Here is a 56,890-nt window from a genome sequence, read left to right on the forward strand (position 1 = left end):
TTGCCTCTAACAATGGAAAAAGAAATAACGGAGTCAAATGGTGGAGGGGTAGGAAATGCAAGCTCAGCTATCCCGGATAATTGTACACGCATGTTTTCCCCTGCGCCCGTTACATCTAAGCCAAGCTCAGCAATGGCAACGGGAGTATTGGCTGGCAAGGGAATAGAGATTGTATTACCGTAACTTGCGTTTTGAGATGTTCGAGCATCTAACAATCTAGTCATTATCTCATCTCCCTTTTTGGGTAAAGGATTTGCAAGCTGGAAATATAAAAATACAGACAGTGTAGGATTTGGACCGGTTAATTGAACTGGATATTAAGCTTCAGAAGGATGAGCTGTAATAATGCTAACACGATAGGGTCAGACCTATGCCTATTTTCCCGAAATGAAGTCAACAGCCCAATCTTTTTGGTTAATTGCACAATAAGCTACTTTGACTAGACTTTGGAGGTGACCATTAATTATGTTTCGACATTATTGTTGGCAGAAGAGTATGCATCGGAGAAAATTTAGAAGATGTGTAGTTAAAAAAGTCAAAGTGTTACCGAAAGTTATTGTTAAAGGGATCCGAGGACCTCAAGGACCTCAAGGACCTCAAGGACCTCAAGGACCTCAAGGACCTCAAGGACCTCAGGGACTGCCGGGTCCACAGGGAGTTCCAGGTGCTCAAGGCCAGCAAGGGCTACAAGGTTTTCAAGGAATTCCCGGACCAACAGGACCAGCAGGAGCAGTAGGGCCAGCAGGACCAGTGGGACCGGCAGGAGCAGTAGGGCCAGCAGGAGCGGTAGGACCAGCAGGAGCAACGGGGGCAGCGGGACCTGCAGGCGCCGGTATAACAGACTTCTTAAGTGTTTTCCGAGCAGATCCTGGCACGGGAACTGACACAGTTCCGGGTAACTCACCAATTACCTTTACTGGAGTTTTAGCTAATGTTGGTGGTGCATTTACTTTCACTCCTCCATCTACAACGATAACAATCAACGAAACGGGGAGCTATCTAATAAATTTTACAATTCATAACCAAGGTGATGCTGACTTTAACCTTACCGTAAATGGAATCCCTGTTACCCCTGTTCCCTTCACGGGTAACGGTGGCGGACCAATTTCGGCAGAAGTCATTATTACTGTAGGGGTCGTTCCTACAACTATTCAATTGGTAAATGCAAATGCAACCCCAGCCCAACTTCATAACTTTACCAATACCACTCTTACTATATTAAAGTTGACTGTTTAAGCCATTCTTAATGATATATAGAACATCATATGTAGCCGCCTTAGAAAAGACTGTACGATTTCCATCGTCAGTTTGTCTAATTCCACTCATATTAAGCAGACGCAATTGTGTAGCATGGCAAGAGAATGTAGTGGCAGTAATAAGATCCATTAAACACTACCACTACTCCAAAGCCTATTTTCAAAGTTGAACTGGATAACATTGTAAAAATTATATTATTCAGACATAGAAATATGAATGCTAAGAAGGTAAGGAAACTTTTCCTACCTTCTTTTTTATTGTGACAAATCGGAACTATTGCTTTGATCCGTCAGGTACGACAACTCATGAGCGGCAATCAATATAAATTTTCTTTTTTGTTTAGTCGCGAAAAATGGGAAGCTACAGAAGAACGGGCCGAGGTCGATTGGCCTAAAGTTGAGCATTGCATAAGGAAGCCTTTAACCTTGTGTGGGTAGAAGGACTGACGGAGGAAGTATACGAGAATGTAGACAAAGAGGGCATTAAGGAGTTGGATGGCCTCTTAGAACGATTTCTATAAGGAGTTGTTTCCACCTGATGAAGATTATGAGCCTACGACGAAGAAGAGCAAGAGGTTCCTGAGGATGATCGGAAAATAGACTGGATAGAACTTTGGGCTTTATGCGTGAGTAATGGTATTTCTGATTCAGAACGGCCTAATATGACCATTCCAACGATTAGAGCGCTCATGAAGGCCAAGAACAGAAACCGGGAATTCGAAATCATTCTCCACGGTGGTAAGTTGGAAAATAAAAAACCGAAGAAGGCCAAGTCACTATCTGATCTAAGTAAATTAAGAAGCATCCACAATCATGAAGTGACCCCTGTCAAGTAGACAGCTATCAAAAAGCAATAATTAAGCAGCCTGAAAAGGAGTCAGGTTGTTTAGTTTCTCTTGAAAGCGTTCATGGTTGTAGAAATGGATATACTTTTGAACAGCATGCTCCACCTGTTGAGCTGAATGGAAGGAATGGAGATAGAAACACTCGGTTTTAAAATTGCTGAAGAAGTTCTCTATACATGCCTTGTCCCAGCAGTTCCCTTTTCGGGACACCTGTATTCCGTATCGCTTGAGCAGGTTGGTATATTGGCGAGAGGTTGAAATCCTTGGTCGCTATGTAGTATAACACCTCGAGCATCTTGTCGCTTCCTTGCCTTTTTCACCGTAACTAACACCAGGCTCAAATCGTTTCTGCGGCTGATCTGTTAGGCAACAATTACGTTGTTAAAAAGATGCTGAATCGCGGAAGGGTAGAGTCTCAGTCCATTGAACATTAGGTAAGTGATGTCTATTACCTACTTCTTATTCGGCTGGTCAGCCTTAAACTCCTAGTTCAGATGATTGCCAGGAATGACGTAGGGTTCTTTCTTGCAATAATAGGGTTTTTTCCTACGAATGATCGCATTGATCCCCAGTTCACCATAAGTACGTGGCTTATGATTCATATGTATGCTGTAGATTTAATTCAATTAAACCTTTACCCTGCGGTAACCGTATATTCCCTTCAGTTCCTCGTCACATGCCATGATTTTTAGCTTCATAGCTTCATCTTCCCGCTGTTTGGGTGAAACAAACATCTTTCATGTTATCCACTTATAAAAACCACTTTTGAACACTCGGGCCAGTTTATATAGTAGTACTATGCTATGTCCCTAACTAAGCAATTCTTGGATCACCGCAAACTTTGTACTCTTGGGTACAGCCTCCATTCCTCCGTTGACATCTGCAAGAGCTTTTTTAGCATTTCATTTTCTGCTTCGAGGCGTTTCAGCTTGACCTCCGGATCTTCGGGGCGTGTTCGAGGTCTGCCGATGCCTGGCCCTTTTGCTATGTCTCGTTTTCCTCTAGATCTTTCATTCCCTCGGCTTTAAAGTGTCTCGCCCATCGGCGAACCAGCGAAGCGTCAATCTCCATTTCTCGTGCCACGTTTTTATATCCGATTCCCTTTTTGAGGTACAGATCCACTGTCTTTATCTTGAAGCTCACATCGTAAGTTTTTCTTATTTCTCCTATAAAAAAATCCCCTCCATAATAGACAGATTAGATGGCTTGCTCTTTTCTGTCTACTATGAGAGGAACATATCACACTTGGAGAGGTTTTTACTTTTGTACGAATGAAAGGAGCCAATTGGGGGCCAGTGCAAGCCTAATATATGTATATCTCAGATTGCGAAAACATGAGAAAAGGAAATAATATGATGAAGCGAATCGGAGTTTTTTTATTGATATCACTGCTGCCAGCACTCGCTATTTTATTCGTATGTGGTTTCCATATAAGCGGATTGATTTTACTTTTTTCATTGATCTTACTGGCATACATGTATGTGCTTATAAATGAACAGATTCATTTTGCTCAATACGCAAAGTCCTCTATGGAAAGATTTAATCGTGACGTAGAATAATTTTCTTCTTGTAACTATAATAAGTGGTTTCAACAATGTTCCTAACTACCTCGGCTTGTTTAGAAATTACAATTTTCTCCGGGATATATACCTCCACCAGGGCCTAATAGTTTTGTCTGGCAGTTGGAATCATTTTACAGGTAAGACAGGTCGAAGAATTAAGGTTGATTCATTCGGACTTGTGGCTTATGCCTTAACAGGACAAGAGACCATTTCTTTAGGTCGAAGAGGTTCGGGTGGTAGCTTAATGCTCTTGGGTCGTAGAAGTCCTGTAGGTGGGGGTAGCAGTTCATGTTCAACATAATTGTTTACGACAATATCTTCCAATGGTAATATGAGAACGAATAAACCGTTAGCGGAGGCATTTAGATGAATAAAAAGATGTATATGTTTATAGGTGCTTTACTTGGAGTACTGCTAGTTACTTCTGGTGGAGCTGCGGCAGATCAAGTAAAATCACTAGTTGGGAAGACTGTTGCAGGGGAATACAATGTGAGAGTAAATGGAACAACATTGTCTGAAAACGCTATTGCCGTCGATGGTACAGCGTATGTACCTTTGCGTTCGATCTCAGAATCTCTGGGGGCGAACTTAGCGGTGAAGAGGAAAACTATTGAAATTGCAACAGGAACTCCTTCTTCTAATGTGGTTGTTAAAGAGCAGTCACAAGCAATAGCTTTGAAAGATAACCCATATACCAATTGGTCCAAGGAACTAATTGTAAAGCACATTGGAACTGTGGAAGAATTGATCGAAATACTTAATAATAATATTAAAAAATATGAAAAGTCATTGACTGACATCGATAGAAAAATAGGTGCGGCGGGCGACGATCAAAGACTTATTGAGCGCATTGAAAAAAGCGCCACTAAGACAAAAAAGGAATTACAAGAATCCAAAGACAGTTTATTAGAGCATAAAAAAGAGCTAGAACAACTTAAAGCAGCATTAGCTACTAAATAAATAAGTAGTAATCTAGTAGCAAACAAAAATTATATACTGTATACACAAAAGCCCTCTTAAACAGAGGGCTTTTACTTTTATAAAAGAGGATAGTATTAGACTGCTTTCAATAATAGAAACAACCTATATCTTAATACGTCTATTGAATCGGAACGCAAATTTCGCAATAATGATTATTAATAAGTTCAACTGTATATCGCTCCAAGATAGGTCTGGTTTCATCTAAGCTGAACCTTTGATTATCCAACTCCAGGAATATTTCAATCCAAGCCTTTTGAACAGCTTCTGCTGTATGATTTATTTTAAAACAGCGTATCTTCCTCCACTAATGTTGCTTAGACTTACTTCATCAGTATTAACACAGTAATCATCAGAAAGAACCAAACATGCATCGTAGCGACAATTTTCTGGCTTCACAAATGCAGGATTATCTTGGGCAATACCAAGGATAATAGACGTATTATTAAATAAATTATTCGATTTAACCCAACCTTTAAATTTCTCCATTATTTGTGAATTTGCAATTCCATAAGGACCAATCTGTCTCATGTATGCAATTCTACAAGACGGTATTTTTTCAATTTCAGCCTTCATATTTTCTTCTCTTTCTTTTTAAAGTACATCGATGTCTGAAACCATCTTATAATGCTTTAAAATGATAAACAACTCAATTTAAAAATAGTCAAATTAGCGCCTAATACCCAAAGAGAAGACATATGCGCCTTCTCAACAATGTGTGAATGATAGTGGAGATATTTCTTTAATAATAAATTGGTTACTGTATGACGATTAAATAGAAGAGAGCTGCTAAGACAAAACGGTATAGGGCAAACCATTCCAATCCGAGTCGCTTAATTAGTTTGATGAACGTCACTACTGCAATCATCGCCACAAGAAAGGATGTCGTAAAGCCAATTAACATTAGATAGATATCGTCAGAATTTAGCAACTCGCGACTATCGTACAAATCCAACAAGCTTGCACCAAACATAACAGGTACGGAAATAAGGAACGTAAAGTCTGCGGCGGCTTTTTGGCTAGTGCCAAGTAAAAGGCCACCTGAAATCGTCGAACCCGATCTCGAAAATCCCGGCCACAAAGCCAAACATTGGAACAGGCCAATCCCGAAAGCCTGTTTATAATTAATCCCATCAATCGTATCAGTGGTTTTAGTTCTCCTACTCCGTGCTGCGATAATCATCAACAAGCCACCGGCAACTAAACCGATCAAGACGGGAGTTGGGCCGAATAATTGGCTTTTTATTGTGTCCTTGAAGAGAAGATATACGATTAATGCTGGTAACATAGCCAAAATCATATGAATTACATTTAATCCTTTACTTTGGGAAAAATCCATTCTAATCAGATTAGCCCCAATCTCCAAATATCTTTTCCAATAAAGAATTAGAACTGCCATCACTGCACCTAACTGTATAACAATTTTAAAAGTTATTGCAGCGTCACCATCAAAGCTAAGCAAATTGCCTGCTAAAATAAGATGTCCAGTAGACGATACCGGTAAAAATTCAGTTAAGCCCTCTATTATGCCAAGTATTATTGCTTTGATTACATCAGTCATCAGTGGCTATCCCCCTTCAAAAATAACAATTCCCAGTATAAGGGGGACATTTACATATTCCCATCGATCAACATAACAATATTCTATTCAGAGTGACATAATTGTCACATTTCTCATTTATAAGTCTTTTTAGAGTTAACCTGCCTTTTAGCCTAATGACGTATATTCAGTCTAATGCTCTATTTCCACGAACAATACTTCTCTAAAATCCGCAGCGTTATAGTAACAAAACCAATTTAAGATATAAGTATAAAAGCCTCTGATAACTCAGGGGCTTATTTTGCGTACAAAGAAAGGTGAGATCGTAATGGATATACTTACAATTCACGGAGTAAGAGGATTTATTGATGGAAACGGCACGCCGCAATTGAATTTGGAGGATGTGGCTCGAGGATTAGGATTTACAGACAAATCAAATGTACAGAGTATGTCAAATAGGATAGAGTGAGGCAGTATTTATCGGATTTGAAGTTTTCGACAGAAGTGTCGAAAGATACTTTTATTCCCGAAAACATCTTTTATCGACTGGCAATGAAGGCAAGAAACGAAGTAGCCGAGGCATTTCAGGCCAAGGTAGCTGATGAAATACTGCCGTCGATCAGGAAGCATGGAATATATGCTACGGATACTGTGATTGATAATATCCTCAATAATCCTGACTTTGGAATTGAACTGCTGACTAAGCTCAAGGAAGAACGTGCTGCCAGAGTACAGGCGGAAAGAACAAATGCAATCCTAATGCATGTTAACAAAACCTATACTGCCACAGAGATTGCCAAAGAACTCGGATTTAAGTCAGCAATTGCTCTTAACCATGATTTAGGCAATCGAATGATTCAATTCAGGCAGAATGACACATGGTTGTTGTATAGCAGATTTACGGATTGCGGCTATGTTGAAATCAAACAAGAAGTTCTTGATAACGGAAAAGTGATCTATCACCATAGATTTACACAGTTAGGTCGTGAATAGCTTGTGAAAATTTATAATAAGGAGCAATTAAAGGCATCTGCAAACTAAAGGTGTCTTTTTTTGTGTCTGAGGGAGGTGATGAACCCGTGGCAAAAATAAAATCTACATTGGATATACAACTGGATCTAACAAGGCCAATTGAAGAATTGACTGAGGTCATTTCTGCTGTGATAGCTTCGCAACCAGCGCGCCGGAAAGAAATACTTAAAGGTTTGGATATAGCAATAGGAGATGCATTAGCCGAGATACAGGCGCAAGAAGATCAGAAAACAGACAATGATAGCTCAGGAAAAGTTTCCTGAACGGAGAGACGGAGGAAAGAAGGTTGGATAAGTGGGAGATTTTTAAGTTCAGCGCAGCTTTAGGTAGTAGCGCTGTGACGTATTTTTACGGTGGGTGGTCGGGAGTATTGGGGTGTTACTTGCGCTGGTCATTATTGATTATGTGACCGGATTATTTGCTGCTGGCGCAGAAGGTAAGAAGGGAACTGGACCAGGTTTAAAAAGCAAGATTGGTCTTATCGGTATCGCTCGAAAGGTATTTATCTTTGCAATGGTAGCAGTATCCCATCTAATTGATGGAGTCTTAGGCGATTCGCACCTTTTCCGGGATGCGGTCGCCTATTTTTATATGGCAAATGAGCCGCTGTCCATTTTGGAGAATGGCGGCAGACTCGGCGCCCCTATCCCGCCTGTGATCCGACAGGCCGTAGAAGTTTTGAAAAGTAAAAGTGGTAAGGAAGGAGAGAAAGAGGATGCAACAACGAAACAGCTGTAATGCTCAAGGGATTGACGTATCCCGTTATCAAGGAAAGATTGATTGGAAGGCAGTGAAGGAAGACGGTTTATCGTTTGCCTTCATCAAAGCCAGTCAAGGGAAGTCAAGGGAAGTCATACCGGGACAAAACATTCATCGGTAATGCACAGGCTGCACGAGCTGTAGGAGTCCTGGTTGGAGCTTATCACTATGTAGACGACTCTGCGAAAACGCCGGAGGATGCCCGAAAGGAAGCTGCAAACTTTGTGAGCGCCATTAATTCAGCCGGAGGCATCGCGTCTTTCGATCTGCCACCAGTAATGGATTATGAGTCCAACAAGTCCGGCTTAAGCAAAGCGGCGCTTACAGCCGTAGCCAGGACATTTCTGGCGGAAGTTGAGCGGCTTACTGGAGTACGACCAATCGTGTACACATATCCTTCGTTCATCGGTAATTTCAGCGGCTTATCCGATTACCCATTGTGGATTGCCCGGTACAGCGCCACACAGGTTCCGCCTGGCGCATCTGGTTGGTCACGCTGGGATTTCTGGCAGTATAGCAATGGCTCGGCTGGTGGCACATTGCCGTCCGGCACACGTAAGGTGGCTGGCATAGCGGGTCCAGTCGATTTGAATGAATTTGACGGTACGGCAGATGAGCTTCGGACACGGTTTAGGAAGAAGACATCCGTACCCAAAGAAGAACCTGCGATTGTTGCGGATGGATCATTCCAGATCAACGGAGAGAATGTGGGTAAAGCTCTGCTGTTTGATGGAAAGAATCACGTTCCGTTGCGCGTGCTGGCGAATGCTCTTGGTATTCCTTTACGTTGGGACAATGCTAAAAAGGTCGCATATCTGAACAATCGCAAATTGCAATCAGTTAAATTGGTTGAGGGAACTGCTTATGTACAATTACAGCCCATTGCTGAATCTTACGGAGCCGAGATTTCATGGGATGCTAAAAATAAAATTGCTGTTCTGAAAACGAAAGGGGATGAGTAATCATGCAAACATTAATTGAAGGTGTACAACCATACGTGACCACTATTGCTACAGCTGCCGTAGGAGTACTTACGACATTCGTTTTGGCTGGACTGAACACAGTTAAAGGTAAAGCAAACGCATGGCTTGAGGCGCGTACTACGGCGGCACAGAGAGAAGTAATCCATAAGATTGCTGGAGAGGGCTTTGCCTTTGCTCAAACAGCTTTCAAGCAGGCTGACGGTGAACGAAAGCTTCAGGAGGCTTTGCAGTATGTTTCACTTACTCTTTCTAGTCAAGGTATCGTAGTATCCCAAGTAGAGCTAAGGTCCGCGATTGAAAAGGCATATCTAGAGTATAAGGCTAAGACAAAAACAATGTTTGCTACCGAAGCACAGCCGAGTGAAGAAGCTACTCAAGCGGCTGCTAAGGAAGCTGTATCTTCTTTGGCAGCTAAGGTAACGGAGATACTTATACAGGCTACAGGACCAGAAGCGACGGAAAGCGCGGTGCCTAAGTCGTTGCAAGAAACCGCTCCAGCAGAACGGGCAACTGTAGCGGGTTTAGCAGTGGAATAAATGACTAGATTTATATAGGTATATTATATATAATAATATATAGGGAACATACGTTCTACAGAAGAACATTTGTTCCAATTGCCAAACGTTCCATAATCAGGGATCATAGAACTATGAAAATAGTATAAATTTCCTAGGTTACAGGACGGAGGCAATTGAAGATGGCAAGAAAGTTTCATTATTATAATGTCGTAATAACACTAAACGGAACCGCAACTACTTTATATTTTTCTGATTTTCTTGAAGCAGTTATGAATATTGATTGGCATAATCGTCTTAGAAAGATTAAATTTCACCCTACTGCCTTGTTTCATGTTAAGATGCCACATCACGATTTGGATCAGACCTGCAGAGTAGCTTGCATTGGAAAGTATAGACAGTCAATTAAACCATATGCTGGTGATATTAATTCTGATCAAGCGAGTATGATTGACAAAGATATCATTGAGATGGTTACTTTGGTTACGGTACCAATGGTAAGGACTGTATTAGTAGAGTTTAATTATTTTGGAGTAAAAGTACAGGATATTGAAGATTATCTTAATTCATTTTTCCCTATGGATAATCCAAGGAAACAATGGGCGGTTAGTTTCCTGCCAGTTGACTCTGAACTTAGTTTAGCTGACATTAGAAGATCTAATGACATCAAAAGCGTAACTTTAAAAATGAATGCTGAAGATGAAGATTTTGCTGCGACGTTACTTCGCTCTCAAAATCCATCACAAAGTAGCTCTGTGTTCGGTGGATTAATGAATCTAGCTGGTACAATTAATGAGGAAACTGACGCGCCCATAGTGGAGCTTAGTTTTGGAAAGGGCCGTAAAAGAAAAGTTGATCTAGATAGTGTGGAGATTTTAAGGCTCATTGATCTACTGCAAATCAATGAGAACGATTCAATCTTATCTTGTAAAGTAAAGTATAAAACTCCGCAAAGCAAAAAAACTCAAGAACTGGAACTGAAAAATATAGGCGTGAAAAGCGATTCAGTTCTCGAAGGAGACAAAGCTAATCATGGCTGGGAATTCATAGGAGATAAAATTTTAGAGCGTTATATTGAAAAGGGTAGACAGGGCTCTATCGCAATCCGAAGAATGCCTTATGATGAAGAAGCAAATATGCCTGCTTTGGTGCCTTTGCCAGGGGAAAAATATTTTGTACCAATTCAGCAAGGTCAAAGAGATGAAGATGAACAGTCAGCTTAATAATTAGTTATGAAGCTATGAGAGTGAAGTGATTTTAATGAGAACATCTCGTTGGGCCGATCGAATTGGATGGTTTCTTGAAAAAGGGCTAATCTGGATAGTGTGCTCTCTTTTTGTTTTGATATTTCTAGGTAACAAGCTATTAATTCTTTTTAATATGAGTTATGGGCTTTATTCACTGGAAAAATTTCTTTATCATAGTTATGACTTGATTATAGAACCTAATATCGGAACGATTACAACGATTGCTTCAATCTTTGTGGGCATCTATATTACGGTTTTATCTGTACTTGGTAGTATTAAAGCTAATTCAGTTATGGCGTTACTGAGTGATAATCTTTTGAAAAAGATTATTAAATATATTATTACTGGATTGATCGCTTCTTTTGTTGTTGTTTTTTACTCCTTTTTCGCCATTTTGATTACTAATGAGTTTATAAAATCGTTTTTTTTCTTCTTATTTGTTTTTTACATGCTTCTTACATCTTTAAGGCTCGGTATTAACTTATCTGTAATTTATAGCGTTGATTTGCACAAAATTTCTGAGAATATTGAAAAAGAGAAAGATGAAGCAGAAAAGTATAAACGTGTGATGTCTAGACTGGAAAAATATTTAGATGATCGAGAGGCAGAACGGTTTAGACAAAGGTAGCTTAAAAGGATGTGACACCCTACTGGCTAAGCTGGTGGGGTGTTTTCAAGTGTGTGAAAGCAATATTGTATGTTTAATATTAATATGCGTAAGGGTGATTGTATTGAGTATTAGAAGAGAAGTAGCGGAGGGTATTAAAGATTACAAAACTGCGGGTTTAGCAGAAATATTTGTTCTATGCGAAATCCTGATGGTGTCTGTAGTCGCTGGTAGATGGGCTAATAGAACTTGGTGGCCAGAGGGAGAATGGTGGGTTGGTGCTTGGGTTTTTATCGTGTGCCTACTTCTTCTTTTTGTTCCTGTAACATGTCTAATTATGACTGTTGTATTTGGTCTAGCTTGTGGTGTAGCGGGCTGGATGATAGGTGACTATTTATTTGAGAATTTAGGTGCTTCTGTTGTGATTGCAATCATATCTGGAGTATTAGGGCTAATGATAAATATTGTAGGCTGTCCTAGATTTACTTCAAAGCGTTTAGCCCAAGAGTTTATTGATAAACTTTAAAATATTTAGAGGGAGCGAAATTTATTCTATAGAATGACCATAAAGTATAGGTGATACTCTACTGGCCACGCTGGTTGGGTGTTTTTTTACGTTATGGGGAGGAATACATATGTTTAAATGGATATTCACCGTACTAATTACAATCCTATTAGCTGGCTGCAGCGTACAACAAGATGTTGTAAAGCCTACTAAGAGCGACCCTGCAGCCGTTCCAATATCACAGGTATCGGCAGACACGGTTAAGCTGGAATTTCCGTAAGACCGTTATCACGAAACGGCACAGCATATTAAGGAAGCCATTCAGGCGGGAAAATCACCAGTATGCACCATAGACCGTGATGGAGCCGACCATAATCGTGAGTTGTCCCTAAAGGGCGCGCCCACCAAGAAGGGCAAGGATAGGGATGAATGGCCTATGGCGATGTGTTCCGAAGGTGGAGAGGGTGCAGACATTAAGTACATAAGTCCAAAGGATAATCGTGGAGCTGGATCGTGGGTTGGTCACAAGTTGGATGACTACGAAGATGGTACCCGAGTGGAATTTATCATAAAATAGCAAACGCCCCTCTTACCGTATAGGTAGGACGGAGCATATTACTAAAATTTTCTGGTAAATCCTATAAATAATAGAACTACAGAATCATTTTTATGTCGAAATACCAGTTTATTTGTCCAATAGAAAACCAATAATGGAATAAGGTGTATAATATAAACTGTAAATACAAATACAAAAAGTGGAGGCAAGTTATCATGAAAAAAATTATTGGACTAGGATTGGCTGCAACTCTTTTTTTATCTTTAAGCCCAATAACTTCTGCGGCAAGTTTTGACAATGAACCAGAGGTGGTAACAGGAGTTGGTGAATTGGAGGCAAATCCAGGAGACACACACTCAATTATCACACCCTTCAGCTCGGTTCCTATACAATACACAAACTTTCGCGGTTATGATGATTATCAAACTACATTTGAACTAGTCCCTTCAAATGGTGAATCGTTTAATATAAATGTAGTGAATAATGGTTCGACAGATATTATACTTACATTATCTGGTGGTCTTAGTACAACTCAAAAAATACCAGCCGGGGAGCAAAGAACTATATCGGGTTATAGCACTAGACAAACTAAATACACGGTAGTAGTCAGTAACACGTACGGAGCATATATGAATTTTATTATACAGGCAAGACAGTTTGATGCCTAAGTTATCTACTGGAATAGTAGTTACTAATTAAACGGGAAACCACAATTTTGTCTAACGTACAATCTAAAAGCTCTGCTAACCTAATTGGTTGGCAGAGCTTATTTCGTTGAAGGGATTACCATACCTTTGACCGAATAAATTATTGAGGTGATCAGCATGAACCATACATATAGAGTGTTAAAGTCGGATATAGAACTATTTGCAGCTGCATTAAGCCAGGTAAAGGTGTACGTTGTTCAGTCGTTGGGCGAGGATTGGGTATCGGTTATAGACTATGGAGGATCCGTAGAAGTTTTCTCCCGATACGATTAAGATTGCCGGAGTGTATAATATGCGGAATCAGTTTGAATTTAGAGTATACAAAAAGCCCTGCTAACCTTAATTGGACGGCTGGGCTTTTGTTAGACACTGAGTAAGGCAACATTGAATACATAAAGCGCCTTGGATTTAACTCCAAGACGCTCCCCTGCTTGTAGTAACGGTTAGTTAATGTCTCCTGGGTACTGACCAGTAGTACCCCAAGCTTCGCCTTCAACTTTGTTACCGTTGGCTCTGAATTGAATTACGTATTCCCCTGAAGGCATCCCATTAGGGAATGAATTAAGACTAGTCCACGTTAATGTGTCTTCTTTGCCAACAGTTTTATAGACATATTCTCTCCCGTTACCCTGCAAGCTCCAAGTGAGATTTGATGTTCCTTCATTCCGAACTTTAATCTTTACATGTCCATAACCTTTTTTAACAGTTGTTGAATTTATCGTTAAATAACGGAAAAAGATTCTATCTGCCAAAGTTTGATAGAATCTTTTTTTGCAGGACAAATTCCCCCTAACTTCGACACTAATGGAATGACAACAGGATTGGAGAAAGAATTCGATCTGAGCATGAAAGAGGTCAATGAATTTATCACATGCTACGAAAGCAAGCAGGCTGGATCTGGATCGGCTTCATATGCCATCAATAAGCACGATAACAATAAAGGACCATTCAGCAACCGCAAGGATTACATGCTATACGATCGTATTCTGACGTTTGAAGTTTAAATAAATCGAAAAACTCTGCTAACCTTAATTGGTCGGCAGAGCTTTTAACTGTTCACGGCTTTTAGAATATATCCAGGTATTCTTTCTGGAATTTGATGAAATCTTGCACACTGTCGTGATAGGTAAATCTACCGCCATTTTTATCAATAATCCAGTTGATCTTCTCGTCATTTAACAAGATTCCATACATGCAGTGATTAAGCAGTTCAATTTGCTTTTCATCCCTAATTCGGATCAAATGTTTTTCTTGTTCGACAATGAGGTACCATTTCGTTTCTGTTTCATCTACATCCGCATCCGCATCCGCATCTACATACAGTATTGATACCGACAAGGGGAATGGCCAGTCAAACCAATGTCCTCGCTTGTCTTCTCTATAACCTTCAAATGCCATGGTTATTTCCCCCTACTTGGATAATTTCCTGATTAGTTTAAATGTATCTAACGTGCTGCGATTGTACGCTTAATTGGAAACTGTTTTACGGAAGTGGCAGCTATCCTCAGCCTTTGGCATCTTGGCACCAATCTGGTGAATGACCAGCTGTTTGAGGCTGGTACTAGCTGGGATACGTCTGTTTAGGCTGGGTTAACGGAGTTGTGAACTCCGAATTTTATTGTAAATTTCTCATTTGCTCAGGTTTTTAAAGACAATGCTGGTTCAAGGAAACATTTGCGGCAGCCCTTTTTAACATTGGATGACACAGGCTTTTAGGAATACACACATTAAGTTTATTGCTAGTTCTTGTCTTATCCTACTGGCTCAGGAATATCGCCCCCATATCCTTTCCATGGCTTCACGTACACCATCGTAAACTTCTGCAAAAGTTCAGTGTCGCTTTGGCAACCGTCTAATCCGCTATTGTTGCACAATAGTTGTATCCTCTTTTATCGTTCATTGTTCTGACCTGTATAGTATACGGAAAACGACAGGTAACAAAGAAGTTGAGCGTTTTGTTACCCGATATCAAAACGCTACTACCAATACTCTACAGTTATTCTACTGAGCAATGACGTGGGCCCAACATGAAGGAACTGGAGTTGAAAACAGGTAGCAGTGTAGTGGACATAAAGGCGCGTCTGCTGGCTTTGGAAGAGGGGGACAACAAGAGCGATATACGCTCTATATTGTAATCATAGAGGGCTGGAATGGTGACCCAAAGATCATTACATTTTCTCGTATGGAAATAGGCGCTGTATTAAGCCTCCAATGATATGGAGCTTATTTTTTGTACTCGGAATATAATTTGCGCATAACACATCAGGAGGCTACACTCATGTCTTGAATGTACCTTATTTCTGGAGGGTCAAAAGTGAAAACCCCTTATTCACAGTCCGTTTTACGCCATAACCAAATTTTAATATGGCGTTGTGTTCTTTCGTTTTTTAGTGTGTTAAATGAAATGGTTCTTAATATCTTTTTACCTGATATTGCTGGTGAATTCAATAAAACACCAGCCTTTACAAATTGGGTAAATACTGCCTTTATGCTAAGTTTTTCTATAGGAACAGCTGTATACGGAAAGCTATCTGATCAGTTAGGTATTAAAAGGTTGCTTCTGTTTGGAATCATAGTGAATTGCATAGGATCATTAATTGGCTTTATGGGACATACTTTTTTTCCAACACTTATCTTGGGTCGGTTTATACAAGGGATTGGTGCAGCTGCATTTCCTTCACTTGTGATGGTCGTAGTTGCTCGCTATATCCCAAAAGAAACAGGGGTAAGATATGGCCTCCATCGGATCTATTGTAGCAATGGCTGAAGGGTTAGGATCGGCTATTGGTGGGATGATTGCTCATTATATTCATTGGTCTTATTTACTGTTTCTTCCTGTTCTAACGTTTGTCACTGTTCCCTTCCTGATAAAATTATTGAAAAAGGAAGTCATATTAAAGGGTTCACTTGACATTGCAGGAATCGTGCTTATATCTCTAGGCATTGTAATGTTTATGTTGTATACAACGTCTTACAGAATTCTTTTCTGGTGATAAGTATTCTTTTTTTCTTGATCTTTTTAAAACATATCAGACAAGTAACCAATCCTTTTATTGATCCTTCATTGGGGAAAAATCCTGCATTTATGATAGGAATCCTTTGTGGCGGACTTATGTTTGGTACCGTAGCTGGATTTGTTTCTATGGTCCCTTATATGATGAAAGGTGTTCATCACTTAAGTACCGCAATGATTGGCAGTGGAATTATTTTTCTTGGAACGATGAGTGTTATTTTCTTTGGTTTCCTTGGAGGAGCACTTGTTGATAAGAAAGGTTTATTCATCAAAAATTTATACCAATCATTAATTTTCCATCTGCTTATTTATATAGCAATATGTATTGATTTTTACAGTGGTCATTATAATTAGCGGGATTTTAACTGTTATTGTATATAAACGTTCAGTTTCAGATTCCTTATAAGAGCAGAAGAGGATTACATGCTGAAATTGATTGCATCCTCACGTTTGAAGTAAGTGAATACTCTAAATAAATCAAAAGCTCTGTAACCTTAATTGGTCGGCAAAGCTTTGTTACAGAAGGATAGGCTAATTTGAATGCATAAACTTATAATACCAAAAAATCGCTTTTTCATGGGCAGTAGAAAAGTTAGAATATAGCATAGTATCAACTCCGCCGATTACAAAGTTATTTTTAGCATAGAATCGACAAGCTAAAACATTCACATCCTGTGTTTCAAGCATAAGACCAACAAGGTTATTCTGCTTAGCCCACTCGGTTGCTTTACTCAATAAGGCTGCTCCGATTCCCTTGTGTCTCCAGTCTTTAGCGACGGCAATATCCTCAATTAGAGCATAGCCATTCCAATTAGTACAAAGTTTAATTTGCCCAACACAGTCGTTCTCATCATAATATAAAAAAATAGATTTTCCTTGTTCATCAATATAACTGATGTCAACGTCATCATCCTCATACTGTTTAAAATATGGTTCGGGAAAACTTTCTTCTATATAAGTCCAATTATCGTTCTCGTATTTAGGTATAATCCTTCCTGACACAATAAAGCCGTTATTCTCATTTGACTTCTTAAAATCTCCCATATTAGAAAGTGACATTTTAATTATCATGGCTTGTCTCCTCCTGGTTTAATTTCTCTATGCACACTATTCTAAAAGAGAACCACGTTTTCCTGTCTGTTAGATTTATAAAAAGAGCAAAACTGTAACGACTGTTCAACTATGTGTGATATTCTACGATCTCGTCCGCTTGCTTAAACGATTCATAGCAGTAGTTAGGTTTGCTGTTTAACACAAAAAAAGCAGGAAGAATCCTTCCTGCTTTTGCTTGAAAACGATTATTAACGTCTGCGTTGTCTATCATTTACGCTAAACAGATTAACAGCCAGTGCGTTACCTCTTGCACGCGCAACGGCTCTTTGATTCGAACGGATGTTTGATCTTCTTCTTCTCAAATCACGTCTGCAATGTCTTCTGCTCATATGATCACCTCCCTTCAAGGAAATGAAGGTACGGATGAATCTTAGTGGTGTTTATGCTTACGCTTGGAAATTTTGATATTCAAGGCATTGGTTGCTAGTGCATTTCCGCTTCCTGTTTTAGCAGCTGCGGCTTGAAAGACTTTAACGACCAGATATCTGTTTTTCCCGATGCGATGCTTATACGTTTTAACTCTATTTCTGATCATCTGCATATCTCCTTTGCTTAGGTCTGCTATATACATATGTCAATTGTGATAGTAATGTATCAGCATAAATCTATTAAAAGCCAAAAGAAGCTGGTACCTATATTCCTAATGGTTAACAAAAAAACCTCATGCGAGCCTGTCTTCGCCATTTCAACTTTACGTTGCAGGAGAAGGTTACAGGCAGGTCGGCATGAGTCTAATAGTGTAGATAAATAATATGCAGTTTAGTTTGAAAATTATTTACTATTAAGAGTATTAATTTTTTTCTCGTAGTACGCCTCTTGAGCAAGAATATGATTCAGTTGTTCAGAGAGCTGTTTATATTCTTGGCTGTCTTCTGGATAATTGTTTCTTTCGGAAATTACAGCTTCAAGTTGCTTTTCTAAATACCTGAAATGGATAAGTATTTGTATGTACTGAATACGATCGTAGGTTGTTATGTGTGAGTTCTCTTTTGCATACAAATGATCCATTGTTGGAACTACACAGCTTATGGCGATAAATATCACAGCAAACACTGAAATTATAATTTTTTTCATTTAATTCCTCCTACAGAGCTATGAGTAATTAATATACCATATTTATCCAAATCAAAGAAAGATCTATTAGTTTTGCCCATGACAGTATAGTTGCTCAAGATCAGTGGGGGATTATTTGAGATGGGGAGGCTGATTTTATAGTAGAAAAAATAGGAATAGGTTGCTGAAATGAAAAAATAGTTGTGAGATACATAATAAACATAATAGCAATACAAAACCGGCTTGCCCTAGGCAGCCGGTTTTGTATTAGTGGATAGAATAACGGGGAAGAAAGAACGAGAAATCAGTGGAAGTCCCGGAAGAGTCCTACAACCTTGCCCAAAATGCTGACGTGTGTCAGGCGAAGCGGTTCAAAGGCTGGATTTTCAGGTTGAAGCCGGATATGATCTTTTTCTTTGTAGAAGGTTTTAACTGTAGCTTCGTCTTCATCTGTCATAGCTACAACAATATCACCATTATCAGCGGTCTGCTGCTGACGTACGATTACATAGTCTCCGTTAGCAATCCCAGCCTCAATCATGCTTTCGCCTACAACAGATAACATGAATATTTTATCCTCACCAACAAAGTGTTGGGGAAGAGGAAAGTAATCTTCAATATTTTCTGTCGCCGTAATAGGAAGGCCAGCAGTTACTTTGCCGACGACGGGGACACGACTAATGGAGTAATTAATCAAGTTGCTGTTATCCGATTCGTCTTGACCGAGTAACTCAATAGCCCGTGGTTTTGTAGGATCGCGGCGAATGAGTCCTTTTTTCTCTAAACGATCCAAATGACCATGAACCGTAGAACTGGAGGCTAATCCGACAGCCTCGCCTATTTCGCGTACAGAAGGGGGGTACCCCTTTAGACGCACTTCATTGCGGATAAATTCAAGAATGGCCTGCTGGCGGCTCGAAATCTTAGACATACCGTATCAACCCCATTTAGTAACGTTTGGGAAAATTATAGCATAGAACCTCCGTTCGTACAAACATAAGTTCTAAATAATCCCTGAAAATAATTGCGAACTTTTGTTCTCTTTTCTATTGAACAAAACAAATGTTCGTGTTATATTGTGAAAACATAAGAACAAACGTTTGGAGGACACAGCCAATGATGAAATATAGCACTTATCAAAGTATTTTCCCGATGAATTTAGAAAATTTACAGGAGACCCGAAAAGAGGGTAGGGCGCGTTTTATGCAGATTATTACCAATACTCTTTTACTTAAGCTTCTTATTATAGTGATTGTTGCTTGGATTGCAGGGGCAGGTGTACTTACGGTTTTCGCGGCACCTTCAGCTTCCAAGGAAGAAGTGACTAAACTGACCGTACAACCCGGGGATACGTTGTGGGAGATTGCCGCAAATCATAAACCGGAACGAATGGATACACGGGTATATATAGAAGGAATTGTGCGGATTAACGGTTTGGAGGATCGGGGAGTGCAGGCAGGTCAGGTACTCAAGCTTCCTAACTTCTGATCTATAGACTATTAGAGCTTGTCAGGGAGCGTAATACGGGAGCCTTGACAAGCTCTTTTCTACATGTCAAAGTGTATTATATCTTTGCTTTTATGGAGGGGACACAATTTGGATATAGACAGCTTGGTACAGCGCATTAATGAATTAGCGCGCAAAGCAAAATCCGAGGGTTTGACGGAAGAGGAAGCCACAGAGCGCGCCAATCTTCGGGAAATTTATTTAGGTAACATTCGCCGTAATTTTCGGCAGCAGCTTGAGACGATTGAATTTGTGGACGATGATACATCGAAGGGAAATGACGGGCTGAAGCATTAATGTTGTTAAAGCGCCCAAGCCTACAATTTGCCTTTTGTTTTAGGTACCTTTCATGGTATCTATATAGATCAGCTTTGAGGCAATTGTTTTATTGTAATATATCTGGGAAGGAATTGAGAGATGGCCCGATCATTTGAAAGAAAAGTACGCAAAAACACAGCGCATTTAAATAAATCGCGCAAAAAGCAAGGCATTCAAACCATTAACGGCGCAGGTTCTGCAATGGATATTTTCCGTGGCCGTAACATTACTGTGCCAATTATGCTGGCAGGTCTTTCTGTATTGTACATGCTTATGAGTTACTTTTTGACTAAGACTGGCATGCGAGGGATGGATTGGCTTGTATTCGGCCTTTACTTGATGCTGGCTGTTATCTTTTTCATCCGTCGTCCTTATCTGAAAGTGGGAAAGGATACTCTCTATATGCTGAAAGGTGGTAGAGAACGTCCAATGACGGCAGGGGACATGAAAGCCATCAAGATTGAAAAGGGTTACGTAACCGTTGAAAGAAAAGGTAAGGGCGGTAATTTCATTTTTACTAAATCATTAGGTCGCTATGACACGGATGCCATTGCAGAGCGACTTGAGAAGTTTGCGCTATCCAATCAGATACAGGTGGACAAGAAATAACTGATTTAGCCTGTAGCTCTTTAACAAAGGCCGTATGATGTTATTTCATATAACATGCTGCGGCCGCTTGCTTAATATGGGCACACATAACGATTCAAATACTTAACCGAGCAAATAGGTGTACATATACTGTGGAAAGAGAGTGGATAATTCAGATGACGATTCAGGCGGTAATGTTTGATCTTGATGATACCCTTTTATGGGATGAACGTAGTGTAGAAGAGGCATTTGATGCAGCGTGCCAAACAGGCTCCCGTGAAGCAGGCGTTAATCCGAAAACTCTGGAGGAAGCCGTACGTAAGGAAGCACGTGCTTTGTATGAATCCTATGAAACCTTTAGTTTTACTCAAATGATCGGCATTAATCCGTTTGAAGGATTGTGGGCGAATTTTACAGTAGGTGAGCAACCTGAATTCCGCCAATTGGAACAGTTGGCCCCTGTTTATCGAAAGGAATCATGGCGCAGAGGACTTCAGCAACTAGGGATAGATAATGAGAAGTTGGCGGAAAAGCTGGCTACCCAATTTGCTTCGGAAAGACGCGCGCGTCCACATGTATATGAAGAAACGTTTGAGATTCTAGAACAATTGAAGGGACATTACAAACTGTTATTGCTGACAAACGGCTCCCCTGATCTACAACAGGAGAAACTGGATGGAGTTCCTCAATTAGCTCCTTTCTTTGATCATGTTGTCATTTCAGGTTCATTTGGTCGAGGCAAGCCTGATCCGTCTATATTCCAGCATGCTTTGGGGCTTCTTGGTATTGAGCCTGAACATGCTTTAATGGTAGGAGATAAGCTGACGACTGATATTCAAGGAGCGTTGGCAGCAGGTGTACACTCGGTGTGGGTGAACCGAAATGCTAAAACCAACACCACAGAGATCAAGCCCAAGTTCGAAATCAAGCATCTGTCTGAATTGGACGGAATTATTCAATCGTTAAAGTAAGAAATCCATAGTCTTTAGAAACGAGTATTAAGAAAACTCCCTTCGCTCGATTGTTACAGAGCAGAGGGAGTTTTTTTATTCACACAAGGATAATTTCGTAATTATGCTTTAATGAAGGTTGGATCTTCATACGGTTCGGCAATCCAGCCATTTTCTTCGATGAACAAGCGGATTGCGACGATCTTTTGATTCTCCATTAAAGTGAAGAAGTGAGGTATATTTTCAGGTACGGAGATAACGTCCCCCGGTGAAAGCTCTACGTTAAAATAGCCGATCTCTTCAGGGCCTTTAATGATGAAGATGCCTTGACCAGCGACAATGGCACGGATTTCATCCTCGGTGTGGGTGTGAATTTGCTCAAACTTGGCCAGCAGCTCGTCCAAATTCGGTGTTGCTTCAGATAAAGTGATAACGTCCCATATTTTATATCCGCGACGTGCGGCTAAATCCTTGATTTCGGGTTCAAATGTTTTGAGAACAGCGGCCTTTTGATCATCAGTTAAGGTAAAGTTCTCTTGCAGCTCCCCGGACAATTTGGAAGCATCCCAATGTTCATACAATATCTCGTGACTCTCCAGAAATTCACGTACTTGCTCTTCATCGCTAATTCGTTCGTTCGTGTTACGTATTAAGATTTCGGCCATATATTTATTCCCTCTTTTCCACTTGGATTAATGTTGTATAAAGAATACCATGTCTTGAAACGTTGTACAATACAGGATTTCAACATTTTATAATGCAAATGACTATAGCTAAAGGGTCAGGGTTCAGTACGTTCTGTAATGCTACAAACTATAAAAATGGATTAGAGAAGTCGTTTTTACAAAGAACAACCTGTATAAAACGTATGTTTTTACTTCAATCTATCTAAATGATACGGTTTCTGCTAAACTAGGATTTAACGTTTTGCGGGGGTGAAGAAATTTGGATAAAGTTAGCTTGCAGGATGCATTACAACGAAGAATACTCCTTCTTGATGGGGCCATGGGCACCATGATTCAACAGGAAGACCTTTCCCCCGATGATTTTGGTGGGGAAGAGCTGGAGGGCTGTAATGAAATGCTGGTCTTAACGAGACCGGATGTCATTCAAGGGATTCATGAAGCCTACTTGAAGGCCGGAGCAGACCTAATTGAAACGAATACATTTGGAGCAACATCCGTCGTTTTGGCGGATTACGATATACCAGAACGTGCCCGTGAAATTAATCTGGTGGCGGCCAAACTGGCGCGTAACGCGGTGGATAAATACAGCACTGCGGACAAGCCCCGTTTTGTAGTAGGAGCTATGGGCCCAACCACGAAAACCTTGTCTGTCACAGGTGGTGTTACATTTGCTGAGCTGATTGACAGCTATCAAGAGCAGGCCTTGGCGCTTATTGAAGGCGGCGTGGATGTACTCCTTTTGGAGACCTCACAGGATACGCTTAACGTCAAGGCTGGAAGCATCGGAATTCGGCAGGCTTTTGAGCAGACAGGTATCGAGCTTCCGCTAATGATTTCAGGCACGATTGAGCCTATGGGAACGACGTTGGCCGGACAAAATATCGAATCCTTTTGCATATCACTTGAACACTTACATCCAATTTCGATTGGATTGAATTGTGCTACAGGTCCAGAGTTTATGCGTGATCATATTCGCTCTCTGTCTGAAATGTCCTCTGCAGCTATTAGCTGTTATCCAAATGCGGGCTTGCCCGATGAAAATGGCCAATACCATGAATCGCCTGATTCATTAGCACGTAAAATGGCTGCTTTCGCTGAAAAAGGCTGGCTGAATATTGCTGGGGGTTGTTGTGGTACCACGCCTGAGCATATTCGAGTTATGAGTGAAAGTATGGCGCAGTTTGAGCCGCGTCCGCTGGTAGGTCATCATCCTCCTGCCGTATCAGGCATTGAGCCTGTATATATTGAACAGGACAATCGTCCGTATATGGTTGGTGAGCGAACGAATGTTCTGGGCTCCCGCAAATTCAAGCGTTTGATCGTGGAAGGCAAATATGAAGAGGCATCTGAAATTGCCCGCGCTCAGGTAAAAAGCGGAGCGCATGTCATTGATATTTGTGTGCAGGACCCGGATCGCGATGAAATGACGGATATGGAAGCGTTTTTGAAACTGGTTGTAAACAAGGTAAAAGTACCTTTGGTGATTGATACCACGGATATTAAAGTCATTGATAAAGCACTTCAATATTCGCAAGGTAAGGCGATTATTAACTCCATTAATTTGGAGGATGGTGAAGAGAAATTTGAGAAAATGGCTCCTCTTATTCATAAGTACGGCGCCGCTGTTGTTGTTGGAACAATTGATGAACGCGGACAGGCTATTTCACGTGAGGATAAGCTTGAGGTAGCTAAACGTTCTTATGATCTGTTGGTGAACCGTTACGGTTTGGCAGCGGAGGATCTAATTTTTGATACGCTCGTATTTCCAGTGGGAACAGGTGATGAGCAATATATCGGTTCAGCTAAGGAAACGATTGAGGGCATTCGCATTATTAAAGAAGCGCTTCCCGGGGTGCATACCATCCTGGGCATCAGTAACGTATCTTTTGGTTTGCCGGAAGCGGGTCGTGAAGTGCTCAATTCTGTCTATTTATATGAATGCACCAAAGCAGGCCTGGACTATGCGATTGTAAACACTGAAAAGCTTGAACGTTATGCATCCATTCCAGAGCATGAGCGGAAACTTGCGGAAGACTTGATCTATAAAACAAATGACGATACTTTATCTGCTTTTGTAGCAGCTTTTCGGAACAAGAAAGTGGAGAAAAAAGAAAAGATATCAAACCTTTCGCTCGAAGAACGACTGGCTTCCTATGTAGTCGAGGGAAGTAAGGAGGGACTCATTCCGGATCTGGAGCAAGCGCTCGTGAAATATTCTTCGCTGGAGATTATTAACGGCCCGCTGATGAAAGGGATGGAGGAAGTAGGACGACTGTTTAACAATAACGAACTGATTGTTGCGGAGGTGCTGCAAAGCGCTGAAGTGATGAAGGCGTCCGTAGCCTATTTAGAGCCGTTCATGGAGAAGAATGAATCCTCAGTAAAAGGTAAGATTTTGTTGGCTACAGTCAAAGGTGATGTGCATGACATTGGTAAGAATCTGGTGGAGATTATTCTATCCAACAATGGTTACCATATCGTGAATCTGGGTATAAAAGTACCACCAGAACGCATTATTGAGGCTTACCGTGAAGAAAAGGCCGACATGATCGGCTTATCCGGACTGCTTGTTAAATCGGCACAACAAATGGTGCTAACAGCACAGGATTTGAAAAATGCGAATATTGATATTCCAATAATGGTTGGTGGAGCTGCTTTAACACGTAAGTTCACTAAAAATCGTATCCGTCCTGAGTATGATGGTCTGGTTGCCTATGCAAAGGATGCTATGGATGGTCTGGATATTGCCAACAAGCTAATGAATCCTGAGTCCCGTAAAAAAATGGCTGAGGACATGGAGGCTGAGCGGGAAGCTGAAGCGGCAATCGTCGTGGAAGCCAAGCCGCTCCCTAAGCTCACTCGAGCTGTGCGCTCTAACATTGCTCAGGATTTGCCCGTCTATATTCCACCAGATACGGATCGCCATGTACTGCGCAACTATCCACTGAATTATATTTTGCCTTACGTGAATATGCAGATGCTAATGGGGCATCATCTTGGTTTAAAAGGCAATGTTGAACAGCTGCTGGCTTCGGAAGATCCGAAAGCGATTCAGTTGAAGGAAACCGTGGACAGCATCATGTTTGAAGCTGTGACAGACGGAATCATCCAGGCACATGCTATGTATCGGTTCTTTCCAGCGCAGTCCCAAGGAGATCAAATTCTGATCTATGATCCGTCGGATGTGAGCAAGGTACTGCACACATTTACATTCCCGCGCCAGCAGGTAGAGCCTTATCTATGTCTGGCTGATTTCTTGAAATCAGTGGAATCCGGGGTTATGGACTATGTAGGTTTCATGGTCGTTACAGCTGGTCATGGGATTCAGCAGATATCTACCCAGTGGAAAGATAAAGGAGATTATCTGCGCTCGCATGCACTTCAAGCGGTTGCGCTCGAAGTAGCAGAAGGGTTAGCGGAACGGCTTCACCATATTATCAGGGATAGCTGGGGTTTCCCGGATCCTGCCGATATGACAATGAAACAGAGACACGGTGCCAGATATCAAGGCATACGGGTATCCTTTGGCTATCCGGCATGTCCAGATCTGGAGGATCAGGGGCCGTTGTTCCAGTTGTTAAAACCTGAGGATATTGGCGTTGAGCTGACGGAAGGGTTTATGATGGAACCGGAGGCTTCTGTATCAGCCATGGTGTTCAGCCATCCTCAGGCGCAGTATTTTAACGTCGAAAAGGTTTAACACCTTTATCAGATGGGATAGCAAATACCCTCCGAGCTTCGGAGGTTTTTTGCTGGTCAGCAGGAAGAAGGTTAATGTTATGGAATTTTATTTTCTCGGTACAAATGCAGGGGTGCCTACGATTCAACGAAATGTAACGTCCATCGCTCTTCGTTTGCTGGAAGAACGAAGAAGCATGTGGCTGTTCGACTGCGGCGAAGGCACTCAACAAGAGGTATTGCGTTCGCCGCTCAAACTAAGCAGACTTGAAAAAATATTTATCACCCATTTGCATGGGGATCATCTTTTTGGTCTGCCGGGACTGCTGTCGAGCAGAGCGTATCAAGGGGGAACGACACCACTGACCGTATATGGACCGCCTGGAATCCAGCAATATATCGAGCTATCTTTAGGGATCAGCCAATCGCGTATCAATTACCAACTACATATTGTGGAGCATACGGGCGGGGTTCTGTTTGATGACGGTCAATTCCGGGTAGAGTCAGCTTTGCTGGATCATCGGATCGACAGCTATGGCTACCGAGTTGTAGAGATGGATAAGCCCGGTAAGCTCAACCAAGAGCTGTTGGAGCGATATGGAATCAAGCCCGGCCCGGTGTACGGTAAGTTAAAGCGTGGGGAAAGCGTGGAGGTAGAGGGTGGAGTTATTTTGCATCCTCAAGATGTATTGGGTTCGCCGAAAAAAGGGCGTATCATCACGATTTTAGGGGATACAAGACCTTGTCCGAATACGGTAGTGCTGGCTCAAGATGCAACTGTCGTCGTTCATGAAGCCACTTTTCTGCATGAACTGGCAGATACAGCTTACGAGTATCATCATAGTACAGCGCTTCAGGCAGCGGAAGCTGCAAAAGCCGCAGGTGCGGGTCAGTTAATCATGACGCATTTTAGTTCTAGGTATAAAGATCAGGAGCAGCTTCAGCCATTGCTGGAGGAAGCGCAAAGCATATTTCCTAATTCATTGCTTGCGGAGCAGCATGTGTTGTTACCGGTACCCGATATCGGTTAATAAACGATTGGAGAAGATATGTGCATGGGTACCGGGGCTTGCCTCGGTGCCTTTGTTTTTCACCGAAATTATTTTCCGGGAAAGCGCAGGATGCGACAAGAGATGAGAACCCGTGCAGGGTGGTGGGGGAGGAATTTGTTCTACCACATATGGAGGCGTGTCATATTCGAGTTTCTATATATCGAATTTAAAGGGTTTTATTTCTTGAGCATGACCAGGAAATACAGGAGATTTACCATTGACGAAATAGCGCCTTCGATGGATTTCGACGAAGAAGTGAACTTATGTCATGTGAAAGCGACGGCTTTTAGCGAGGAATGGCGCTATTTTGGACGGTTTACCAGCAATTCATGGACTTCATAAGCATTTTTGACTTAAGATAGATGAGATGAATAGAGACGGCCGATTATTTTATGACCTGAATAATTAAGGTGGTTAAATAAGAAGGAGAACATCGTTCATGGGATGAATTATAATTTTCAATGCTATGATGTGAATGGATTTGAAGTGGGGGAGGGGATTGCGATAAAATCGTTACTAATTGATCTGGATGGAACACTTTATCATGGAAATCGGATGATCAAGGGTGCGGATCTGTTCATATCCCGATTGCGTACAGACCAGATACCTTATGCTTATGTTACAAACAATGCCTCACGTACACCCGAATCGGTGGCTGAGCATTTGGTTGGTATGGGAATTGAAGCGGCCAGCCATGAAGTATATACTTCGGCGTTAGCAGCTGCACAATATGTTGCACAGCAAAGTCCTGGAGCTCGTGTATATTGTATTGGTGAAACGGGATTACGCGATGCACTCACAGGAGCCGGTTTGCAGCTTGTTGAGAACTATCCTGATTATGTGGTGCAGGGGATAGATCGTCAATTTACATATGATGCGCTGGCCGCTGCCATGCGCTGGATTCGGGAAGGAGCAACTTTTATTTTGACAAACCCGGATCTCCAATTGCCTTCACATGATGGGCTAACACCAGGTGCAGGTACGATTGGAGCTGCAATTGAAGCGGCTTCACAGGTAAAGCCTATTGTCATCGGCAAGCCTTCAAGCGTATTGATGAACTATGCGCTGAACCGCTTAAACATTAGGGCGGATGAAGCTCTGGTTGTGGGCGATAATATGCTTACAGATATTGCGGCAGGTGCAGCAGCAGGTTGTAAAACAGCTCTGATCCTGTCGGGCGTGACGACCCGCGCTAATATGGATGAACATGTGCGTACCGTTGGAGTGAAACCTGACCTGATGTTTGAAAATCTCGCTGAACTGCAGGACTGGATGAAAGAAGAGCTGAAATAATAGAAAGTATATGTCTTACAAAACTTGCGAGAATTAAAAGCTATGTAGCTACGAAAGGAAAGATGTTGTTATGCCGGAACTTCCTGAAATGGAAAACTACAGAATCTTATTATCAAAACAAATTTTGGACATTCCGATTACTGGAGTGACGGTTAGTCGTGAAAAGTCCATTAATACTGAAGTGGAAACGTTTGAGAAGCAATTGCTGGGAACGACCGTTGTATATTTAGAGCGTCGAGGCAAGCATTTGATTTTTCATTTAAACACGGGCGGGCGGCTCGTACTTCATCTGATGCTCGGAGGACTGTTATATCTGGGAACGGAGGAGCAGCGTCCAGAACGTACAGTTCAGATCGAATTAGATTTTAGTGGAGTAAAGCTTTATTTTATCGGACTACGCTTAGGTTATCTGCACCTGCTAACGGCTAAAGAAACAGAAGAAGCTTTGTCAGACCTGGGACCTGATCCGTTAGACCGTCGCATGACGTTGGAAAAGTTTACAGCACGGCTGAAGGGACGCCGGGGGATTTTGAAAACAACGCTGGTGAATCAGCAGATTTTTTCGGGTATTGGCAATTGTTATTCAGACGAAATTGCTTATATCGCCGGATTTACACCGGGTTCCAAAGTACAGAACATCGTGCAGTCGCCAGAAAAAGTGGAAAAGCTATATCATGCCACTCAATCCGTACTACGTGAAGCTACAGCGGAAGGCGGGTACATGGAAATGCCTTTAATGGAGGGGGACACGCTAACAGGTGGATTTGATCATCAGTGTCGAGTATATGACCGCGAAGGAGAAGAATCTCCAAGTGGCGGGAAAATTGTAAGGGTTGAACTGGCGGGGAAAAAAGCATTTTATTGCCCGGTACAGCAGCATGATGCCTAAATTGCTCATCGGCTCCCATGTGAGTACGCGTGGTGGCTTTTCCAAAGCCGCTATGCGTGCGCGAGAGCAGGGGGGACGTTCATTTCAATATTTCCCGAAAAATCCTCGTAGTCTTAGGCTGAAGGAATGGAGTGCTACTGATGCTGCTGCTTGCAACGCTTACTGTTTTGAGCACCAGCTTCAATCCATTGCTCATTCACCATATCCCGTTAATCCGGCTCATGGGTCCGAGCGTGGTCAGGAACTTTATAAGCTGACGATTGCTTCATTACGCAATGATCTGGATATTGCTGAAGCCTGTGGGTCAAAAGGGATTGTCGTTCATTTTGGTCATATGCATTCGCTAGACCCTCTAGAGGGCTACCGTAACATCATTAACTGTTTTAATAATGTGCTGGAAGGCTGGCAGGGAAATGCTAAAATATTGATTGAAAATCAGGCGGGAGATCATGGACCCATGGGAACCACGCTTGAGGAAATGGTGCAGATCCGTCAGTTGTGCCGGTATCCTGACAGTATCGGCTTTTGCTTGGACACTTGTCATGCATATGCAGCGGGATTGTGGAACGGTGGAATGGACGAGGCTTTGATCGAAAAAGGGGATCGTCTCGGCTATTGGTCAGCTCTTTGTGGAGTTCATTTGAACGATTCTAAATACCCATATGGCTCTAAAAAAGACAGACATGCCCGTGTGGGACAAGGCTACATTGGTACTCAAGGAATGCGTTGGATGACAGATCAGGAGGCTTTAAGAGGTATTCCTATCGTTTTGGAGAGTGAGACGGGACCTGATGGGACACATCAGGAGGATATTCAAATGATTCTAAGCTGGGAGTAAATCGGTCTGATTGATAATAACTATCTTTGAGGCTTGTGAGCTTGCATATATGGGAAAAGGAGGAGAAGTTGGTGTATTTGTTTATGGACGATTATCGGCCTTGTCCTCCGGGCTTTAAGCTGGCAAGAGATGCGGATGAGTGTCTGCTGCTGCTTCATGAATACCCTATTTCGATACTATCGCTAGATTATGATTTGGGTCCAGGTCAGCCTACGGGAAAGGATGTGGCTGCTGTTATCGCAGGGAAACGGTTATATCCACGTGAAATTTACTTGCATTCCTCCAGTCCAGAGGGGCGGCGAGTCATGTATGAGCTACTCTATGCGAATAAGCCAGAGGGAGTCACCGTGCATAACGGGCCCATACCCGAGGAGCGTATGCGAGAGATCAGAAAAGGGTCTGAACGATGAAAGAGATCGGACAAAAAGAGGTGCGCCGTGCCATATGGGAGGGATGCAAGCTGGCTTTGTTTGTGTACACTCCCATGTGCGGAACATGCGCGGCTGCCCGTAAAATGCTGGAGGTAGCAGAGCATTTGCTCCCTGAAGAAGCAGTGGTGCAGAGCAACATTAACTATATTCCTGAACTGGTACAGGAGTACCGGATATCTAGCGTTCCCGCCCTTCTTATATATAATGGTGAAAACAAAAATCCTGAAATCATCTACAAAATGGAATCTGTAGAACACTTGCTGAGCAAAATAAGGAGCGTGATGGAATGATATCCATGAAGAGCATTACGTTGCAGCGGGAAGAAAGACGGATTTTGGACGGTGTAAGCCTGGAAATACGAGAAGGTGAACATTGGGCTATTCTGGGTCGCAATGGTTCCGGTAAAACAACATTGCTGGAAATGATGACAGGATATATGTTTCCAAGTCATGGAACGGTTGAAGTGCTTGGGCAAATGTATGGTCAATGTGATGTGCGGGAAGTTCGCAAACAGATCGGATATATCAGCCAGACCTTGCTGGAAAAGCTGACGCTAAAAGATCCCGTTTGGGAAGTGGTCGCTACAGGTGCGTATGCTTTTTTGCGCTTTTATCAGGAAATTCCGACAGAGGCAAAAGAAAAGGCCATATCTTTGCTGGAGGGTATGAATTTAGGCGACTTGATTCATCACCCGCTGGGGACGCTATCTCAAGGAGAACGTAAAAAGGTGATGCTGGCCCGCTCACTGATGGCAGAACCTCGTCTGCTAATTATGGACGAGCCTTGTGCCGGGTTGGATCTATTTGAGCGGGAAAAAATGCTGGTCGAGATTGATCGGCTCCGCAAGCGAGACTTATCAGTGGTTTATGTGACTCATCACATTGAGGAGATTGTCCCCCTCTTTACGCATGTTGCATTGATTCGTGATGGTAAGGTCGCAGCAGCTGGACCGAAAAAAGAAGTTCTAACGAAAGAATTGATTATGCACACATATGAAGTTCCGGTTGAGCTGGATTGGGATGGAGAACGCCCCTGGATTCGGGTGTGCACTGGAGGGTAATGTTATTTTGGAGGAACTATATATGAGTACAGATGAACAAAGTGAATCTACTTTGTCATCATCAAGATTTGTTTGTACGGCCAATCACGGTTTTGCACCCTATGCTCAAGAGGAGCTTAGAAGAATATTTGGCTCTGTTAAAAGCACGATGCTTTTACCTGGTGAAATTTTTCTGGCTACATTACCTGCGGAAGAAATTGAGGCAGTGAGGACAATTACAGGTCAGCCGCCGATGTTTTTACGTCACTTATTTCCTGTTCATTTTCAAGAAGAAGGAACGGACCTGGTTCAGGTACAGGAGCGTCTGGTTGCATTCATGCGTAACCGCAAGGAACTGATTGATCAACGTGTTTCTTTACAAGTACGCAAAGGATCTAATAGCAGTTGGACTGAAAGCGCAGGTGCGCTCAAGCAGGCTTTGAGTGAACAATTAAGTGATCTACCTATGGAGCAGACAGTACAAGGCGCCGATGTTATTGTGTCCGTTTTTGCAGATACAGATACGTGGTATGCAGGTGTATCGCGTCCTGAGGACAATCTATCGGATTGGAGCGGAGGAGCGGTTCGTTTTCAAAAAGAAGATGGACAAATTTCTCGTGCCAAATTCAAGCTATTGGAAGCAGAAGCAACGTTCGGCATAAATTTTGGCGCTTTCCATCAGGGACTGGATATTGGGGCAGCACCGGGTGGATGGACTTCCTTCTTACTGGAGCGAGGACTGAAAGTTACAGCGGTTGATCCGGCAAAGATGGAGCCATCACTGATGAAGTACGCCAATCTGACTTTTTTGCGTAAAAATGCAAGTGAAGTCAAATTTAAAGAGAATTCGTTCGATCTGCTGGTTTGTGATATGAGCTGGAGTCCTAAGCAAATGGCAAGGCTCGTTACTGATTTACTATATAGTTTGCGAAGTGGTGGTACTGCTATCGTCACGGTCAAGCTAATGCATAAAAAGCCCTTGGCGCTCATTCATGATGTAATTGCTTCATTTGAAGAGTCCGGCATGCAGATTCAGCGAGCTAAGCAGCTATTCCATAACCGAGATGAGATTACCCTGTACATGATCAAGTATGGAAAATAATACTTTACAATAGACACAGGTGTGCTATATAATAAATCCAAATTGTTCCTTAAAAATAATAATCATGTTTAAATCAAGGGAAAGCATCCCGCGAAAACGGTTTTCATGGCGACATGGAAATTTGATTTTGCGGTAGCTTTCCCTTTTTTGCGTTGTCTGCTTAAGAAAGGAGGTAGGAGAAAATGAAGCAACCAACACAGTTGGAATTCGGATCAATTGTCGGTGAGCGTTACCGTATTGTTCGCACATTGGGTTCGGGAGGAATGAGCCGCGTGTTCATGGCAGAGGATTTAAAACTGCCAGGCAAGCAATGGGCGGTGAAGGAGTCGGTTGCCGGGCCACAAGAGATGAAGCTTATACGTATGGAGGCAGAGATGCTGATTTCGCTAAGTCATCCACGTTTACCGAGAATTGTTGATTTTTTTGAGCATCCTCCATCTGGTGCGGTATACCTGGTCATGGATTACATCGAAGGAATTACGCTGGAAGCATACATGAAGGGCTACCAAGGCTATATTCCACAGGAGCAAATCGTCCCATTCGCTTTGCAGGTACTGGATGTGTTGGATTATTTGCATACCCGTCAACCGCCAGTCATTTACCGGGATCTGAAACCAACGAATATTATGCTGACACCGGAAATGGAATTTATACTGATTGATTTTGGAATAGCGAGGAGCTATAAGGCTGAACTGGATCAAGATACGGTAAAGCTGGGCACAGTGGGCTTCGCTGCTCCGGAGCAATATGGAGCTGGTCAGACGGATGCTCGTTCAGACTTATACAGTTTGGGAGCGCTGCTATTGTATCTCTGTACAGGAGGCAAATATAGCGAGTGGACTGCGGGAGTAGAAGGGTATATACGGGGGGAATTGCCTCGCCATTTGATTCCGGTGATTCGAAAACTGCTGCGTCAGCATCCTGAGGAACGATTTCAATCTGCCGGGGAGGTCATTGGAGAACTGCGGCGCAGTGCTGATTTTCAGCCTGCTCAACAAGGAATATCCGTTAATGATGCCTCGATAGATTATGCAGGTACAAGGGTAGTGGCTGTACTGGGTGTATCTGCCGGCTCCGGTGCTACTCATACAGCAATTGCGGTGAGCCACTATCTGGCTCGAAGGTCCCGCTCCGTAGCTTTGGTTGAGCTGCACAGCACAGCCAAAGCATTTGCCCGACTTCAAGAAGTCGTAGAAGGCACATCCGTTGGACAATCGAGTTCAAGTCGGCGTTTTGAAGTTGATGGAGTACACTACTGGCGGCAAACATCTCGTGCGGATGTCATTTCTTTGTTGGGTGGTTCCTATAGATTTATCGTACTGGACCTGGGGAGTGGGCAGGACAATGAACGACTGGAAGAATTCTTGAGAGCCGATTATCCGCTTGTCGTTGGCTCAGGGGCCGAATGGAGAGTTCAGGATATAGCAGGGCTAGCCCGATCTCTTCAGCGCCACCCACAGCATAAATGGAATTACTGCTTGCCATTGGCAACCTCGGAGGCGGTTCGCAGGCTTCGTAAGGAGCTGGATCACGATAAAGTATTTGCTTTACCGTTCCACTCAGACCCCTTCGAACGAGATGATGAGGTGGATCAGGTGCTGGACGAGCTGTTTCGCGGAGTCATTCCAGATACCCGGAAAAAACGCTTCGGATTCCTTAAACGACAGCGCTAAATAGAACGGTATATATCAAAAAGAGGCAGGGGAGAAGTTGTGTGTCCAAGCTAAGAAAAAGCAGTAAGCAAAAGCTATACGCCGGTTGTATTGGCGCAGGGATTGTTGGCATTATCTTTGCTGGATATCTTGTGGTTAATATCCATCAAATGGATGAGGTCAGGAAACAGGCTGAAGTAGAGGCAGAGCAGAAATGGAAAGTGTATGAGCAGGAGCAACGAACCGCGAAAAAAGGTTGGGCGGTTGTCCGTGACATTTCTCCAGGCGAACAGATTGCATCTAATGATTTGAAGGGAATTAAAGTTCCCGGTTCTCAGGCCCCATCAAATTTGCTGACAGATAAAAGTGAGGTTTCCGGTACCACAGCCAAGATTGAACTAAAAAAGGGATCTGTGCTTACATCGGCCATGATTACTGCTGATGAGCCCACACCTAAAGATTTACGCAACCGTGAGCTAAAGGTGGTAGTATTGCCCAACAACCTCAAGTCGGGTGACGAAGTGGATATCCGCATTCAATTTCCAACAGGGCAGGATTACATTCTATTATCTAAGAAGAAGATTTCTCGACTGGAAGGTCCAATTGTCTGGGTCACTTTGAATGAGCAGGAAATATTATCGCTTTCGAGTGCGATTGTTGATGCTTATCTGCATAAAGCATCTATCTATGCCCTAACATATGTCGATCCCCAATTTCAGCCCAAGGCAATCCCGACCTATCCGCCTAATGCCCAGGTGTTAGCGTTAATGAATAGTGATCCGAATTTGATACGCGTGGCTGAACAAAAGCTGTCCAAGCAGCTGCGGGATTCGCTTGAAAATGCAATTAATTCGTCAAACAATGTGATTTCAACACCCGTGGAAAGAAGTCTGAGTGAGGAAATTGCAGCTCAGCATGCGGGTGCTACTATAGAAAACTCAGCAAGCGGGATTGATGCTACAAGAAATGAATATGAGAACGAGCAGGATCATCAAGAACAAACAAAGATTCTGACGCAGGGCGGAAGCTCTGATCCGTATGCCAAATAAATGAGAGAAAAGGAACGGAAGTATGAAAACATGGATATTTGCCGGGCTTTGTGACAAAAGCGATACCTTGTTATATATCAGCAGCATATTAGCAGCTTCCGGCCAACAGGTACTGCTTGTGGATGCTACGCTGCGGGGACAGTATCGGTATAGCATAGGGATGCTCGACAAACCACTTCCCATTACGCAGTTTAGTGGTTTTGATGTAGCAATTGGATTTACAGCATGGGAAGACCTGCATACCGTTATGATGACTGATCAAAAGGCGGAGCAGGCTTATGACATTGTTATTTTGGATGTAGAGTTACCTGATTTTTGTCCAATTTCTGTTTGGAAAGGGGCAGAACTGCGAGTTTGGGTCAGTGATTATAGCCGTATGCTAATGCACAACGGACAGAATTGGCTTGAGCATTTATTCAGTCAACCCGAATTCCCCAAAGATCTTGTATTTCACAAGCTATTTTTACAGGCTGTGGATTGTGGTGTGGAGGAGCCGTATCTGTGGGAATACATGAACCATTTCCCGGCTTCTTGGCAGCAAGAGCCATATGTTCTGCCATGGGATGAGGGGCTGCTTGCTCTGAAACTGGAAAATGAGCATAAAAAACAGCTACTACTAAAACCGCTATCCAGAATGTATAAGAAAGAATTAGGCCGTTGTATTGGGGAATGGATGAGTTGGGAATTAAAAGTGAGTCGTCGTGCGCTAAAGCGTGCGGAAAGGAGTAGAGCATGAGTACCATTTTGTTTTGGAGCCCCATTAAGGGGGCTAGTGGAAGTAGCTCTTTAGCGGCAGCAATAGCAATTACCATAGGAAATCTATATAGAGGAAGACTATTATTGACTCATTTAGGTCGTAGATATACCGGTATTGAATCAGGATTACCTATACAGGAGTATGGTATGGACGATCCAACCCTACAGCTTCAGGAAGGGGGCTGGGATGCTGCCGCACGTTTAGTTCTGCGAGGGACACTGTCTAAAGAAAATATTCGTAATTATACGACACCTGTACTTGAACATACTTTGGATGTACTTGAGGGAACCTCCAGCTTTGGAGCTGCACCGCCGTTACTATCTCCAGGGCTTGTACGGGCAGTAATAGATACAGCGAATCAATATTATGATTTAACGCTGATTGATGCAGGTAGTGGAGCAGGGTGGGGGGCTGTACAGCATGAAGCATGTGTACGAGCCAAACTGGCCGTTCTTTCACTCACTCAGAATATGCGAGAATTAGATGCTTATTTTGAATCCGTGTCTCCGTTATCTACCTACTCATCATTGCCCTTATTAATAGTACTTGGGAAATATGATGTGCATTCTCAAGTGAATGAAACGAATATTCGCAGGAGATATGGCTACAAAGGTGCTTTGTATACAGTCCCTTATAGCACCGGATTTATGGACGCATGGAACCGCAGGGATGTGATCGGCCATGTGCAACGTGAGGTACGAAGTGGAAAAGAGCAGCACCGCAAGCTTTTTATGCCCGTAGGATGGGCGCAGAGTATACGGCATATCAGCAAAGCTATTCTGGAGGCGGCAGAGTCCGATCTTCGGCTCAAGGCTTTGGAGAGGGGCGCTTAAATGCTGTCCGCTCAAATGATCAACGGATTGATTCTTACCTGCATAGTAATGATGTGCATCGTACTGATTATTGTTAAATATCGAGGGAATCTTCACTCGCGACATTCAACCCTTCGGATAGAAAAAAAGAACGAAGATGCCACATTCGAAACATTAATAGAGTATATCAAAAATGCACTTCATGAACTGAGTCATAGCCAGATGGCGGATGCCGGATTGCATGAAGAGGAATATAGACGGCGTATCCATCAAAGGGCGGAACTACGCAGGGCGTTAAAGGACTGTGCCAATGGCAGCATTGGAGATAAACGTTTTGTTAAAAATCTGATGGCTGAGCTTCTGATTAACGGTTACGGCTTGAACGAGAAAATCGTCGATACTGTTATGCCATTCTCCAGACCTGAGTTGTTTAGCATACAGGATCAATTCGAAATTATATTTTACCAATACCAGCAGAAGTTTGGCGCTGATGCACTATCACGTTTATTGGATACTTATGACTTGGCCGAAATGAGGTATTCACAGCAAGGTGAAGAAGATGGAAGTTATCTCGTTACCGCAGAGGATATTCGTTATATCTATGACTGTGAGTACCGCCCTCTTTCCTTTTTGGAGAAAGTGGATATTATTGTCCAGCGCATTTATCAGCATTATAAAGGCTTTTCCGTCATTGATGATATTCGTGACCAGCGGATCGACGGTGTAAGTGGGGGCGTCAGTGGTATGCCGGAAGGTGGGATTCCTGCATCATCAGACTGGCCTTCGGATGGGTATGTATTTGAACAAACATCTGCGCCTACTGCCAATGGTTATGAGAGCGTATGGATTTTTTATAAAGGTAAAACGATCCATCTTTCGTTCCTTTCCTTCGGATCTGAGCGTGAACTTAAAAGGGTGTGCCAAAATATTTACAAATACAATTACCCGGGACAGCTTTCCGAAGCGAATGGTTATAAGGTCAACGAAATGAAGGATGGGTCACGGGTAGTGGTGGTGCGTCCTCCTTTCTCAGAATCGTGGGCTTTCTTTGTTCGTAAATTCGATATTCAAAGCGCATCACTGGAACAGTTAATTAAGGGACAAAATGCTGATTTTCCAATCCAGTTACTTTCTTATTTAATGAAAGGTAGCCGGATTACTGCTATTACAGGCGCGCAGGGTTCAGGTAAGACGACGTTGTTAATGGCGATGGTCAAGCATATTTATGCTTCGTATACGCTTCGTGTTCAGGAAATGGCCTTTGAACTGCATCTACGCAGCATTTACAGTCGCCGTAACATTCTTACCTTTCGAGAAACGGACCATATTTCAGGACAACAAGGACTTGACTTGCAGAAAAAAACAGATGGAACCGTCAATATACTAGGCGAAGTAGCAAGTGATGAAGTAGCTGCTTGGATGATACAAATGTCGCAGGTTGCCAGTCTGTTCACCATTTTTACTCATCATGCCAAAACATTTCGTGATCTCGTGTTTTCACTTCGTAATTCATTGCTCAAAACAGGAGTATTTCAGCATGAAGGCATCGCTGAGGAACAGGTAGTTCATGTCATTAACTTTGATGTGCATCTCAAACGTGATGCGGAGGGGCGACGCTACATCGAACGGATCACAGAATGTGTGCCGCGTGACCTGGATCATACGGATGCAGGCTCCAATGCTTCATCGAGCTACAGTTATCGCCACGTTATGGAATATCGGAACGGAAGCTATATACCGATGGAGCCCTTAACAGCCAAAAGTGCAAAAGAAATGTGTGAGCAGATGAATGTAAAGGATGCCAGAGATTTCCGCAGTTTTTTGACCCGCTATTGGGAGGAAGACTATGAGTCTTAAAGAAATTTTATTATGGATTTTACTTATATCAGGTGGGGGCTTTGCGCTTCTATATATAGTTTTGTGGGGGTTGCGTAAGCGCAGTAGTCATGCAGTTCGCAGAGGACGAATTTATTCTGTGCAGGAAGGACGCAAGGGAAAAGCGGTACTGCAACGTGAACTGCAAGCCTTACTGCATAAGTTGTACGCGCTATGTATAAAGGTCCCTTTCTTATCCGGATACATCACGAGTGTACGTAAGCGACTAGCTGGTCAGCATGCCTACGATGAGTACAAGCTTCGCCTACAGACTATGAAGATGACACTGTTCATCTGGGGGGCTTTTGCTTGCAGTGGCGTTGTGCTGGTCATGATGAAGCCAGGAATAGAGTTTGCTATATTGGCCGTTTTATGCGGAGTGGTAATCAACAGTCTTATTTTGGATATGGCCATTAGCCGGATGGAAAAAAGGCTACTTGCACAGATGATCGAATTCTTCGCCAATGTACGTCATTATTACCATCAGCACGGTATGGTAGAGGAAGCCATATCCGAAGCGGCCGATTTGGCGGAGGCAGAGGCTGGGAGACACGCACGACTCATCCATGAGGCGCTAACAGATGTTGATCCGCACGAAGCATTGGAAAGATACTATGAGTCGGCTCCTAATCGATTTTTAAAAGCTTTTGCCGGTATCTCGTATATGGTAATGGAGTTTGGTGACCGGGTTGAGGAAGGGGGCTCCATTTATTTGAAGGGGCTCGGCAGTCTCGCACGCGAAATCCAGTTGGAGTTGCTGCGAAGAAATAAACTGGACTATCTATTAAAAAGTCTAAACGTGATCGCACTGGCACCTGTTTTCTTTACGACCCCAATCGAGACATGGGCGAGATCAAGCTTTCCATCCATGGATGAGTTTTATCAGGGAAAATTGGGTTATATCACGAAATTGTCCGTTTATATTGTGATAATCGTATCTTATTTCCTGTTACAAAAACTGCAACAGACCGATGAGACAGGATATCGTGCGGGTAGAGGCCGGAGGGTTTGGGAGCAGAAGCTATACCGTTTTCCCATCATTCGTAATGTGGTGGATTCTTTAATTCCGCGTCAGCATATGTCTTCTTATTTCCAAATAACCCGTCTATTAAAGGAAAGTGGTGCGGAGGTTAAGCTGGAGTGGCTCTACATACGCAGAATGGCTCTTTTTATCGTAGGAGTGGTGCTCAGTATCAGTACGATATTTTTTTTACATGAAGCTGAGAAAACGCATATCCTTCACGCCCCGGTACAATCAGGTCAAATGTTTGGACGTTTAAGTCCGCTGGAGCAAAAAGAAGCTTTGAAGCAGAGTGAGATTGATCGCAAAATCATGCATTCGCTGAACATGAGGGTGAACAGCACATACGAACAAACGTACGTTGTTTTAGAGCAAAATGCTAATGGAACTGCTACTCCTGAACAGCTATCCACAAATACTCGGCGTATCCTCCAAAAGCTGAAAGATTGGAATGATGAATACATCAAGTGGTGGGAAGTGCTAATTAGTTTGATTGTTGGGTATGTAGCCTATCAAATGCCTATGCTTTTATTATATTTGCAACGAAAAATGCGTCGGTTGGACATGAGGCACGAGGTGTATCAATTTCAAACAGTTATTTCCATTTTACGGGTTATGGAACGAATGTCTGTCGAAGAAATATTGGAGTGGCTGAACAGATTTTCAGTTATATTCAAAAGACCTCTGCAAAAATGTTTGCTTCATTATGAACACGGGCCAGAGGCAGCTCTCGACTTGCTAAAAGAAGAGGCACCTTTGCCGGAGTTTCAACGTCTAGTGGACAAGCTCCAGTTGTCTTTGGGTAAAATTACGATTCGAGAGGCCTTCGATGATTTGGAATCCCATATGTCCTACTATTTCGAACAAAGAAAACAGGAGTATGAAAAAATAATAGACAGCAAGGCTATCTGGGGAAGGATGATTGGTTTTGCCCCGATGTATGGTCTTATCTTTTTATATTTGGTGATTCCGTTGATCGGCATGAGCTTTGTTCAAATGGATAACTATTATGAGCAAATACAAAAAATTCAGTAAGAAAGTTCTATTATGACTAATACAAAATAACAAGCTGAGGAGAGAAAAATAATGAATAACGCATCAACAGCTTTAAAGGTAGCCGCGGGGATATTTTTGACCATCGCTCTAATTACGATTGTAGTTATACTGTTTATTTCCGCCCAGGAGGCGACTAAAACGGCACAAAACAATTTTGCTGATATCCAGACCGAATTGTCTCAAGCCTCTTTTACGGTATATGACGGCACAACGATTAGTGGTTCCCAGGTGACCAATGCGCTACGGAAGTTTCAGGGGAAGGACCAATTCGGCATTCAGATTAAAACCGGTAAAAATATGGCAGGCCAGTGGTACGGTAATGCTCTGAACATTAGCCCAGACAGTGAACAGTATGGCGCTGTGAATGGTGGCAGTGATAAGACTGGGAAAATCACGAATACGCTTAATGAGAAAGAGAATGAATACGTAAATCCAAGTGGCAAATTCAAGGCTGAAATCGTCAAGGACAAATCGAACGTTGTCCGTGGGTTGTTGTTTACCCAGTCCTAAGCACTACAGCAAAGATAATAATCATAAGGGGGATGAGAGTATGTCTGATCACGCTGCAAGTATGCTGCTGCTTGGTGTGTCAGTTATTCTGTTCATAACCGCATGTGTAACGGCAGCAGACTTGTCCAGCCAGCTGGATGGTGCACTGGAATTAAGATCACAGCAAGAGGAGCATTCTGAAGGGCGAATAGCCCGTACTGTTGGGGTGGGATTGCCGGAACGGATTAAAGGAACTCAGGTCATACAGGCAATTCGCATGAACTTACAGGAGGGGATTTCGATTCAAGTCGACGGGACAGAGTACGATGTGTATTCTGAACCGTTTGAGCATGATGTATCTACCCTGGATGCTTCCTCTTTATATTCCATGTACCCACAGCGTAATGGGAATGGGGACATAACATCTGTACGTTTTGAGAAATTGGGGGAAGACTGAAGTGGTTCAAACAATATCCAAGTTGTTGGGGGCGCTGCTCGCTGTATTGCTTTTGTACATCGTACCCGCAGCTCAAGCTGCTGAACGGCAGGATGATATATCCGGGTTAAATACATATCATTCAACTGTACGTTTTGTTGATATGGTAAGAACCAAAGGTTACATTACACCGACGATGTATAACGATTTTATGCGTGATCTGGAACTGACAGGCAATACGTACGAAGTTGACTTGGAGCATATGCACAAAAAGTATGTACCGGACTATGCAGATGCCGCGAAGCCAGACAGTTTTCTGGGCAACTATGAAACTGTATATGATGGGTACTATAATCCGCAAATCTTGCCTGTACTGTTTCCTGGCAATCAGCAGCCAAAATCAGATCAGACACGTCGGTATACCTTGATGGCCGGGGATTATTTTACGGTCCGGTTACATAATACGAATCGGACTCCTGCGGACTTGTACAAATCATGGCTTCTCGGTGGGGCAAATAGCGGCAAGCCGGCAGTTACAGCTACTTACGGGGGCATGGTTCTGAATGAAGATTACTGATTTTGCAGTCATATTTATACTTTTGTTCTTGCCCTTTGGTGTAGTTAGTGACTTACGGGTGCAGAATCAGCATGAAGTGCAGCAGCTAGAAATGAAATATACGTCGGCTCTTCGTACCGCAGTTCAGGATGCAGGGGTCGTGCTCTCACAGAATGAACGTCAGGAACGCGAGGCCGGATACGGATCGGATAAGTTTTTTCGTGTAGATAAAGAAGCAGCGCTGAACACGTTCCTGCACACCCTTTTTCTTAATGTAGGCATTGATGAGGATATAGTAGCACAGCGTGCATTATTGGATTACATACCAGCCATTGTAATTCTGGACTATGACGGTTATTATGCGTTCACTTCAGAAGCCTATACAGACGAGCATGGACAAGCTGCTATTGGCCACAAATGGAGCGAAAAAAAGCCATATGCCTATGTTGATTCAGTAGGCAACAGTGTGGGGTTCACCTTGGATAATTATGTGCACGCATACGATGCGCGGAATCACAGGTGGGTGGAGGGCTTTCAAAAGGAACTTCAGGATCAGACTCCTATATCTTTACTGAATAATTCAGAAACTTTTGAGCAAATACGTCGTTCCACCATTGTTGGCAGCGTCCAAGAGGACCTGGCACGAATTATTAATGTCCATAACGAAAAAGCTGCACGTAACGGCATATCCTATACATTCACACTACCGATCATTCCGCAAGAGGAGTGGTACAACACGGTAGATGATGTGGGTCTGATCGCGTTTATCCAAGGCATTCCGGTCGGAGACAGGTATTACAATAACTATGGATTTGGTGGTGGGAGAGTCGTCAGAAAGCAAGACATTATCGGTGGCATAGAACTAGATACTGGAATGAAATATTTTTATAGAGATTCATGTCCAGCTCCCTTTAAAGCTAGTGAACGTTTTACGGATGAGAAGTCTGCAGCAGCTGCGGGATACTTTGAGTACAAATGTTATAACGGCTTAAAATAATCACCCTCATGGGTGGTTTTTGTTTTTTTAGGCAGATCCATACCAAAAAACCTTAAAATTCACTGTTTTCAATATTCCGATATGGTTGCAGAATGTGCTACAATAAAGCTTTGAAAGAAACGAAATGCATATGAAATAAGAACAGTCGGCAACGCCGATGACAATAAGGAGCCAAAAACAGCTTATGAGTTTATTGACTGTAGAAAATGTATCCCACAACTTTGGGGACCGCGCATTATTTAAAAATGTTTCCTTTCGATTACTTGCGGGGGAACGTGTAGGTTTGGTAGGAGCTAACGGTGTTGGTAAATCGACACTCATGAACATTCTGACTGGAAAATTGCTTAAGGATGAGGGTAAAGTGGAATGGACTCCACGTGTACGTTACGGCTATCTGGATCAGCACACCAAGCTGACACCGGGCAAAACGGTACGTGATGTATTGAAAGACGCCTTTCTTCCTTTATTGGAATTGGAAAAGGAAATGATGCAGATTACTGACAAAATGGGGGATGCTTCTCCTGAAGAGTTGGAAGTGTTGCTGGAACAGATGGGTGAAATTCAGGAGCAACTGGATATGGGGGATTTTTACCTCATTGATGTGAAGGTTGAAGAAATGGCGAATGGACTAGGTCTGTCGGCCATAGGACTGGATCGGGATGTATCTGCACTTAGCGGCGGGCAACGAACAAAAGTGCTTCTTGCCAAGTTGCTGTTGGAAAAGCCGAATGTCCTGCTGTTGGATGAGCCTACCAACTATTTGGATGTAGAGCATATTGAATGGCTTACGCGCTATTTGAAGGATTATCCCTATGCTTTTATTCTTATTTCACATGATACTGAATTTATGAATCAGGTCGTTAATGTTATTTACCATCTTGAGTTTGCCAAGATGACTCGTTATTCAGCTAACTATGAAAAGTTTCTTGAAATGGCAGATTTGAACAAGGCTCAGCATATTGATGCTTATGAGAAGCAACAGGATTTTATTAAGAAACAGGAAGATTTTATTCAGCGTAATAAAGCGCGTGCCTCTACATCAGGCCGAGCAAAGAGCCGTGAAAAGCAGCTTGATCGGATTGAACGTATTGATAAGCCTGAAGAAGCCGCAAAACCAACCTTTCAATTCAAAGAAGCACGTGCAAGCGGAAAGACGGTATTTGAGGGTATTGATTTTGAGATTGGTTATACGCATGCCCTTTTGCCTAAAATGTCCATGACGATTGAACGTGGCGAAAAGATTGCAATTGTTGGCTACAACGGTGTCGGTAAATCAACATTGCTCAAAACCATATTGGGAAAAATTCCGCCAATCAGTGGAAAAACCTATCAAGGTGATTTTTTGCAACCCGCTTATTTTGAGCAGGAAGTAAAGGCGGAGAAAATTACACCGATTGACGATGTGTGGAATGAATTCCCGCATTTGAACCAACATGAAGTACGGGCGCATTTGGCGCGTTGCGGTTTGAAGAATGAGCATATCACGCGTCCGCTATCTGCGCTCAGTGGTGGAGAACAGGCTAAAGTCCGTCTTTGCAAACTGTTAATGCGTGAAAGCAACTGGGTACTGTTCGATGAGCCTACCAATCACTTGGATGTTAAAGCAAAGGATGAGCTGAAACGTGCCTTGAAGGAATACAAAGGGACCGTATTGCTTGTATCTCACGAACCGGACTTTTACGAGGATTGGGTAACCAAAACGTGGAATGTGGAAGAGTGGTCAAGTAAAGTTAACTAAAATCAACTAAATCCAGTTCTGCATATTTCACACGAAGTGGGGTTTGCAGAATTAGGAAAATATGCTAAGCTATCTTTAGCTTATACAATAAAATAGTCACACTAGGGGAGTCGCCCATGCGGCTGAGACGGAATAAATGGATTTCGGACCCTTTGCACCTGATCTGGGTTATGCCAGCGTAGGGAAGTGAGCGCCGTGCAAACAAGGCAACACCATCTTTATTTTGTTTGTGCGTGGGACGATACACGTATACGGATATCATGGTCCGTTCGATTATTGGACGTTCGTTAAACCACTTCCTTGGGGAAGTGGTTTTTTTGCGTTTCGTTCACTTTAAGTTGTTCGAGCTTCCGTAGACGGATTCACATACAATCCCCTTTCATTACTGCTGGTAGACGTGGCTGGTAAGCTTAGATCCTTTAATCCAATGTGAGGTGAAGACAAAATCGAATTACACGCAATTTCGATGGAAAAGGGCACTTTTGCACAAGCAGCCCAAGTGGCTGCTGTGATTTGTCCGTATGTTCATTATGTACACGCACGTTTAAAACATAATGGTGCCTCTGCATTGCTTTCTTTGACTCGCAGCATGGTGGAGCAGGAAGTTCCTTTGCAACAAATTGTAGTAAATGATCGTGTGGATGTAGCTTTACTTACTTTGGTTGGAGCCGTCCAGCTACCAGCTAATGGATTACCTGTTGTGGATGTGAAAAGCCTACTTTCAAAGGGTACACGCTGTGGAGTGTCTGTGCATTCCTTGGAGGAGGCGCAGAATGCCGAGCGGGCAGGTGCGGACTATGTACTTTATGGTCACGTATATGAGACCCATTGTAAGCCCGGTATTGTACCACGGGGTTTAGCTCAGCTTGAACATATTTGCAGGCTGTCGAACATTCCGGTGATTGCGCTGGGCGGCATACAACCGCACCATATCCCGGAGCTTTATAGGGCCGGAGCAAGCGGAATTGCGGTGATGTCTGGTATATGGGAGGCTGAGTCGCCCGTTGCAGCTGCGATGGAATATAGGCGAATGGCAGATCTTGTAGTTCACAGCCTGTAGCGAGAAAACGAGAGTAGAGGCAAGCTAAAAGCAGAATGGTTTATGGAGAGGAGATACGGAACAAATGCTAAAGATACACACAGAGGCAAGAGCGATAGGACATGCTGAATGCTTGGTCATAGGTGGAGGTGTTATCGGCAGTTCCATTGCTTATCATGTGGCCAAGGAGGGAAGAAGTACGATCATGCTGGAACGATTGATCCCGGGTGAGGGAGCCTCAGGAGCAGCGGTTGGAATGCTGGCAGCGGAAAGTGAAGAGTTCACCGACTCTGAGCTGGCACGATTTGCTCGCAGAAGTCGAGATGCATTCCCTGAGCTTGTCTGTGATCTGGAGCGTTTGTCGGGTATTTCGGTGGAATTCCGTACAGAAGGATTTGTGACCCCTTTCCGTACGGAAACTGAGGGCCAAAAACGTTGGAAAGCTGCTAAAACGCGAGAGGATGATTGTCCTATCTGGTGGGATGCGAGGGAATTGGCCCGACGAATTCCAGGTTTGGATGAACAAGCGATCGGGGCAATATATCGCTCAAAGGAGACACAAGTGGCTCCTGTCCAGCTTTGCCGTGCTTATGCAGGTGCTGCTGCGGTGCTGGGAGCAACGGTATGGTCTGGTACACAGGCAGAGCAACTGGTCATACAGGATGGTCGAGTTTGCGGTGTTCGAACAGATAGTGGCTTTTTTTCCTGCGATCAGGTCATTATTGCTGGAGGCTTGGATAGCATGAAATTGCTAGCGCAGGTTGGGTTTGAATATCCACTTTATCCGGTCAAGGGCGAAGCGGTAGCGGTCTCCTTGAAAGATCGCCCGTTAGAATACACCATTTATGCTGATGATATTTACCTCGTGCCTAAACAGAATAACGAGCTTTGGATTGGGGCAACGAGCCTTCCGCATCAATATGACGAAGAAGTGACCGTAGGAGGCTTGGAGGGGTTGCTGGCACGTGCCTCTGCCTGGCTGCCGCGCGTCCGTGAAGCTTCTTTTATACGCACTTGGGCGGGCTTACGTCCACAGGCTGCATCAGGTCACCCTTTTATAGGCGCTGTTCCTGGGGTCGAGGGCGTATATGCTGCAGTCGGGCATTATCGCAACGGTGTCCTGCTGAGTGATGCTACCGGGCGTGCGATGGCAGCTATGCTTAATGGGGCTGGTGCGGCTGAACTTGGGATAAGTAGATTTTCTTCTGAGCTCCTCAAGGAGGAAAGCTTATGAAGCTGACGATTAACGGCCAGAGCATGGCCTTTTCTAATCGGATCACTCATGTGAATCAATTGCTACATGAGCTTGATGTAAAGGTGAAAACCGTAGTGGTGGAGCTGAATCGGCATATATTGACCCGTGAAGATCATGATGAAGCAGTACTAAAAGATGGAGATTGCCTAGAAATTGTACATTTTGTGGGAGGCGGTTGATTATGTTAACCATTGGAAAAGCATCTTTTACCTCGAGGTTGTTGTTGGGAACAGGAAAATTCTCTGATCTGGATATCCAATCCCAAGCCGTAGAGGCTGCTGAGACGGAAATATTGACGTTTGCTGTACGGAGATTGAACTTGGAGGAACGGGATAAGCAGCATTTTCTCGATATGCTGGATTTGAGCCGGTATACACTTCTTCCCAACACAGCAGGGGCTACAACAGCAGAGGAGGCGATTCGTATTGCCCAATTGGCAAAAGCCTCCGGCCTGTGCGATATGATAAAGGTGGAAGTCATTGGGGATAGCAAGACACTGCTACCTGACCCTTTTGAAACGTTGAAAGCTAGTGAAAAGCTGTTAGAAGAAGGCTTTATCGTGCTGCCCTACATATCGGACGATGTGATTCTTGCGAAGAGGTTACAAGAGCTTGGAGTACACGCCGTTATGCCTGGAGCTTCGCCGATTGGTACAGGACATGGTTTGCTCAATCCGTTCTCATTAGAGCTAATTATTGAACAAGCGGAGGTTCCGGTTATTGTCGATGCGGGTATTCGCTCACCCGGTGACGCGGCAATGGCGATGCAGTTGGGGGCAGATGCTGTTTTGTTGAACACAGCCGTATCAGGAGCGAAGGACCCAGTAAAAATGGCTGAGGCCATGAAACTGGCTGTTCGTGCTGGAAGATATGGTTTTGAGGCGGGGATGATTCCTGTAAAACGTTATGCTTCAGCAAGCAGTCCGACAGAAGGCATGGTTCAGGCATGAAGGTAACTGACAAATCTGGTGCAGGAGGAACACATCCAAGTGACCGTTATTCCAGACAGGAAAGATTCGCGCCCTTTGGACCGACAGGACAACGCCGGCTTGCTTCTTCCCACGTACTAATCATAGGTGCCGGAGCGTTAGGTACAGGTATTGCGGAAACGCTCGTTCGCGGGGGTGTAGGTACAGTGAGCCTCGTAGACCGGGATTATGTGGAATGGAGCAATTTGCAGCGCCAGCAGCTTTTTCAGGAACGTGATGCTGCGCAAAGATGTCCCAAAGCAGTAGCTGCTCAGCGAAGATTAAAGGATATTAATTCGGAAACGGTTATACATGCACATGTACTGGATGTTAGGGTGGAAGAGCTGGAAGAGTTGATCCAGGGGGTAGATCTCATGATGGATGCAACCGATAATTTCGATACCCGACTTCTTATGAACGACATGGCACTCAAGCATCGGATACCTTGGATTTATGGGGGATGTGTGGGCAGCTATGGTGTAACCTATACCATTTTACCGGGTCAAACGCCTTGTCTTCACTGTCTGCTGGGAACTGTACCGTTTGGTGGGGAAACCTGTGATACCGCCGGGATTATTCCGCAGGCCGTACAGATGGTCACGGCTAACCAAACTACGGAAGCTTTCAAACTTCTTGGTGGATATCCAGAAGATTTGAGAGGAAAGCTGCTTTCGTTTGATTTGTGGAAAAATGAGTATGTAGCGATAGCAGTAGATAGCGTTAAAAAGGAGAACTGTCCTTCTTGCGGCAGCCAACCGACGTATCCCTATTTGTCGGCCTCTCATCGGCAGAAGACAGATGTTTTGTGCGGTAGGGATACCGTTCAAATTAGACCAGCAAACCCGATACATTTGAATCTTGCAGAAACGGCAGATAGATTTGCTTCTTTGGGAGAAGGAAAAGTAGAGCGGAATCCGTTTTTGGTTTCCTATAGTACAGGCGAGCATCGTTTGGTTGTTTTTGCAGATGGCAGAGCGTTGATTCATGGGACTAAGGACGTGGCAAAAGCAAGAAGTCTGTATCATCGCTATTTGGGTTAAACCATGAAAGCAGAAAGCCATTCTTTTGGAGAATGATTTTCTGCTTTTTTGTTACAATAATATTAATATGCTTTAATGGCTTATAACAAACTTGTTCGTATCCAATATGTAATGCTATGTCCAAACCAGGTGGGTGAAAAGATGAGCCCGTTAATTTTACTTGTGGATGTAAATGAAGCGTCTCCCGTATTTGTTCATCCATTGGAACAGGCAGGTTATCAGGTGGTTCATGTTAGCAATACGACAGATGCAAGCTCTTATGTAGCCCATAATCCTGTGGATTTGCTACTGCTCAATATAGAAGATGAACCGACGGATTCACATGGTTTGCTTCGCACATTGCAGCAATACCATCCTCATGTCCCGCTATTTGCAATGACTTCATCAGATGAGGAGGACCATATTGTTTCCTGCTTTGAACAAGGAGCACATGATGTGATAGTTTTGCCCTTTTATCCTAGAGTTTTTCAGGCTAGGGTGGCTAATTTATTGCGGATTTTTGGTATTGAACGTGATGTGAAAAGGGCAATCGAGGCGGGTGATTTACATATAGATAATGCAAGCAGAATGGTGAGCAGAGGGGGGCAAAAGCTGGAATTAACTCCGAAAGAATTCGATCTTTTGCTTCATCTGGCGATACATCTTAACCAAGTTTGTAGCAGACAGCAAATTCTGAAGGATGTTTGGAAACATGATTATATCGTTGATACGAACGTAGTAGACGTCTATATCAGACATTTGAGGGTTAAAGTAGATAAGGGGTATAAGTTTAAAATGATCCGTACAGAACGAGGTATTGGCTATTCACTCAGAACACCAACCGTACCAGAATAGTATTAGGTATATAAAAAAAGCCGGAACTTTTCGTCCCGGCTAGCATATTTCAAAATGAGTTTCATACTACAGCACGCGGCGTGCTTTAATGTATGTTCTTTTCCAGTTGCTAGAGTTCAAATCGGAGATGGTCACGCCAGGTCCGCCGTAAGTGTGCAAAATTTTACCCCCGCCCATATAGACTGCTACGTGGGTAATGTTGCGACCCGTCGCACGGCTACCGCTTGAAAAGAACACTAAGTCCCCTTTTTTCAAATTGGACTTGGATACGGCATGTCCAACTTTGGACTGTTGGACGGAAGTACGCGGCAAATTCACTCCGTATTTCTTGAATATGTGCTTCATGAAAGAAGAACAGTCAAAATTGCGCGTCGTGCTTGTGGAAGCTCCAAACTTATAGGGAGTTCCCATATATTTTTCGCCGTAGTTAATTACTTTTTGGCCAACAGAAGTAGTAGTGGCAGCCTGTGCCGTATTTGTTCCCTCAATTGCAAAAGTACCAAAGCCGATAGTGGCTGCGACCCCTGCGATAATTACCTTTTTTATGATTTTTTGCATATTCATGTTGTAAGTACCTCCAGAAATTGATTTGTGCAATATTTTGCTGAGTTGCTAACTAACTGACAGCGTTGAGTATAACAGTTTTGAAGCCGCCTAATAGTTGGAAAATAACTCTCAAATGCTTGAGGGACAAGACTTACACAGCGATTATTAAAAAACGATTAAAAATTACAATTTGTAAAAAGTATATCGATTTATAGATCTCTACAAACGGAAAAACCCTTGCTAATCAAGGGTTTTGAGTGAAAAACAATTTATACAATGGTTACAACAATGTCATAATTAATCCTTGCTTTGAATAACGAGTAGTAGACCGCTTTTGATGGAAATCGTACCTTTTGGAGCCGTTAGCTTATTACTGACAGCACGTGATTGTCCCATTTTGAGGGTGGCATTATGTAGCGGATACATAAATCCTTCCAGTTGTATGCCTGTTACTTCGGCAGTCATAGGAAGCAGCGATGTATATGTATAACCCATAGGCTGGATCTCAAGCGTTGATCCGGTGAGCTCAATATAATTATGTGCGTCCATAATAGCGCAGCTAATATGATGTTGCATTGCGCGTACCAATATTTGAACATTAGCCAAGGTGTGGTCCATCCGGGTGCCAGTCACACCAAGCAGCAGTACATGATCTGCCTGTTCGTCCATAGCGATTTCCAAAGCAAGTTCAGTATCTGTTAAGTCTTTAAGTACTGGATCGCACGCAATCATACGTTGGCTTGCTGATTCTACCTTTTCTTTTTCCTCTGGCGTGATCGAATCAAAATCTCCTACAGAGATATGTGGTGTAATACCGTGCTCGATCAGGAAAAGAGCACCTTTATCTGCACCTATAATAAAATCATCGGGTTGTATTTGATGTAAATCTTCTTCATTAAGACGACCGCCTGAAAATACAATCGCTCGTTTTTTTGTCATAATCAACATCCTTTCTTTCTGATACGATCCTATATATATCATCGTTTTTAAGTATACCGCGTTAAATATGGCTTGCACAATTTTGGAGGACATGGCTACAATGAAACAGAAAAAAAGGAAGTGTAATGTGTAATAGGAAGGAGAACGAAATGATTAACGTTTTGTTTGTGTGTTTGGGCAATATTTGCCGCTCTCCGATGGGGGAGGCAATACTGAGACATAAAGCGCAGGAACGGGGATTGGGCGCAGAAATCGGGGTGGACTCGGCCGGGACAGGCGACTGGCACATCGGAAATCCCCCGCATGAGGGAACACTAAAGCAACTTAAACTGCATGGAATCAGCGAACAAGGCATACAGGCGCGGCAAATAACGGGCCGTGATTTTGACGCGTTTGATTATATTGTGTGCATGGATGACTCTAATGAACGAAACATGCGAAAGATTGCAGGTGGAGCGGAGGCCGATATTCTAAAATTTATGGATTTGCTTCCTCAAGAAAAATTAAGAGAAGTACCCGACCCATATTTTACAGGGAATTTTGAAGAGACCTATCGATTAATGGACGCAGGGTGCGACGCCTTGCTGGACAAGATCGTAGAAGAAAAGCTATAATGTGAACGACAGATGACGGCAATAATTGCCGTTTTTCGTTATACATTTTTGAAAGCGTAACCAAATTATGAAAAAGAGGAAGGAGCTTTATGACCTAGTAGGTCAATGCTCCATTCCCCTTAGTTACCTGGAAGAATATTTACTCAGGCGCGATCCAAAAAATATATTAGCGCGTCAGGCAACTCGTTTTGCCAAAAGCCCCACAAATGTTTGCCATCCTTTTCACGGTAAGAAACTTCAGCGTTCCGTTCGCGCAGCAAATCTGCACATTGACGGTTAAGCTCTACAAAGTTGTAAATGCCAGTATCACTCTCAAATGCATCTTCCTGAAGGCCAACCGTCATCCACACCCGCAAATGAGATAGATCTTTCTCACGGGCGATGATTTCCTGCGAAGCTTCATAGTAAGCACCTGAGAGGCTGATAATGCGGTTGAACAGCTGAGGATACATCAAAGCCAAATGCAGAGACACACTGCCTCCCAGTGAATCCCCCGCCAAAATGCGGGACGCTGCATCTTTTCTTATAGGATACTTTTGCTCCACATAGGGAATAATCTCTTCTGCAAAACAGGCGGTATACGCCTCAAAACGATTGCCAAAGGGAGCGTACTCCTGAGTTCTGATTTTGGTATTCACTTCCACACCTACAATAATGAAGGGTTCGACGCCCTCATCTAGAATGAGGCGGTTGGCGTGAGTTGCAATGCGGCCAAAATTGAAAAATTCTTCTCCGTCCTGACAGTATACGACCGGGTAGCTCAATATTTCATTATAGCCGGGCGGCAAATATATCCGGAGAGTTCTGGTCTCGCCAAGAAAGCGGCTGTCTACTTCGTCTTTAAGGATGGTTCGTTTTAAATACCGAGAATCCGTCATTTTTCGTCACCTTTCTTGGGTATTATTTTGCATTCGGGATCACAATAAGTTAAGATTACCCTGATTGCAATAGATGTTTAAAATTTCAATCATGTACTAAGCTGTTATAGTAAAAAACATACCCTGTTACACACACAAAAATGTGGCAAACTCAAAAAAAATAACTAAATCTTTGACGCGAGCGATATAACAGGTGTATAATAATCCTATAACAGCGGAACTTGATATTCAAATTTTTTTGTTGAGGTGAAGAAAATGAGCAAGGTTCCTTATGAAGTTTACACAGAGGAAGTTGAGGCGTTGTCCGTACTTTCTCCGGATGGTGAAATTATCAATAAAGATATGTTGCCTAAACTTACAGATGATCAATTGAAAGAAATTATGTATCGAATGGTATTTACACGTACTTGGGATGACCGTGCCGTTAACTTAGGCCGTCAAGGACGTCTCGGTTTCTACGCTCCGGTATCCGGACAAGAAGCAACCATGATTGGTAGCGAATATGCGCTCCAAAAAGAAGACTTTATTGCTCCAGGCTACCGCGATATTCCGCAAATCGTTTGGCATGGCCTGCCATTATACCAAGCTTTCTTGTATTCCCGTGGTCATCAACACGGCGGCCAAGTGCCGGACGGTGTTAATGTACTGATGCCGCAAATCATCATTGGCGCGCAAATTTTGCATGCTATGGGTATTGCTATGGGTTACAAACTGAAAAAGCAAAAACAAGTCGCCATTACATATACAGGTGACGGCGGTTCTTCCGAAGGTGATTTCTACGAAGGCCTGAACTATGCTGGTGTATACAAGTTGCCAGTTATTTTCTTTGTGCAAAACAATGGTTACGCGATCACGACTCCATTTTCTAAACAAACAGCTGCTCTTTCGATCGCTCATAAAGCAGTAGCTGCTGGTATTAAAGGCGTGAAAATTGACGGCATGGACGTGCTTGCAGTTATTAAAGCCGTTCAAGAAGCTGCAGAGCGTGGACGTAATGGCGAAGGTGCTACATTGATTGAAGCCGTAACGTACCGTTTCCGTCCGCATTCCCTTTCTGATGATGCAACAAAATATCGTTCTAAAGAAGAAGAAGGCGAATGGAATGCGAAAGATCCAATTGCCCGCTTTGCGAAATACCTTGAGAAAAAAGGTCTTTGGACTGAAGAAGATACAGCTCGCGTAAAAGAAGAAGCTAAGGCAAAAGTGAACGAAGAGATCAAAAAAGCCGAGAAAACAGAAAAAATGACAATTCCTGGCCTGATCGATAGCATGTTCGAAACAACGCCTAAGCACTTGGAAGAACAAAAAGCTGATTTTAAATAATTGAACTTGAAAGAGACCGGGCGCTAACCCGATCCGGTCTGCTTTTCGATTGACCTGAACTGAAATTGATCTGTCAATGTTTAAGGAGGAAATGAAGCAAATGGCACAAATGAACATGAAAGAAGCGATTCGTGACGCACTGCGCGTAGAGTTGAAACGCGACCCTAACGTCCTGCTTTTCGGTGAAGATGTAGGTCATGTAGGTGGCGTATTCCGCGCTACAGAAGGTCTGCAAAAAGAATTTGGCGAAGAACGTGTATTCGATACTCCGCTGGCGGAATCCGCAATCGGGGGTCTTGCTGTGGGTCTGGGTATTCAAGGCTTCCGCCCTGTAGCTGAAATCCAGTTCGTAGGCTTTATCTTTGAAGCTCTCGATCAAATGGCAATTCAAGCATCCCGTATGCGTTACCGTTCCGGTGGACGTTACAATTCTCCAATCGTATTCCGTACACCTTTTGGTGGCGGTGTTAAGGCAGCCGAGCTGCATACAGATTCCTTGGAAGGTCTTCTGGCTCAAACACCTGGTATCAAGGTTGTTGTTCCTTCCAACCCTTACGATGCAAAAGGTCTTATGATTGCGTCTATTCGCGACAACGATCCAGTATTTTTCATGGAACATTTGAACCTGTATCATGCATTCCGCGCTGAAGTTCCTGAGAATGATTACACAGTTGAACTGGGCAAAGCTAACGTAGTTCGTGAAGGTTCCGACGTGACGATCATTACTTACGGTATGATGGTGCACACTTCGGTTAAAGCTGCTGATGAACTGGAAAAAACAAAAGGTATCAAAGTGGAAATCATTGATTTGCGTACCATTAGCCCGATTGACATTGATACCGTTGTTGCTTCTATTCAAAAAACCAATCGTGCTATCGTTGTTCAAGAAGCGCAAAAGAGCTCCGGTGTAGCTGCTGAAGTTATTGCACAAATTAACGAAAAAGCAATCCTGCATCTGGAAGCACCTGTTCTGCGTGTAGCAGGCCCGGATACCGTTTATCCTTTTGCTCAAATTGAAGATACTTGGTTGCCAACGCCAACACGTATCATTGATGCGGTTAATAAAGTATTGGAATTTTAATTAAAGCACACCGTAAATTTGGGAGGTTTTAAACGTGGCTAAATTTGAATATAAATTCCCGGAGCTAGGTGAAGGTCTTCACGAAGGCGAAATCATCAAGATGCACATCAAGCCCGGCGACAAAGTAACAGATGAAGATATCATCATGGAAGTACAAAACGATAAGGCTGTAGTTGAAGTTCCTTGTCCGGTTAATGGTACAGTACAAGAAGTATTTGCCAAAGACGGCGACATCTTTAACGTAGGTCAAGTCGTAGCTGTAATTGATGCAGAAGGTGAACTTCCTGAACAAGAAGATGCACCAGAAGCACCAGCTGCTAGCCCTGAGCCAAGTGCTGCTGCACAAAGCGGAGCTGCAGGTGCAGCTAGATTTGAATATAAATTCCCAGAGCTGGGTGAAGGTCTTCACGAAGGCGAAATCATCAAGATGCACATCAAGCCCGGCGACAAAGTAACAGATGAAGATATCATCATGGAAGTACAAAACGATAAGGCTGTAGTTGAAGTTCCTTGTCCGGTCAATGGTACAGTACAAGAAGTATTTGCCAAAGACGGCGACATCTTTAACGTAGGTCAAGTCGTAGCTGTAATCGCTGCAGAGGGTGAACTTCCTGAACAAGAAGAAGCACCAGCTGCTGCTAAACAAGAACAGGATGCTGCACAAGGCGGAGCTAACACTAAACCAGCTGCAACTCCAGCTGCTTCTAACAAAGACGTACTGGCTACACCTAGCGTCCGCAAATTTGCTCGTGAGCAAGGTGTAAACATCGCTCAAGTGAGTGGCTCCGGCAAAAATGGTAAAATCACCAAAGAAGATGTAGAAGCTTTCAAAAATGGTGGAGGTCAAGCGGCTGCACCAGTAGCGAAAGAAGCTGCAAAAGCACAAGAGCCTGCTAAGAAAGAAGCGAAAGCTGCAGCACCATCTGCGCCAGCAGCAGATCCACGTGCTGAGGAAGAGCGCGTACCATTTAAAGGTATCCGCAAAGCTATTTCCAATGCTATGGTTAAATCGGCTTATACGGCTCCGCACGTTACGATTATGGATGAAGTAGATGTAACTGAATTGGTTGCTTTCCGTACTCGTATCAAACCAATTGCTGAGAAGAAAGGCACAAAAGTAACATACCTGCCATTCATCGTAAAAGCTTTGGTTGCTGCTTCCCGTCAATTCCCGGCTCTGAATGCCACAATCGACGAAGAAGCAAACGAAATTGTCTACAAAAAATACTACAACATCGGTATCGCTACAGATACAGACAACGGCTTGATCGTTCCTGTTATCAAAGATGCTGATC

The 56,890-nt window shown here is 43.1% G+C and carries 63 protein-coding genes, 5 pseudogenes and 1 riboswitch (2 of these 69 cut by a window edge); of the genes and pseudogenes, 52 read left to right on the top strand and 16 right to left on the bottom strand.

What is annotated here, in order from left to right; all coding sequences use genetic code 11:
• Positions 1–224 carry the 5' portion of a hypothetical protein gene (locus tag C1T21_RS17185; RefSeq protein WP_103049106.1) on the bottom strand. The gene continues 211 nt to the left of window position 1, outside the view, so the window shows 224 of its 435 coding nt (coding positions 1–224); the start codon lies at positions 222–224; its stop codon lies beyond the left edge, outside the window.
• 241 nt (positions 225–465) lie between these two features.
• On the opposite strand from C1T21_RS17185, the gene C1T21_RS17190 reads away from it, so the two are divergent.
• On the top strand, positions 466–1,236 hold the full coding sequence (locus tag C1T21_RS17190) for an adhesin (protein WP_103049107.1): 771 nt from the start codon (positions 466–468) through the stop codon (positions 1,234–1,236).
• A 646-nt stretch (positions 1,237–1,882) separates the two neighbouring features.
• A complete protein-coding gene (locus C1T21_RS27080) occupies positions 1,883–2,092 on the top strand; it encodes a hypothetical protein (RefSeq protein WP_146032504.1) in 210 nt (69 codons plus the stop codon).
• Positions 2,093–2,113: 21 nt separating this feature from the next.
• Here the strand turns inward: C1T21_RS27080 and C1T21_RS28490 are convergent, their stop codons facing one another.
• Together C1T21_RS28490 and C1T21_RS28080 are read right to left on the bottom strand one after the other, a co-directional pair.
• Positions 2,114–2,311, bottom strand: coding sequence for an IS3 family transposase (locus tag C1T21_RS28490; RefSeq protein WP_180984606.1), 198 nt, complete (start codon positions 2,309–2,311; stop codon positions 2,114–2,116).
• Positions 2,312–3,085: 774 nt separating this feature from the next.
• Positions 3,086–3,244 carry a transposase gene (locus C1T21_RS28080; protein WP_308411645.1) on the bottom strand — a complete coding sequence of 53 codons (159 nt, stop codon included), beginning with the start codon at positions 3,242–3,244 and terminating at the stop codon, positions 3,086–3,088.
• A gap of 785 nt (positions 3,245–4,029) precedes the next feature.
• Between C1T21_RS28080 and C1T21_RS17210 the strand changes: the two genes are divergently transcribed.
• The gene (locus C1T21_RS17210) at positions 4,030–4,623 is read left to right on the top strand and encodes a stalk domain-containing protein (RefSeq protein WP_103049110.1); all 594 of its coding nucleotides are present in this window, start codon (positions 4,030–4,032) and stop codon (positions 4,621–4,623) included.
• 139 nt (positions 4,624–4,762) lie between these two features.
• On the opposite strand, the pseudogene C1T21_RS17215 reads toward C1T21_RS17210, so the two are convergent.
• Both C1T21_RS17215 and C1T21_RS17220 read right to left on the bottom strand, forming a co-directional pair.
• A pseudogene (locus tag C1T21_RS17215) lies at positions 4,763–5,217 on the bottom strand (AraC family transcriptional regulator).
• Between the two features lie 181 nt (positions 5,218–5,398).
• A complete protein-coding gene (locus tag C1T21_RS17220; RefSeq protein ID WP_103049111.1) occupies positions 5,399–6,202 on the bottom strand; it encodes an undecaprenyl-diphosphate phosphatase in 804 nt (267 codons plus the stop codon).
• Between the two features lie 483 nt (positions 6,203–6,685).
• On the opposite strand from C1T21_RS17220, the gene C1T21_RS28085 reads away from it, so the two are divergent.
• From C1T21_RS28085 to C1T21_RS17275, 13 genes and pseudogenes are all read left to right on the top strand, one after another.
• Positions 6,686–7,174: a phage antirepressor KilAC domain-containing protein gene (locus C1T21_RS28085; protein WP_258012508.1), complete on the top strand. Its 489-nt coding sequence runs from the start codon at positions 6,686–6,688 to the stop codon at positions 7,172–7,174.
• An 86-nt stretch (positions 7,175–7,260) separates the two neighbouring features.
• Complete coding sequence (locus C1T21_RS17230) at positions 7,261–7,476, top strand: hypothetical protein (RefSeq protein WP_103049112.1); 216 nt, start codon at positions 7,261–7,263, stop codon at positions 7,474–7,476.
• A gap of 112 nt (positions 7,477–7,588) precedes the next feature.
• Complete coding sequence (locus C1T21_RS17235) at positions 7,589–7,951, top strand: phage holin family protein (RefSeq protein ID WP_258012509.1); 363 nt, start codon at positions 7,589–7,591, stop codon at positions 7,949–7,951.
• On the top strand, positions 7,929–8,093 hold the full coding sequence (locus C1T21_RS28090) for a GH25 family lysozyme (protein WP_258012510.1): 165 nt from the start codon (positions 7,929–7,931) through the stop codon (positions 8,091–8,093). The genes C1T21_RS17235 and C1T21_RS28090 overlap by 23 nt, the downstream gene beginning before the upstream one ends.
• Positions 8,026–8,934, top strand: a complete 909-nt coding sequence (locus C1T21_RS17240; protein WP_258012511.1) for a GH25 family lysozyme — start codon at positions 8,026–8,028, stop codon at positions 8,932–8,934. Before C1T21_RS28090 ends, C1T21_RS17240 begins: the two co-directional genes overlap by 68 nt.
• 2 nt (positions 8,935–8,936) lie before the next feature.
• The gene (locus tag C1T21_RS17245; RefSeq protein ID WP_103049113.1) at positions 8,937–9,491 is read left to right on the top strand and encodes a phage holin, LLH family; all 555 of its coding nucleotides are present in this window, start codon (positions 8,937–8,939) and stop codon (positions 9,489–9,491) included.
• Positions 9,492–9,652: 161 nt separating this feature from the next.
• A complete protein-coding gene (locus C1T21_RS17250; protein WP_103049114.1) occupies positions 9,653–10,693 on the top strand; it encodes a hypothetical protein in 1,041 nt (346 codons plus the stop codon).
• Between the two features lie 37 nt (positions 10,694–10,730).
• On the top strand, positions 10,731–11,345 hold the full coding sequence (locus tag C1T21_RS17255) for a hypothetical protein (RefSeq protein ID WP_103049115.1): 615 nt from the start codon (positions 10,731–10,733) through the stop codon (positions 11,343–11,345).
• Between the two features lie 103 nt (positions 11,346–11,448).
• A complete protein-coding gene (locus C1T21_RS17260) occupies positions 11,449–11,850 on the top strand; it encodes a hypothetical protein (RefSeq protein ID WP_146032505.1) in 402 nt (133 codons plus the stop codon).
• A gap of 109 nt (positions 11,851–11,959) precedes the next feature.
• Positions 11,960–12,109: a hypothetical protein gene (locus C1T21_RS28495; RefSeq protein ID WP_374703728.1), complete on the top strand. Its 150-nt coding sequence runs from the start codon at positions 11,960–11,962 to the stop codon at positions 12,107–12,109.
• A 3-nt stretch (positions 12,110–12,112) separates the two neighbouring features.
• A pseudogene (locus C1T21_RS17265) lies at positions 12,113–12,406 on the top strand (NucA/NucB deoxyribonuclease domain-containing protein); the annotation flags it as partial.
• Between the two features lie 194 nt (positions 12,407–12,600).
• Positions 12,601–13,053, top strand: a complete 453-nt coding sequence (locus C1T21_RS17270) for a hypothetical protein (RefSeq protein WP_103049117.1) — start codon at positions 12,601–12,603, stop codon at positions 13,051–13,053.
• Positions 13,054–13,209: 156 nt separating this feature from the next.
• Positions 13,210–13,429: pseudogene (locus C1T21_RS17275) on the top strand (hypothetical protein).
• 106 nt (positions 13,430–13,535) lie between these two features.
• Here the strand turns inward: C1T21_RS17275 and C1T21_RS17280 are convergent.
• Positions 13,536–13,874, bottom strand: a complete 339-nt coding sequence (locus C1T21_RS17280; protein WP_258012512.1) for a hypothetical protein — start codon at positions 13,872–13,874, stop codon at positions 13,536–13,538.
• Positions 13,875–13,901: 27 nt separating this feature from the next.
• On the opposite strand from C1T21_RS17280, the pseudogene C1T21_RS17285 reads away from it, so the two are divergent.
• A pseudogene (locus C1T21_RS17285) lies at positions 13,902–14,096 on the top strand (fibronectin type III domain-containing protein); the annotation flags it as partial.
• 61 nt (positions 14,097–14,157) lie between these two features.
• On the opposite strand, the gene C1T21_RS17290 reads toward C1T21_RS17285, so the two are convergent.
• Positions 14,158–14,490: a hypothetical protein gene (locus C1T21_RS17290; protein ID WP_103049118.1), complete on the bottom strand. Its 333-nt coding sequence runs from the start codon at positions 14,488–14,490 to the stop codon at positions 14,158–14,160.
• 916 nt (positions 14,491–15,406) lie between these two features.
• Between C1T21_RS17290 and C1T21_RS17295 the strand changes: the two are divergent.
• Positions 15,407–16,366: pseudogene (locus tag C1T21_RS17295) on the top strand (MFS transporter); the annotation flags it as partial.
• Between the two features lie 270 nt (positions 16,367–16,636).
• Here the strand turns inward: C1T21_RS17295 and C1T21_RS17300 are convergent.
• The 5 genes from C1T21_RS17300 to lexA form a co-directional block, all read right to left on the bottom strand.
• Positions 16,637–17,176: a GNAT family N-acetyltransferase gene (locus C1T21_RS17300; RefSeq protein WP_103049119.1), complete on the bottom strand. Its 540-nt coding sequence runs from the start codon at positions 17,174–17,176 to the stop codon at positions 16,637–16,639.
• Positions 17,177–17,406: 230 nt separating this feature from the next.
• Complete coding sequence (locus C1T21_RS27395) at positions 17,407–17,547, bottom strand: hypothetical protein (protein WP_165177052.1); 141 nt, start codon at positions 17,545–17,547, stop codon at positions 17,407–17,409.
• 41 nt (positions 17,548–17,588) lie between these two features.
• Complete coding sequence (locus tag C1T21_RS27400; RefSeq protein WP_016821950.1) at positions 17,589–17,753, bottom strand: hypothetical protein; 165 nt, start codon at positions 17,751–17,753, stop codon at positions 17,589–17,591.
• A gap of 236 nt (positions 17,754–17,989) precedes the next feature.
• On the bottom strand, positions 17,990–18,292 hold the full coding sequence (locus C1T21_RS17305) for a hypothetical protein (RefSeq protein ID WP_103049120.1): 303 nt from the start codon (positions 18,290–18,292) through the stop codon (positions 17,990–17,992).
• 283 nt (positions 18,293–18,575) lie between these two features.
• On the bottom strand, positions 18,576–19,202 hold the full coding sequence (lexA, locus tag C1T21_RS17310; RefSeq protein WP_013310545.1) for a transcriptional repressor LexA: 627 nt from the start codon (positions 19,200–19,202) through the stop codon (positions 18,576–18,578).
• A gap of 188 nt (positions 19,203–19,390) precedes the next feature.
• On the opposite strand from lexA, the gene C1T21_RS17315 reads away from it, so the two are divergent.
• The 4 genes from C1T21_RS17315 to C1T21_RS17330 all read left to right on the top strand — a co-directional run bounded on the left by C1T21_RS17315 (position 19,391) and on the right by C1T21_RS17330 (position 21,654).
• Positions 19,391–19,759, top strand: a complete 369-nt coding sequence (locus C1T21_RS17315; protein ID WP_034095187.1) for a LysM peptidoglycan-binding domain-containing protein — start codon at positions 19,391–19,393, stop codon at positions 19,757–19,759.
• 108 nt (positions 19,760–19,867) lie between these two features.
• Positions 19,868–20,074 carry a DUF896 domain-containing protein gene (locus C1T21_RS17320; RefSeq protein ID WP_013310543.1) on the top strand — a complete coding sequence of 69 codons (207 nt, stop codon included), beginning with the start codon at positions 19,868–19,870 and terminating at the stop codon, positions 20,072–20,074.
• 120 nt (positions 20,075–20,194) lie between these two features.
• A complete protein-coding gene (locus C1T21_RS17325) occupies positions 20,195–20,704 on the top strand; it encodes a hypothetical protein (RefSeq protein WP_061831521.1) in 510 nt (169 codons plus the stop codon).
• A gap of 155 nt (positions 20,705–20,859) precedes the next feature.
• Complete coding sequence (locus C1T21_RS17330) at positions 20,860–21,654, top strand: HAD family hydrolase (protein WP_180984616.1); 795 nt, start codon at positions 20,860–20,862, stop codon at positions 21,652–21,654.
• A gap of 101 nt (positions 21,655–21,755) precedes the next feature.
• On the opposite strand, the gene C1T21_RS17335 is transcribed toward C1T21_RS17330, so the two are convergent.
• On the bottom strand, positions 21,756–22,298 hold the full coding sequence (locus tag C1T21_RS17335; RefSeq protein WP_103049122.1) for a 1,2-dihydroxy-3-keto-5-methylthiopentene dioxygenase: 543 nt from the start codon (positions 22,296–22,298) through the stop codon (positions 21,756–21,758).
• Positions 22,299–22,578: 280 nt separating this feature from the next.
• Here C1T21_RS17335 and metH point away from each other — a divergent pair, with 280 nt between their 5' ends.
• The 26 genes from metH to C1T21_RS17475 all read left to right on the top strand — a co-directional run bounded on the left by metH (position 22,579) and on the right by C1T21_RS17475 (position 50,214).
• A complete protein-coding gene (gene metH, locus C1T21_RS17340; protein ID WP_103049123.1) occupies positions 22,579–26,019 on the top strand; it encodes a methionine synthase in 3,441 nt (1,146 codons plus the stop codon).
• A 79-nt stretch (positions 26,020–26,098) separates the two neighbouring features.
• Positions 26,099–27,028 carry a ribonuclease Z gene (rnz, locus tag C1T21_RS17345; protein WP_103049124.1) on the top strand — a complete coding sequence of 310 codons (930 nt, stop codon included), beginning with the start codon at positions 26,099–26,101 and terminating at the stop codon, positions 27,026–27,028.
• A 465-nt stretch (positions 27,029–27,493) separates the two neighbouring features.
• Positions 27,494–28,342 carry a TIGR01457 family HAD-type hydrolase gene (locus tag C1T21_RS17355; protein ID WP_103049126.1) on the top strand — a complete coding sequence of 283 codons (849 nt, stop codon included), beginning with the start codon at positions 27,494–27,496 and terminating at the stop codon, positions 28,340–28,342.
• 70 nt (positions 28,343–28,412) lie between these two features.
• The gene (locus C1T21_RS17360; RefSeq protein ID WP_103049127.1) at positions 28,413–29,231 is read left to right on the top strand and encodes an Fpg/Nei family DNA glycosylase; all 819 of its coding nucleotides are present in this window, start codon (positions 28,413–28,415) and stop codon (positions 29,229–29,231) included.
• A complete protein-coding gene (locus C1T21_RS17365) occupies positions 29,221–30,069 on the top strand; it encodes a deoxyribonuclease IV (RefSeq protein ID WP_180984617.1) in 849 nt (282 codons plus the stop codon). Before C1T21_RS17360 ends, C1T21_RS17365 begins: the two co-directional genes overlap by 11 nt.
• Positions 30,070–30,140: 71 nt before the next feature.
• The gene (locus tag C1T21_RS17370; RefSeq protein ID WP_103049128.1) at positions 30,141–30,479 is read left to right on the top strand and encodes a cyclic-phosphate processing receiver domain-containing protein; all 339 of its coding nucleotides are present in this window, start codon (positions 30,141–30,143) and stop codon (positions 30,477–30,479) included.
• A complete protein-coding gene (locus C1T21_RS17375) occupies positions 30,476–30,790 on the top strand; it encodes a thioredoxin family protein (protein ID WP_076264869.1) in 315 nt (104 codons plus the stop codon). Before C1T21_RS17370 ends, C1T21_RS17375 begins: the two co-directional genes overlap by 4 nt.
• Positions 30,787–31,560, top strand: a complete 774-nt coding sequence (locus C1T21_RS17380; RefSeq protein WP_103049129.1) for an ABC transporter ATP-binding protein — start codon at positions 30,787–30,789, stop codon at positions 31,558–31,560. The genes C1T21_RS17375 and C1T21_RS17380 overlap by 4 nt, the downstream gene beginning before the upstream one ends.
• A 22-nt stretch (positions 31,561–31,582) precedes the next feature.
• Entirely contained in the window at positions 31,583–32,641 is a 1,059-nt protein-coding gene (locus C1T21_RS17385; protein ID WP_103049130.1) for a 23S rRNA (cytidine(2498)-2'-O)-methyltransferase RlmM, read from the top strand.
• Between the two features lie 182 nt (positions 32,642–32,823).
• Entirely contained in the window at positions 32,824–34,314 is a 1,491-nt protein-coding gene (locus C1T21_RS17390; RefSeq protein WP_103049131.1) for a serine/threonine protein kinase, read from the top strand.
• A 41-nt stretch (positions 34,315–34,355) separates the two neighbouring features.
• Positions 34,356–35,342, top strand: coding sequence for an SAF domain-containing protein (locus C1T21_RS17395; RefSeq protein ID WP_103049132.1), 987 nt, complete (start codon positions 34,356–34,358; stop codon positions 35,340–35,342).
• A 22-nt stretch (positions 35,343–35,364) separates the two neighbouring features.
• Entirely contained in the window at positions 35,365–36,078 is a 714-nt protein-coding gene (locus tag C1T21_RS17400; RefSeq protein ID WP_103049133.1) for a hypothetical protein, read from the top strand.
• On the top strand, positions 36,075–36,932 hold the full coding sequence (locus C1T21_RS17405; RefSeq protein ID WP_103049134.1) for a hypothetical protein: 858 nt from the start codon (positions 36,075–36,077) through the stop codon (positions 36,930–36,932). The genes C1T21_RS17400 and C1T21_RS17405 overlap by 4 nt, the downstream gene beginning before the upstream one ends.
• Positions 36,933–38,768: an ATPase, T2SS/T4P/T4SS family gene (locus tag C1T21_RS17410; RefSeq protein ID WP_103049135.1), complete on the top strand. Its 1,836-nt coding sequence runs from the start codon at positions 36,933–36,935 to the stop codon at positions 38,766–38,768.
• Positions 38,758–40,842, top strand: a complete 2,085-nt coding sequence (locus C1T21_RS17415) for a hypothetical protein (protein ID WP_103049136.1) — start codon at positions 38,758–38,760, stop codon at positions 40,840–40,842. The genes C1T21_RS17410 and C1T21_RS17415 overlap by 11 nt, the downstream gene beginning before the upstream one ends.
• A 51-nt stretch (positions 40,843–40,893) precedes the next feature.
• Positions 40,894–41,373, top strand: coding sequence for a hypothetical protein (locus C1T21_RS17420; RefSeq protein ID WP_023988985.1), 480 nt, complete (start codon positions 40,894–40,896; stop codon positions 41,371–41,373).
• Between the two features lie 40 nt (positions 41,374–41,413).
• Positions 41,414–41,809 (top strand): hypothetical protein, encoded by a 396-nt coding sequence (locus C1T21_RS17425; protein WP_103049137.1) that lies wholly within the window; start codon positions 41,414–41,416, stop codon positions 41,807–41,809.
• A gap of 1 nt (position 41,810) precedes the next feature.
• Positions 41,811–42,365 carry a hypothetical protein gene (locus C1T21_RS17430; RefSeq protein WP_103049138.1) on the top strand — a complete coding sequence of 185 codons (555 nt, stop codon included), beginning with the start codon at positions 41,811–41,813 and terminating at the stop codon, positions 42,363–42,365.
• Positions 42,352–43,341 (top strand): hypothetical protein, encoded by a 990-nt coding sequence (locus C1T21_RS17435; RefSeq protein WP_103049139.1) that lies wholly within the window; start codon positions 42,352–42,354, stop codon positions 43,339–43,341. Before C1T21_RS17430 ends, C1T21_RS17435 begins: the two co-directional genes overlap by 14 nt.
• Positions 43,342–43,525: 184 nt before the next feature.
• Positions 43,526–45,079 carry an ABC-F family ATP-binding cassette domain-containing protein gene (locus C1T21_RS17445; RefSeq protein WP_023988981.1) on the top strand — a complete coding sequence of 518 codons (1,554 nt, stop codon included), beginning with the start codon at positions 43,526–43,528 and terminating at the stop codon, positions 45,077–45,079.
• Positions 45,080–45,172: 93 nt separating this feature from the next.
• Positions 45,173–45,281: riboswitch (TPP riboswitch) on the top strand.
• Positions 45,282–45,545: 264 nt separating this feature from the next.
• Positions 45,546–46,139 carry a thiamine phosphate synthase gene (locus tag C1T21_RS17450; protein WP_103049140.1) on the top strand — a complete coding sequence of 198 codons (594 nt, stop codon included), beginning with the start codon at positions 45,546–45,548 and terminating at the stop codon, positions 46,137–46,139.
• Between the two features lie 64 nt (positions 46,140–46,203).
• A complete protein-coding gene (gene thiO, locus C1T21_RS17455) occupies positions 46,204–47,352 on the top strand; it encodes a glycine oxidase ThiO (RefSeq protein WP_103049141.1) in 1,149 nt (382 codons plus the stop codon).
• Positions 47,349–47,552 carry a sulfur carrier protein ThiS gene (thiS, locus tag C1T21_RS17460; RefSeq protein WP_103049142.1) on the top strand — a complete coding sequence of 68 codons (204 nt, stop codon included), beginning with the start codon at positions 47,349–47,351 and terminating at the stop codon, positions 47,550–47,552. Before thiO ends, thiS begins: the two co-directional genes overlap by 4 nt.
• Positions 47,553–47,554: 2 nt before the next feature.
• The gene (locus tag C1T21_RS17465) at positions 47,555–48,322 is read left to right on the top strand and encodes a thiazole synthase (protein WP_025724142.1); all 768 of its coding nucleotides are present in this window, start codon (positions 47,555–47,557) and stop codon (positions 48,320–48,322) included.
• The gene (locus C1T21_RS17470) at positions 48,319–49,380 is read left to right on the top strand and encodes a ThiF family adenylyltransferase (protein ID WP_103049143.1); all 1,062 of its coding nucleotides are present in this window, start codon (positions 48,319–48,321) and stop codon (positions 49,378–49,380) included. Before C1T21_RS17465 ends, C1T21_RS17470 begins: the two co-directional genes overlap by 4 nt.
• 141 nt (positions 49,381–49,521) lie before the next feature.
• The gene (locus C1T21_RS17475; protein WP_103049144.1) at positions 49,522–50,214 is read left to right on the top strand and encodes a response regulator transcription factor; all 693 of its coding nucleotides are present in this window, start codon (positions 49,522–49,524) and stop codon (positions 50,212–50,214) included.
• Positions 50,215–50,280: 66 nt separating this feature from the next.
• On the opposite strand, the gene C1T21_RS17480 is transcribed toward C1T21_RS17475, so the two are convergent.
• On the bottom strand, positions 50,281–50,778 hold the full coding sequence (locus C1T21_RS17480) for a C40 family peptidase (RefSeq protein WP_025724146.1): 498 nt from the start codon (positions 50,776–50,778) through the stop codon (positions 50,281–50,283).
• 279 nt (positions 50,779–51,057) lie between these two features.
• Positions 51,058–51,699, bottom strand: coding sequence for a thiamine diphosphokinase (locus C1T21_RS17485; protein ID WP_103049145.1), 642 nt, complete (start codon positions 51,697–51,699; stop codon positions 51,058–51,060).
• Positions 51,700–51,848: 149 nt separating this feature from the next.
• Between C1T21_RS17485 and C1T21_RS17490 the strand changes: the two genes are divergently transcribed.
• Positions 51,849–52,313 carry a low molecular weight protein-tyrosine-phosphatase gene (locus tag C1T21_RS17490; RefSeq protein WP_029517442.1) on the top strand — a complete coding sequence of 155 codons (465 nt, stop codon included), beginning with the start codon at positions 51,849–51,851 and terminating at the stop codon, positions 52,311–52,313.
• Between the two features lie 143 nt (positions 52,314–52,456).
• On the opposite strand, the gene C1T21_RS17495 is transcribed toward C1T21_RS17490, so the two are convergent.
• Positions 52,457–53,191 carry an alpha/beta hydrolase gene (locus tag C1T21_RS17495; RefSeq protein WP_103049146.1) on the bottom strand — a complete coding sequence of 245 codons (735 nt, stop codon included), beginning with the start codon at positions 53,189–53,191 and terminating at the stop codon, positions 52,457–52,459.
• 255 nt (positions 53,192–53,446) lie between these two features.
• On the opposite strand from C1T21_RS17495, the gene pdhA reads away from it, so the two are divergent.
• From pdhA to C1T21_RS17510, 3 genes are all read left to right on the top strand, one after another.
• A complete protein-coding gene (gene pdhA / locus C1T21_RS17500; protein WP_013310511.1) occupies positions 53,447–54,514 on the top strand; it encodes a pyruvate dehydrogenase (acetyl-transferring) E1 component subunit alpha in 1,068 nt (355 codons plus the stop codon).
• A 100-nt stretch (positions 54,515–54,614) separates the two neighbouring features.
• Positions 54,615–55,595, top strand: a complete 981-nt coding sequence (locus C1T21_RS17505; RefSeq protein ID WP_039271308.1) for an alpha-ketoacid dehydrogenase subunit beta — start codon at positions 54,615–54,617, stop codon at positions 55,593–55,595.
• Positions 55,596–55,629: 34 nt separating this feature from the next.
• Positions 55,630–56,890 carry the 5' portion of a 2-oxo acid dehydrogenase subunit E2 gene (locus C1T21_RS17510; RefSeq protein ID WP_103049147.1) on the top strand. 353 nt of this gene lie beyond the right edge of the window, so only the first 1,261 of its 1,614 coding nucleotides appear in the window; the start codon lies at positions 55,630–55,632; the stop codon falls past the right edge of the window.

It is taken from the genome of Paenibacillus sp. F4, assembly GCF_002894905.1.
In the GTDB taxonomy this organism is placed as follows: Bacteria; Bacillota; Bacilli; order Paenibacillales; family Paenibacillaceae; genus Paenibacillus; species Paenibacillus polymyxa_B.

Bases quoted from the DNA above. Each gene is read 5' to 3' on its own strand.
- C1T21_RS17450 (WP_103049140.1), top strand. From the start codon at position 45,546: ATGGAAAAGGGCACTTTTGCACAAGCAGCCCAAGTGGCTGCTGTGATT.
- C1T21_RS17255 (WP_103049115.1), top strand. From the start codon at position 10,731: ATGAGAACATCTCGTTGGGCCGATCGAATTGGATGGTTTCTTGAAAAA.
- C1T21_RS17220 (WP_103049111.1), bottom strand. From the start codon at position 6,202: ATGACTGATGTAATCAAAGCAATAATACTTGGCATAATAGAGGGCTTA.
- C1T21_RS17420 (WP_023988985.1), top strand. From the start codon at position 40,894: ATGAATAACGCATCAACAGCTTTAAAGGTAGCCGCGGGGATATTTTTG.
- C1T21_RS17490 (WP_029517442.1), top strand. From the start codon at position 51,849: ATGATTAACGTTTTGTTTGTGTGTTTGGGCAATATTTGCCGCTCTCCG.
- C1T21_RS17405 (WP_103049134.1), top strand. From the start codon at position 36,075: ATGAGTACCATTTTGTTTTGGAGCCCCATTAAGGGGGCTAGTGGAAGT.
- C1T21_RS17330 (WP_180984616.1), top strand. From the start codon at position 20,860: ATGACGATTCAGGCGGTAATGTTTGATCTTGATGATACCCTTTTATGG.
- C1T21_RS17480 (WP_025724146.1), bottom strand. From the start codon at position 50,778: ATGAATATGCAAAAAATCATAAAAAAGGTAATTATCGCAGGGGTCGCA.
- C1T21_RS17335 (WP_103049122.1), bottom strand. From the start codon at position 22,298: ATGGCCGAAATCTTAATACGTAACACGAACGAACGAATTAGCGATGAA.
- C1T21_RS28495 (WP_374703728.1), top strand. From the start codon at position 11,960: ATGTTTAAATGGATATTCACCGTACTAATTACAATCCTATTAGCTGGC.
- C1T21_RS17250 (WP_103049114.1), top strand. From the start codon at position 9,653: ATGGCAAGAAAGTTTCATTATTATAATGTCGTAATAACACTAAACGGA.
- C1T21_RS17380 (WP_103049129.1), top strand. From the start codon at position 30,787: ATGATATCCATGAAGAGCATTACGTTGCAGCGGGAAGAAAGACGGATT.
- pdhA (WP_013310511.1), top strand. From the start codon at position 53,447: ATGAGCAAGGTTCCTTATGAAGTTTACACAGAGGAAGTTGAGGCGTTG.
- C1T21_RS17485 (WP_103049145.1), bottom strand. From the start codon at position 51,699: ATGACAAAAAAACGAGCGATTGTATTTTCAGGCGGTCGTCTTAATGAA.
- C1T21_RS17210 (WP_103049110.1), top strand. From the start codon at position 4,030: ATGAATAAAAAGATGTATATGTTTATAGGTGCTTTACTTGGAGTACTG.
- rnz (WP_103049124.1), top strand. From the start codon at position 26,099: ATGGAATTTTATTTTCTCGGTACAAATGCAGGGGTGCCTACGATTCAA.
- C1T21_RS17355 (WP_103049126.1), top strand. From the start codon at position 27,494: ATGAATTATAATTTTCAATGCTATGATGTGAATGGATTTGAAGTGGGG.
- C1T21_RS17445 (WP_023988981.1), top strand. From the start codon at position 43,526: ATGAGTTTATTGACTGTAGAAAATGTATCCCACAACTTTGGGGACCGC.
- C1T21_RS17390 (WP_103049131.1), top strand. From the start codon at position 32,824: ATGAAGCAACCAACACAGTTGGAATTCGGATCAATTGTCGGTGAGCGT.
- C1T21_RS17305 (WP_103049120.1), bottom strand. From the start codon at position 18,292: ATGAAAAAAATTATAATTTCAGTGTTTGCTGTGATATTTATCGCCATA.
- C1T21_RS17315 (WP_034095187.1), top strand. From the start codon at position 19,391: ATGAAATATAGCACTTATCAAAGTATTTTCCCGATGAATTTAGAAAAT.
- C1T21_RS17290 (WP_103049118.1), bottom strand. From the start codon at position 14,490: ATGGCATTTGAAGGTTATAGAGAAGACAAGCGAGGACATTGGTTTGAC.
- C1T21_RS17475 (WP_103049144.1), top strand. From the start codon at position 49,522: ATGAGCCCGTTAATTTTACTTGTGGATGTAAATGAAGCGTCTCCCGTA.
- C1T21_RS17300 (WP_103049119.1), bottom strand. From the start codon at position 17,176: ATGATAATTAAAATGTCACTTTCTAATATGGGAGATTTTAAGAAGTCA.
- C1T21_RS17375 (WP_076264869.1), top strand. From the start codon at position 30,476: ATGAAAGAGATCGGACAAAAAGAGGTGCGCCGTGCCATATGGGAGGGA.
- C1T21_RS17365 (WP_180984617.1), top strand. From the start codon at position 29,221: ATGATGCCTAAATTGCTCATCGGCTCCCATGTGAGTACGCGTGGTGGC.
- C1T21_RS17190 (WP_103049107.1), top strand. From the start codon at position 466: ATGTTTCGACATTATTGTTGGCAGAAGAGTATGCATCGGAGAAAATTT.
- C1T21_RS17465 (WP_025724142.1), top strand. From the start codon at position 47,555: ATGTTAACCATTGGAAAAGCATCTTTTACCTCGAGGTTGTTGTTGGGA.
- C1T21_RS17470 (WP_103049143.1), top strand. From the start codon at position 48,319: ATGAAGGTAACTGACAAATCTGGTGCAGGAGGAACACATCCAAGTGAC.
- lexA (WP_013310545.1), bottom strand. From the start codon at position 19,202: ATGTCTAAGATTTCGAGCCGCCAGCAGGCCATTCTTGAATTTATCCGC.
- C1T21_RS17385 (WP_103049130.1), top strand. From the start codon at position 31,583: ATGAGTACAGATGAACAAAGTGAATCTACTTTGTCATCATCAAGATTT.
- C1T21_RS17245 (WP_103049113.1), top strand. From the start codon at position 8,937: ATGCAAACATTAATTGAAGGTGTACAACCATACGTGACCACTATTGCT.
- thiS (WP_103049142.1), top strand. From the start codon at position 47,349: ATGAAGCTGACGATTAACGGCCAGAGCATGGCCTTTTCTAATCGGATC.
- C1T21_RS27400 (WP_016821950.1), bottom strand. From the start codon at position 17,753: ATGATCAGAAATAGAGTTAAAACGTATAAGCATCGCATCGGGAAAAAC.
- C1T21_RS17400 (WP_103049133.1), top strand. From the start codon at position 35,365: ATGAAAACATGGATATTTGCCGGGCTTTGTGACAAAAGCGATACCTTG.
- C1T21_RS28090 (WP_258012510.1), top strand. From the start codon at position 7,929: ATGCAACAACGAAACAGCTGTAATGCTCAAGGGATTGACGTATCCCGT.
- C1T21_RS17435 (WP_103049139.1), top strand. From the start codon at position 42,352: ATGAAGATTACTGATTTTGCAGTCATATTTATACTTTTGTTCTTGCCC.
- C1T21_RS17505 (WP_039271308.1), top strand. From the start codon at position 54,615: ATGGCACAAATGAACATGAAAGAAGCGATTCGTGACGCACTGCGCGTA.
- C1T21_RS17360 (WP_103049127.1), top strand. From the start codon at position 28,413: ATGCCGGAACTTCCTGAAATGGAAAACTACAGAATCTTATTATCAAAA.
- C1T21_RS17325 (WP_061831521.1), top strand. From the start codon at position 20,195: ATGGCCCGATCATTTGAAAGAAAAGTACGCAAAAACACAGCGCATTTA.
- thiO (WP_103049141.1), top strand. From the start codon at position 46,204: ATGCTAAAGATACACACAGAGGCAAGAGCGATAGGACATGCTGAATGC.
- C1T21_RS17270 (WP_103049117.1), top strand. From the start codon at position 12,601: ATGAAAAAAATTATTGGACTAGGATTGGCTGCAACTCTTTTTTTATCT.
- C1T21_RS27395 (WP_165177052.1), bottom strand. From the start codon at position 17,547: ATGAGCAGAAGACATTGCAGACGTGATTTGAGAAGAAGAAGATCAAAC.
- C1T21_RS17415 (WP_103049136.1), top strand. From the start codon at position 38,758: ATGAGTCTTAAAGAAATTTTATTATGGATTTTACTTATATCAGGTGGG.
- C1T21_RS17425 (WP_103049137.1), top strand. From the start codon at position 41,414: ATGTCTGATCACGCTGCAAGTATGCTGCTGCTTGGTGTGTCAGTTATT.
- C1T21_RS17495 (WP_103049146.1), bottom strand. From the start codon at position 53,191: ATGACGGATTCTCGGTATTTAAAACGAACCATCCTTAAAGACGAAGTA.
- C1T21_RS17410 (WP_103049135.1), top strand. From the start codon at position 36,933: ATGCTGTCCGCTCAAATGATCAACGGATTGATTCTTACCTGCATAGTA.